The following is a 56,311-nucleotide window of genomic DNA, read 5'->3' on the forward strand; positions in this document are numbered from 1 at the left end:
GGGCGAACAGCCCGATGCCCGACAGCATCACCGGCCCGGTGGCGGGGATCGGGTCGTGACGGCTGGTGACGACGGCCGGGCCGGGGTCCGGATCGGCCGCTGGCCCCGGCCGTACCTCGCGCAGCCGCCCTCCGTACTGCGCCGCGGAGTAGCCCAGGCGCCCGTCGAGCAGGTCGTCCAGGTCGCTGGCGGAGAGGGCCGTCTCGACGTCCGGCACGCTCTCCGGCGGGTGGGCGCACAGCGTGCCGTCGGCGCCCAGCCGTACGGTCCGCTCCGCCAGGGGTTCCGCGTCGGCGCCCACCGCGACGAAGCGGTACGCGGTGGCGCGCAGCCGGCCCCGGGCGGCCGCGGCGAGGTCGGGGAGGCCGGGCACCTCGACCCGGCCGGACCTCTCCTCCGCTCCCGCGGACGCGGGGAGCAGCCGGTCCAGTGCCGCGGCAGCTCGGTCGTGGGCGCCCGGCGCGCCCTGGCCGTCCTCGGCCGCGGGGGCGGGGCCCGCGGCCAGCCGGCCGATCCAGCTTCCCGGGCGGTAGCTGCGGTCGCGCGGCTCGTCGGTGGCCCGCACCCAGTCCACGGCGGACTCCTCCCACCGCACGGTCCCTCCCGCCACGGTGAGCCGGTCTCCCGGGCCGGGGCGCAGCACCCGGCGGTCCGGGTCGTCCACGCGCAGTGCCTGGTCGACGAGGCGGGGCGGTACGGGGAACTTGTGTCCGTTGAGCCAGGCCGCGTCGCCCAGTCCGTACTGGCCTTCCGGCAGCGGGACCACGTGTGCGGGACGGACCTGTGCCATCAGCGCCGTCAGCGGGTCGGACCAGTCCGGGCCCGCTCCGGGCGGGACGCCCTCCACGCTGCGGGTCTCCTCGATCGGTTGGCAGGGAGCCAGCAGGACGTCCGGGGGTGGTCCGTCGGTGAGCAGCCGCCGCACCCACGCGGGCGTGACCAGGCTGTCGACCATGTGCCAGACGAAGGCGTCCCGGGTGCGGACCGAGAGTCCGTGTTCGGGGACGGCCATGGTCGAGGGCGTCCAGGTCAGTTCGACGCCGTGGCGCGGGCTGAACGCCGTCCAGTCGCGCACCACGACGGTGTCGCGGAAGCCGAGTCGGCGAAGGGCGTGCGCGATCCTCGGGTCGTCGGGGTGCAGGACCGGCAGCGTCCGGTCGAGCCGGGCCAGGGAGGCGGGGTCGAAGTGGTCGCGGTGGGAGTGGGAGATCCACACCGCGTCGGGCCGGGGCAGCGCGCGCGGCAGGACGCGTCGGGCCGGGGCGAAGCCGAGGAGGCCGCCGCGGTAGCTGTCGTGCAGGTGGGGGTCGCAGAGCAGGGTGAAGGCGTCCGCCCGGATCAGGACCGTCGCGTGTCCGCCGAGTTCTAGCGCGACTGGCATGCCGCGCTCCTCAGGGAGGTGGCGAGGGCGCGGAACGCCCGCCCCCGGCAGTACAGTCGGGCCTTCTCGTCGGCGGTCATCTGGCCGAGCGTGCGTCCGTCGCCCTCGTCGGGCACGAACACGGTGTCGTAGCCGAATCCGCGGTCGCCGAGCGGGCTTTCGGTGATCCAGCCCCGGGCGACCCCTTCGCTGACCACCCGCCGTCCGTCCGGGTAGCAGAGCAGCGCCACGGTGCGCACCCGGGCCCCCCGGCCCGGGGCGGTGACGCCCGCCATCTCGGCGAGCACCTTGGCCACGTTCGCGGTGTCGTCCGCGCCCTCGCCGGCGTAGCGGGCCGAGAACAGGCCGGGAGCGCGTCCGAGGGCGTCCACCTCCATCACGGTGTCGTCGGCCACCGCGGGCAGGCGGGTCGCGAGGGCCACTGCGGAGGCCTTGAGGTAAGCGTTCTCCTCGACCGTCGTCCCGTCCTCGACGACGTCGGGGAGCCACATGGGTCTGGGCAGCAACTCCAGGACCCCGTCTAGCAGTTCGACGATCTCGGCGGCCTTGCGGGGATTGGCGGTCGCCAGTACGGCGTGCATCATGCGCGGGTCCCGTCCGCTTGCCGGGGGTGTGTCCGGCTGCCCCTGCGCCCCGGCAGCACTTCGGGCTCCGACCTGCTGTGGCCCATGGCCAGGTAGCCGCCGTCGACCGGTAGATCGGCGCCGGTGACGAACGACGCGCCGGGTCCGCAGAGGAACAGCACGACGGCCGCGACCTCCTCCGGCTGCCCCACGCGCCGCAGGATGTGGTGGTCGCCGAGCACGGGGCCCCAGCGGGCCCGGTCGCCGCCGGTCATCCGGTCGGTCTCCGGAGTCCAGATCAGGCCCGGTGAAACGCTGTTGACCCGGATGCCGTCGTCGGCGAGGTCGAGCGCCTGGCAGCGGGTCAGCGCGAGCAGCGCTCCCTTGCCCGCGCTGTAGGTCCATTGGTGGGGCTGGGCGATGTGTCCCGAGACCGAGGCGACGTTGACCACCGAGGCTCCTCGCGCCGCGCGCAGCAGGGGTGCCAGGGCCGACGTCATCATGGCGCTGCCCTTGACGTTCACTCCCAGGCTCCGGTCCCAGTCGGTCGGCCCGGCGCTCTCGCCGAGGGCCAGGAAGCTCGCCGCGCAGTTGACGAGGGAGCGGACCGGCAGGCCTGTTGCTCCGGCCGTCCGCGCGGCCTCCAGGCAGTCCGGGTGCCGTGAGATGTCGCCCACCACCACGGAGGCCGCCGGGCCGAGTTCGGCGGCGACGCGGCGCAGCCCGTCGGGATCGCGGTCGACCAGGACGGCGTGGGCTCCCGCGGCGACGAAGGCGTGGGCCACGGCGCGACCGATGCCCGATGCGCTTCCGGTGATCACGCAGGCCGTGTCGGCGAGGCTCCGATGAGGTGGGGACAGGGTCCTCGCGGGGTCGGGGTCGGGCGCCATGTCCCGCCTCCTCGGTTCGGAGCGACGGCGATCAGTCTTCGGACGAACCACCTACCTGTGACTTATGGTGCACGTGGTGATACGCACCGCAACCCAGCATGTTCCCTGCTCCGATCCCCCGACCCGTCGCCAGCCGGAGGAGCGCCCTTGCACCCGCCTGAAACGACCGGATTCCCGGTGCCTCCCGAGGACCGCCGGCTGTCGCCGCACACCGGCTGGACGCGAGCCCATTGGGAGGCCGTCGCCGACCGCCTGCTGGACGCCCTGCTGCCCTTCACCCGCGAGCAGGGGGCCGCGGTGCGGCCACCCGGCGCGCCGAGCTGGTCCGGCCCGGACGTCGACGGGCTCGAGGGCTTCGCCCGCGCCTTCCTCCTCCTCGCCGTCCGACTCGCCGGCGCCGAGGGCGCGGACCCGGCCAACCGCACCGAGCGCTGGGCGCTGGGGCTGGCCGCGGGCACCCGCCGGGGCGGCCCCGAGGCCTGGCCGCAGATCACCGACTGCTCCCAGCAGATCGTGGAGGCGGCGTCCATCGCCGTCGGGCTGCACCTGTCCCGGCCCTGGCTCTGGGACCGGCTGGCCCCGGCGACGCAGGGCCGACTCGTCGACTGGCTCTCCCCGGTGGTCGGTTGCCGCACCCGCGACAACAACCACGTGCTCTTCCAGGTCGTCGTGGAGGAGTTCCTCGCGTCCCTGGGCGCCCTCGACGACCGCACCGGGATCGAGGCGGGGCTGGACCGCGTCGACGAGTGGTACCGGGGCGACGGCTGGTACCAGGACGGCCCGACCCGGCGCAGCGACTACCGCGACGACCGCGACGGCGCGGTCCGCCAGGGGGACCGGACGTACGAGGCCGGAGAACGCTTCGACTACTACAACGCCTGGGGCTTCCACCACTACACACTGCTCTGGAGCCGGATGGCCGGCTCCCGGGGCGTCGCACGCGCCACCGTCTACCGGCAACGCCTGCACGCGTTCCTCACCCAGTACGTCCACCTCTTCGGCGCCGACGGGGCGCCCGTGCACCACGGGCGCTCGCTCTCCTACCGGTTCGCCTGCCTCGCCCCGGTGTGGCTCGGAGCCCTGGAGGACGCGACGCCGCTGCCACCCGGGCTCACCCGCCGACTCGCGAGCACGACGCTGCGCCACTTCGTGCGCAACGGGGCGCCCGACGAGCGGGGGCTGCTGCCGCTGGGCTGGTACGGGGCGTTCCGGCCCTCGGCCCAGGCCTACAGCGGCCCCGGCTCGCCGTACGCCGCGAGCAAGGGATTCCTGGGCCTGCTGCTCCCTGCGGACCACCCCGTCTGGACGGCCCCCGAGGACGACCTGCCGGTCGAGCGGGCCGGCCACGCGACGGCGCTCCCGGTGCCCGGCTTCCTCGTCCAGGCCACCCGCGAGGACGGCCTGGTCCGGCTGCTCAACCACGGGAGCCACTACCTGACCCCACCGCCCGGTACGCGCCGCGACGATCCGCACTACGCGAAGCTCGCCTACTCCACGCGAACCGGCCCCGAGGTCGGCGCAGCCGCGGGGGAGCAGCGCCTCGACAACCACATCGCCCTCGTCTCGCCGAGCGGGCAGGTCTCCCGGCGCGAGCGCATCCACCGCGTCGCCGTCACCGACGGCTACGCCGCGTCCTGGCACCGGCCCCGGATGGACGACGACGAGCTTCCGGACGCCTGCCGCATCGACAGCGTGTCCATCGTGATCGGCGCCCGGGAGGTGCGGATCCACCGGGTGGCCGCCCCCGCCGGCTACACGGTCCGGGAAGGCGGCTACGCGCTCGCCGATCAGGACGCGCTCCGCGCCGACACCAGTGGCACCCGCGCCACCGTGCGACGCGGCGACGGGCTCGTCAGCGCCATCGCCGGACTGCACGGATGGACCGGAGCGCACGTCCGACACGGGTACGGCTCGAACGCCTTCGGACCGCGTTCGGCCGTACCGTACTGCTCGGCCGTCACCGCCACTACCGCCGTCCCCGGCGTCTCTATGGGCCCGACGGCGGCACCGCTGCGGGAATCGATCCACGTGTCCGTCGTCCTGCTCACCGCGAACGGCGCGGATCCCGCCCACGAGGTGCTCCCCCCGGGGCTCTCGGTGAGCGTCGACGGCCTCACCGTGCGCCTGGACCTCCAGGGCCGCGCGTCCTGGCTGGTCAGGCCCGGCACACCGCAACCGGTCGTCGGAGGTCCGCGTGTCGCCCGCCCCGCATGAGATCTTCACCTCGGGAGCGCCGCACTACGCCCGCTACCAGCCCCGCTACCCGCGGGGACTCTACGACCACCTCACCGAGAAGTTCGAGCTGAACGGGACCCAGACGGCCCTCGACCTCGGATGCGGACCCGGCACCCTGGCCCTCCCGCTGTCCCGGCTGGTCGCCCGCGTCATCGCCGTGGACCCGGAACCGGGCATGCTCGAAGCAGGCGCGACGATCGCCGAACGGCAGAACGTCGACAACATCCAGTGGAAGCGAGGAGACTCCTCGGACCTGCGCGCGCTGGGCATTCCTGCGCTGGACCTCTGCGTCATGGGCAGATCGTTCCACTGGATGTCCCGCGAGCAGGTGCTCACCGACCTCGACGGCCTCGTCAACCCCCAGGGCGGAGTGGTCCTCGTCGCCACGACCCCATCCGAAACGGAGTGGTCCCGTGCCGTGGACGGGGTACGGGAGCGCTACCGCACGCACCCCGGCGGCGGAGACGACGGCTCCCGCCCGGAACCGCAAGAGCCCAACCGTGAGATCCTCCGACGCTCCCCCTTCCCCCGCGTCACGGCCGAGTACTGGACGTACCGCATCGACCGCACCCTCGACGAGGTCATCGGCCTCCAGTTCTCGCACTCCTCCTTCACCCCCGCCCGGCTCGGCGCCCGCAAGGACGCCTTCGAACGGGACCTACGGACGGCGCTGGCCGACCTCGGCCCGAACGGCCGCTTCGAACAGACCGTCCGCACCGAGGCACTGACCGCGACGCGGCGGCACCGAGCCCCCCGCCCCGGCTAGTTGACGTGCGGAAACGGCCCCTCCGGGACCGGCACGCCGAGGAAGGGGGCGAGCCGTTCGTACCCCTCGCCCCCGACGACGTCCAGGACGAGCAGATCGTCCTCCCGACCCGCGAAGTACCCGGTCACTCCGGCGACATGCCGCCGGTGCACCCCGCGGAAGCGCTCCGCGTGGAACGCGTGGCAGCCGTACACCGCGGACCTCAGGAAGCGCTGCAGTTCGAGGTGGACCTCGCTCCGGACGGCCTCCTCCGGCAGGGGCCGGCCCCAGTGCGCCCGGCAGGACCGCAGCCAGCCCTCCTCCTCACGGACGGTCAGCACGAACTTGCTGCCCGGCCAGGCGAGGTCGAGATCCTGGTAGTACGGCACGACGGTGATGTCGGTGATGCCGTCGTGCGATTCGAGCAGCGGGAACCGCGCACTGCCGGCCAGTAGCGTCCGGTAGGTGGCCCGGTCGACCGGGTAGTGGACGACGTCGAACCCCAGGACGCCCAGGGCCGCGGTCAGGGAGCGCGTGCCCGTGCGCGTCAGACCGACGCCGAAGATCTTCGGCGGGCGCGGGAGGCCGTAGCCGCGCCCGGAGGGGACCGGCGGAGTTGAGGAATCGCTCACACAGGTACCCAACGACGCGGCATCCTCCGAGGTGCGGGGCACGGCGCCGCCCGCAATCGTGTCGTCGGGGCGTCGGCCTCGTTCTAGCGGGTGTGAACGATCCGTCCCGCCCCGCAGCCTCCTGCGCCGGCTTCCCGGGAGCCACCGTCTGGCTGACCGGCCTGCCCAGCGCCGGCAAGTCGACCATCGCGCAGGCCCTCGCCACCCAGCTGCGTGCCGAGGCCCGCCGGACCGAGGTGCTGGACGGGGACGAGATGCGCGGCCTGATCTCCGCCGACCTCGGATTCTCACGGGTCGACCGGGACACCAACGTCCAGCGGGTGGGCCTGGTGGCCGAGCTGCTCGCCCGCAACGGCGTCCTCACGCTGGTGCCCGTCATCGCCCCGTACGAGGACGCCCGCGACGCGGTGCGCAGGCGACACGAGAAGTCGGGGACCGCGTACCTGGAAGTCCACGTCGCGGCGCCCGTCGAGGTCTGCGCCCGGCGCGACGTCAAGGGCCTCTACGCGCGGCAGCGCGAGGGCCTTCTCACCGGCCTGACCGGTGTGGACGCGCCCTACGAGGAACCGAGCCGGCCGGACCTGAGGCTGGACACGGACCGGCAGAGCACCGCCGAGTCGGTCGTAGCCCTGCGCGCGCTCCTGACCGACCGGGGACTGTGCACACCGTGACGGCCACCGGGACTCCGGCCGACGGCCCGGGCGCGTCCACGCCGGCACCCTCCCAGCTCGACCTGCTGGAGTCGGACGCCGTACACATCATCCGAGAAGCGGTGGGCGAATCCGAGCGGCCCGTGCTGCTCTTCTCGGGCGGCAAGGACTCCAGCGTCCTGCTGCACCTCGCCCGCAAGGCCTTCAGCCCGGCGCCGCTGCCCTTCCCACTGCTCCACGTCGACACCGGCCACAACTTCCCGGAGGCCCTCGCCCACCGGGACCAGCTCGTCGCCGCCCACGGGCTGCGCCTGCACGTCGTCTCCGTCCAGGAGTTCATCGACGACGGGCGGCTGCGCGAGCGGCCCGACGGCACCCGCAACGTGCTGCAGACCGTTCCCCTGACGGCCGCGATCGACCAGCACGGCTTCGACGCGGTGCTCGGCGGCGCCCGCCGCGACGAGGACAGAGCCCGCGCCAAGGAACGGGTGTTCTCCATCCGCGACGGGTCCGGCGGCTGGGACCCCAGGCGCCAGCGCCCCGAACTCTGGCAGCTCTACAACGCCCGGTGCGGCCCCGGCGAACACGTCCGGGTCTTCCCGCTGTCCGACTGGACCGAGCTCGACGTCTGGCAGTACATCGCACGCGAGAACATCGACCTCCCCGCGCTCTACTACGCCCACCACCGGAAGGTGTTCGCCCGCCAGGGCATGTGGCTCACCCCCGGCGCCTGGGGCGGCCCGGAGGAGGGCGAGCAACTGGAGACCCGACGGGTGCGCTACCGCACGGTCGGCGACATGTCCTGCACCGGAGCCCTCGACTCGGACGCGACAACCCCCGCTCAAGTCATCGCCGAACTCGCGACCTGCCGCTCGACCGAGCGCGGCGCCACCCGCGCGGACGACCGGCTCTCCGAAGCGGCCATGGAGGACCGCAAACGAGAAGGCTACTTCTGACCATGCACAGCCCCAGCCATCCACTGCGACTGGCCACCGCAGGCTCCGTGGACGACGGCAAGTCCACCCTGATCGGACGGCTGCTCCACGACACCGGATCGGTGCCGGCCGACGAACTCGCCGCCATCGAACGCGCCTCGCTCCGCCGCGGCCTGCCCGAGCCCGACCTCGCCCTGCTCACCGACGGACTGCGGGCCGAACGCGAACAGGGCATCACCATCGACGTCGCCTACCGCTACTTCACCACCCGCCGGCGGTTCGTCCTCGCGGATACCCCCGGCCACGTGCAGTACACCCGCAACATGGTGACCGGAGCGTCCACCGCCGAAGTGGTGGTCATCCTCGTCGACGCCCGGAAGGCACTCGCCGAGCAGGCCCGCCGACACGCCGCGATCTCGGCGCTGCTCCGAGTACCGCGCATCCTCCTGGCCGTCAACAAGATGGACCTCGTGGACTGGTCCGAGTCCCGATTCGCCGCCGTCGTCGCAGAGTTCACCGACCACGCCGCGTCGCTCGGCGTCTGCGGGACGGCCGCCATCCCGCTGTCGGCCCTCACCGGGGACAACGTGGTGACCCCGTCGGCCAGGATGGACTGGTACCGGGGCCCCACACTCCTGTCCTGCCTGGAAACCGTCCAGACAGGTCCGGAACCGGGCCACGGACCGGCCCGCCTCCCGGTCCAATACGTCATCCGCACGGGCACGGCGGCCGACCGCCGGCACGCCTACGCCGGCCAGCTCCTCTCCGGCACCCTGCGGGTCGGTGACGCCGTCACCGTCCTGCCGGCGGGCCACCGGACCTCGATCTCGGCCATCGACCTCCTGGGAACCCCCGTCGACACCGCCACGGCGCCGCAGTCCGTCGCGATCAGCCTCGCGGACCAACTCCACGTCTCCCGAGGCGACCTCATCGCACCCACCGCCGCAGCACTCCCGACCCCCACCCGGAACATCCGGGCAACCGTCTGCCAACTGCACGACCGACCGCTGCGCACCGGCGACCGGATCCTCGTCAAGCACACCACCCGAACCGTCCGAGCGACGGTCGGCCCGATCAGTGCCCGCAGGGACGCGCTCAGCGGCGCCGTCCACGGCGAGTCAGGCAGGCTGGCCGTCAACGACATCGGAACCGTGCTGCTGCGAACCGCCGAAGCACTCGCACCCGACCCCTACGCCGAGTCCCGCCGAACCGGAGCCCTGCTGCTGATCGATCCAACCGACGGCGCCACCCTGGCCGCCGGCCTGGTCGAATGACAGCCGAGGCAGGCGGACCGATGCCACGGCAAGAAGGGCACCGTCCACCAGGCTCACCGGGACGGAACGGAAGATCAACCAGGGTCACTGGGACCGGTTTTGAACGCGGTAGTCCTGTGGACGACACGTCACGTCGACGATCGCTTGCCGAGGAGCGTCAACGCGGTGATCAAGGCGAGGGCGGCGAAGACGCCGGCTGCCCCGAACGCGGCATGCTGTCCGGTGGTGAGTGCGAGCGGTGTCGGACCACCGATCGCGGACGTGCGGGCGGCGGCGACGCTGGTGCAGACGGCAGCGCCGACGGCGGTACCGACGGCGAAGGAGGTGTCGGCGAGGCCGGCGGCCAGGCCTGAGTCCTTCTCGGTGACGCCGGTCAGCGCGGCGATCTGTGCGCATACCGTGACGGCGCCCATTCCCGCCCCGAACAGGAACAGGGCCGCCGGCAGAAGCCTCATCGGGCCACCGGCCGGTATGCGGGTGAGCAGCAGGCAGCCACAACCGAGCAGGACGGCCCCGGCGGCAGCCACCCGCCCCAGGCTGAGCCTGCGCACGATCCGTTGGCTGAGTAGTGCGCCTGCGGCCGCGGTGACGGTCATCATCGCGGCCGCCAGCCCGAACTGCGCCGCCGGCCAGCCGAGCACCTGCTGCGCGAAGGAGGTGAGGGTGACGAGCATGCCGTCGACGGTCATGCCGGCGATGAGCAGGAGGAGGTTGCCGCCGATCAGCATGCGCGAGCGCAGCGACCGGAAGGGAACGAGCGGGGCCGCCGATCGCTTCTCCATCAGGACGAACATCCAGACCAGCACGGCCACGGCGGCCAGTAGCCCGATGCTCTGTCCATTCGCCCACCCGGATGTCGGCACCCGGGTGATCACGTAGACGAGCAGAACGAGTGCCGGGGCGATGGTCAGCGCACCGGGGACATCGAAGGAACGGGGGCGTGTTCGGTCCCGGCTTTCGCGCAGCGTGGCGGGGGCGAGCACCAGCACGAGGGCCCCGACCGGGACGTTGACCCAGAACACCCACTGCCAGCCGAGGACATCGGTGATGATGCCGCCCAGGAGCAGACCGGCGGTGGCGCCGAACCCGCCGAGGCCGCCCCAGACACCGAGCGCCTTGTTCCGCTCGATCCCTTCGGGGAAGGTGTTCACGACCATCGACAACGCGGCCGGAGCGATGATCGCGGCCGAGACGCCCTGCACCGCGCGGGCGGCCACCAGGGTCTGGATGGACGGAGCGAGCCCGCACGCCAGCGAGGCCACGACCCGCAGCGCCATCCCGGCGATGAACACGCGCCGACGGCCCAGCAGATCCGCGGCGCGGCCGCACAACAGCAGCAGCCCGCTGAAGGCCAGCGCGTAGGCCGTCACGGTCCATTGGACGGCAGGGCCGTGCAGTCGGAGGTGGCCTTCGATCGCGGGCAGAGCGGCGAGCAGGCTGGTGCCGTCCAGGATCGTCATGAAGAACGCCGTGCCCAGCAGCGCCAGCACCTGCCAACGGTGAGCCTGCGAAAGGTTGCTGGTGGTCGTCACGGTTGCTGGATGCTTCGCAGCAGTTCGGCGGCGAGCGCGTCGAGCCACTTGCCGGTGCCCTGCTCCCGCCAGCTCGGTTCTTCGCGGCCGTCGAGGAAGGTGCTCTGCTCGGTGAGCAGCAGCCGGGTGCCACCGCCCTCGGGGAGGAACTCCACCGTCGTCAGCGACACCGTCGCGAGGTCCTGCCCCTCGGACAGGGTGGAGGTGTAGACGATCCGCTCGTCCTGGACGATGTCGCGGTACCAGGACTCGAAGGTCAGCACCGGCCCGCCGCCGGAGCGGCCGCGGTTGACCTCCCGCCCACCGACGCGGAAGTCGAGCTCGTGCTCGGCGTCGGGGCCGGCGAACCAGCGGGCCTTTGCTTCGGGGGCGGCCCACGCGGCGAACACCGTCGCCGGTGAGGCCGCGTAGAGGCGTTCGAGGGTGAACGTGGCATGCGTGACCAGGTGATCGGTCATTGTGTGCTCCCTTGATCCGGGCTGTCGCGGTGTTCGGTCAGGTAGTCGCCGAGGCGATCGAGGCGGTGTTCCCAGGCGGTGCGCTGCGCGGTGATCCAGTCCTCGGCCATTCGCAGCACAGTCGGCTCGATGTGGCAGGTGCGTACCCTGCCGGTCTTCTCGGACCGGACCAGTCCGCACGTCTCCAGTACCTGGAGGTGCTGCATCACCGCCGGCAGCGACATGTCCAGCGGCCGGGCCAGCTCACTGACCGAGGCGGGCCCGCGGATCAGCCGCTCGACGATGTCCCGGCGGGTCGCGTCCGCCAGCGCTTGGAACACCCGGTCCAACGAACCAGATTGGTTAGGCATGTGCCTAACTGTTCGATGCCGACGGCGAATAGTCAAGCATTTGGTTAACTTTCGCTCCGGTCCTCTGCGGCGCGCCGTCACGGTCACCGACCCGGCGGTCGCGGCCGCCCTCGCCTGCCACGCACGGGCCGTCCTCGGCCGCCGCGAATCCGGGGGCCGGCCCGCCTCAATTCAGTAGCTAGAACTACGTAGTTCATACTTGACAGTCCAGACTACCAACTTTAGCGTGGACGGCATGGAACAGAACGCCGCGAGCGCCACCGATTCGGCCGTCCGGGCGGCCCGCGACCTGCGGGTCCTCCTCAACCGTCTGCGCCGACGCCTCAAGGAGAGCGAGGACTCGCACGGGCTCACCCCGTCGCAGACCTCGGTCTTCAGCCGGCTCGCGGACGGACCGGCGACGGTCGGTGATCTGGCCGCCGCCGAGCGGGTCCGTTCACAGTCGATGACCAACACGATCGCCGCGCTCGCCGAACGCGGCCTGATCGAGCGCCGGCCGGATCCTTCGGACGGCCGCCGCCAGGTCATCTCGCTGAGCCCGCAAGGGCTGGAGCAGCTGAAGGGCAGCCGGCACACCCGGGAGGAGTGGCTGGCCGGCGCGCTCCAGGAGCGCTACACCGCCGCCGAGCGCCGGTCCATCATCGAGGCGCTCACCCTGCTGGAACGACTGGTCGAGTGACACCTCGCCCCCTGACGTCCGTTCAGCGCGTCCCGGAGCGAACCGATTCCGGCCGGTGGCCTGGCCGATAGCCCGGCCCGGCCCCGGGCCCGGCTGCGGCCGACGAGAACGAATCAAGGAGGACGAACGACCATGAGCCGTGCCGCGAAACTCAAGGAACTCATCCTGTCCCGCGAACTGCTGGTGATGCCAGGGGCCTTCGACCCGGTCAGCGCCAAACTCGCCGAGCAGGCCGGCTTCACCGCCCTCCAGTGCACGGGCGCGGGCATCTGCGGAGTCCACCTCGGGCGCCCGGACTACTCCATGGTCTCCATGGACGACATGGCCGCCTGCACCGCACGCATCGTGGACGCCGTCTCCGTCCCGGTCATGGGCGACGGCGACACCGGCTTCGGCAACGCGGTCAACACCCACTACACGGTCCGGGCGTTCGAGCGCGCCGGTGCCGCGGGCGTCAACCTGGAGGACCAGGTGGTGCCCAAGCGGTGCGGGCACCTGGACGGCAAACAGCTCGTCGATCTCGACGAGGCCACCGCCAAGATCCGGGCAGCCGCCGACGCCCGCCACGACCCCGACTTCGTCATCAACGCCCGCACCGACGCACTGGCCCCGGAGGGCATGGCGGGAGTGATCCGGCGCGGCAACGCCTACCTGGCGGCCGGCGCCACCATGGTCTTCGTCGAGGGCGTCACCAGCCGCGAGGAGATCCGCGCGGCGGTCCGCGGCATCCGCGGGCCCGTGGCCGTCAACGTGATCGAGGGCGGCAAGTCCCCACAGCGCCTCACCTTCACCGAGCTGCAGGAGCTGGGCGTCGCCCGGGTCAGCCTGCCCGCCGTGCTCCTGCTGGCCGCCATGGGCGGCATGCGCACCGCACTGCGGCGGATCCGCGAGGACGACGGCACCGCCGACCTCGGCGACCTGCTCGTCCCCTTCCGCGAGGCCCACGACCTGATGGGCATGCGCGAGGTGGAGGAACTGGAGGAGCGCTACCTGCGCCCCCTGGCCGGCACGGCGCCCACCACCGCCCGACGATGACCCCTGCCTCGCCCACCCGCACCTCCCGCCACCGAAGGAGGACCGCACCATGACCACCGAAACCCACACCCACACCGCCACCCACACCGCCACCGACGACACCGACACCGCCACTGACCGCCGCCGGTCCGTCATCGCCAAGATCTGGGACCAGCACGTCGTCGTCGAACTCGACGACGACACCTGCCTGCTGCACATCGACCGGATCCTCCTGCACGACCGCAGCGGCGGGCTCGCCCTGCGCGCCGTACGCGACGAGGGGCGGCAACTGTTCGACCGCTCCCTGGTCTTCGGCACCATGGACCACGTCGTCGACACCCGCCCCGGCCGCACCGACGCCACCCCCGTGCCCGGCGGCGCGATGTACATCGACGCCTTCCGCGCGGAAGCCCGCCACCAGGGGGTGACCCTGTTCGACATCGGCGACCCGCGCCAAGGCATCTCCCACGTCGTCTTCCCCGAACAGGGCATCGCCCTACCCGGCACCACCATGATCTGCGCCGACAGCCACACCCCCACCCTCGGCGGTATCGGCGCCCTCGCCTGGGGCGTAGGCGTCACCGAGTGCGAACACGCCCTGGCCACCCAGACCCTCGCGGTCCGCCGCCCCGCAGCGATGCTCGCCCGATTCGAGGGGACACCGGGCGAACACGTCACCGCCAAGGACCTCGTCCTGGCCCTGATCGCGAGCATCGGCGCGGGCGGCGCGGCGGGCCACGCCGTCGAGTTCGCCGGCCCCGCGATCAGCGCCCTCTCCATCGAGGCTCGCATGACGCTGTGCAACATGGCCGTGGAGGCAGGCGCCCGCACCGGCATCGTCGCACCCGACGACAAGCTCCTCGCCTACCTCAGGGGCCGCCCCCACGCACCCGCCGGACCGGCCTGGGACCAGGCCGCCCGCGCCTGGCTCGACCTGCGCAGCGACCCCGCGGCCCGCTACGACCGGACCACCACCCTCCAGGTCGACGGCCTCGGCCCCCAGGTCACCTGGGGCACCAGCCCGCAGCACGCCACCGGAATCGACAAGACCGTCCCCCACCCCGACGAACTGGCCGACCCCCAGGCCGCCCGCCGCGCCCTGGACTACATGGACCTGCGACCCGGCACCGCGCTCACCTCCGTCGCCATCGACGCGGCCTACCTCGGCTCGTGCACCAACGCGCGGCTCGACGACCTGCGCGCCGCCGCCGCCGTCCTGCGCGGCCACCGGGTCGCCGAAGGGGTCACCGCCATCTGCGTGCCCGGCTCCACCGCGGTGCGCCGCGCCGCCGAAGCCGAAGGCCTGGACCGGGTGTTCACCGACGCGGGCTTCCAGTGGCGCGAATCCGGCTGCGGCCTGTGCTTCCACGCCGGCGGCGACCGCTTCCCCGACGGCGCCCGCGTCATCAGCTCCACCAACCGCAACTTCGAGAACCGCCAGGGCCCCGGCGTGCGCACCCACCTCGCCGGCCCCGCGACCGTCGCCGCCTCCGCGCTCGCCGGCCGCCTCGCCGACCCCCGGGAGCGGTGACCACCGTGCAGCCCTTCCACACGCTGACCGGCATCGCGGCACCCCTGCTGCGCGCCGACATCGACACCGACGCCATCGCACCCTCCCGGTTCCGCCCCGCGACGCTGTCCAAGTACGGCTACGAGGCAGCCCTGTTCGCCGGCCTGCGCTTCGACGAGGACGGCGCACCGCGCCCCGGCTTCGTCCTCGACCAGACCCCCTACCGCGACGCCGTCATCCTGGTCACCGGCCCGAACTTCGGCTGCGGCAGCTCGCGCGAGACCGCGGTCTGGGCCCTGCGGGACTTCGGCATCCGCGCCGTCATCGCCCCCTCCTTCGGCTCGATCTTCGAGACCAACTGCCTGCGCAACGGCCTGCTCCCACTGTCCCTGCCGCCCGCCAAGCACCGGCAACTCGTCGAGGCGGCCTTCGCCCCCGCGGCGAGCGCGCGCCTGCGCATCGACCTGGACACCTGCCGACTCACCACCGCAACCGGCCCCCAGCCCACCTTCACCACCGGTTTCACCATCGACGAACGCTCCCGCCAACAGCTCCTCAACGGCCTGGACCCCATCGGCGAGACCCTCCTCCTGCGCGAGACGATCACCCGCTTCCGCACCCGGGACCGCCGCCACCGCCCTTGGAACTACCCGGCCCCTCCGCCCCGCCCGCAGGCGGGCCGGTGCCCGGCCGACTGATCCCAAGGGCCCGGCAGCGGCGGGGCAGTACGGCGGCCGGTCGTGACGCCTGCGGGCGGGTTCTCCTGATCGCCGCCAGCCGACGCCCCCACACGGCGGCGATCCCCCGACCGACTACCCTTTACCGACCCAGGCCTGACGGTCCAGGAACTCGATCAGTCGCGTTTCCGAACGAAGAAGCCGTTCCCGTTGCTCCTGGGGAAGAGAAGCGAGTGCGTCGGCCAGCACTTGCTTCCGTGGAACGTGCACCACGTTGCCGGAGTAGATCCTGCAACCAGAACACCAGGCGAATCCGACACAGCGCTCGAACATGGAGGACTCGGGCGGATGGAAGCGGTACTGGTACGCGCGGACCGGCGCTCCGCAGGCTGCGCAGATCCGGCGTTCGTCGTCGAAAGCGGCCCACCCGGTGATGACCTTGCGCCAGTGCTGCCGCCCGGCGGGTGCTCTTCAAGTCGTCATGCCGAGCATTCTCTCTCGCCGTGAGCCGCCCAGCACAGGTCTCAGGCGAGCTCGGACCGGCGACGGACCGTAACGGCCTCACGAGCCACTTCACGAAATCGGCGCCTGAGCCCCTGATCTGACCCCGCTTTTCCGAGGTGAGATCCAGACCTCGTCGCAACGCAAGCCCCAAAGGTGTCGCAACGACCGCTGGAACCCAAGACCTGCTCGGCGCGGTGGACGCTCTCGTGCGCGCCCCCTGGGCGCTCCTGCACGCCGTCTACCGCGTGGCGTGGAGGTGCGCGAGGATGGGCGGCCGACCGTGTCCGGCACACGACCGAAGGGGAAGTGACGATGGGTGAGCACGAGAAGCCGCCGCCGGATCCTCAGAAGGGCACACCGCCTCCCAACAACGCCGACGGCGAGGTCCCCCCGGCTCCGCCGTCCGACGGCAAGCACCGTAAGTAAGAACGGTGGCTGACGAGGACTTGGCCGGGCGCCGGGCGCGCCTGGACGCGGAGATGGAGCGGTGCGGGGCGTGGCCGGCCGCTTCGCCGTGGCTGCGTGGCGCCTTCACCGCGCTGCCGCGCGACGCGTTCGCGCCGGACCGGCTGTGGCGGTGGGACAACCGGGCCTACGTGCCGCTCGACCGCTCGGCGGATCCGGGCGGCTGGGCGGCCGAGTTGTACTCCGGGATCTACTCCGCGGCGGTCACCCAGCTCGACGGCGGCCGGCCGTCCTCGTCGCTGTCCGCGCCCTCGGTGGTGGCGGACATGCTGGACAGCCTCAGGGTGGAGCCGGGGCACCGGGTGTGGGACGTCGGCACCGGCCAGGGCTGGACGGCGGCGCTGGCCGCCTGGCGGGCCGGGCCGGGCCTGGTCGTGACCACCGAGGTGGACGGGCACCTGGCCGGGTTCGCGCGTGCCCGGCTCGCGGCCGCCGGACTCGACGCCGAGGTCACCCTGGGCAACGGCACCCGCAGCGGCCCGCCCGGCGGCGGCCCCGTCGACCGTCTCCACGCGACCTACGCCGTGGAGATCGTCCCCTGGTCCTGGGTGGCGGCGGTACGGCCGGGCGGACGGATCGTCTATCCCTGGGGGCGGCTGGGCCACGTCGCCCTGACCGTCGCCGACGACGGACGGTCCGCCACAGGATGGGTCCAGGGCCTGGCCCAGTTCATGGGCGACCGGGACGGCCCGGCGCAGCCGAGCACCGGCAGCGCCGCCTTCGCGCAGGTGCGTGGCAATACCGAGCCCGAGACCCGCCAGGCGCTGGACCGTGACTCGCAACTGCTCGACGACTGGGACCTGCGGTTCGCCCTGCGGGTGGCCGTCCCGGACGCTGTGGTGCTCACCGCCCGGGACGACGACGGCCTCAACGCCTGGATCCACGACGGCACCCGGTCGTGGGCCACGGTGACCGCGCGCGGCGACGGTGAGGCACCGCTGCTCCTCCAAGGCGGACCGCGCCGCATCGGGGACGAGGTGGTCGCCGCCTGGACCCGGTGGGAGGAACTCGGCCGACCGGACCGCTATGACTACGGGATCACCGTCACCCCTGAGGAACAGTGGGCGTGGCAGGGCGGCCCGGACGGCCCCCGCTGGCCCATCGCGTAGGCAGCCCCGGCCGGACACTGACCGGGGAAGCGCGGTGGGGACGCCGTCGCAGCGCCCCGAGGGCCTACTCGGTGACGGCGCGTTCGGCGCCCCCGGGCGGCGGCATCCGTTCCCCTGACAGGGCTGCGGCGGCCGTCCTCAACCACGGTTGAGGAAGACCCTCAGGCTCCGTGCTCCCGGACCGCCGCGATACCCGCCCGTACCTCTTCGAGTAGCGCTTCCAGGCCCTGCGCCCGCTGCCATTCCTCGGCCGAGTGATGCCACGTGTGCTGCGTCGCCGGGGCTTCGGGCGGACCGGCGACGACCTCGACGGTCCGCCTCCCCTTCCGGTCGGGGCCCGTGACCCGCAGGTCCATGTTCCGGATGTGGAAGCGCTTCGGAGCGCTGCCGAAGACCTCCAGGATCCGGCCGTCGAACGTGTAGAACTCTCTGCCTGCCCTGGCGGTGCTCTCCTCGGTCATGGCGCGACGCTACAGGCGGGGACGCGCGGCTGCCAGGCCTCCGTCCGCAGGCAAGTCCGCCACCGCTCCCGCTGCCGGACGGGCCCGGCGGCGGAGGTAGAGGACCGGGGCCGGGTGCGAGACCCGTGGACAGTCCAAAGGAATTGGGCCTCTCCTGCCCCGGCCATGGTTCGGCGCGTGCCGAAGTCTCCCGCACCTAGCGTTGGCCACATGACGATCTCCAACCCATCCGTCCTCTCCCCCCGTGTCACCGCGTACGCCTACGCCCGTGCGGCGCTCGACCAGCCGCTGCTGGTCCCCGAACCTGTCGCCGACGCGGCGGACGCGCCCGCAGGCTCACTGGCCTGGCTGCGCGCCACTGTCGCCCGCTTCACCGCCGACGCCCAGACGCACGCCCGTCGGCGCTCGCACGTGGCGGAGGAGATTGCGCGCCTGGCCCCGCGCGAACTGCGCCAGGCGGCTGCCGGCTCTGCGGTCGGCGCGGACGACCGGCACACTGTCGTACGCATCCTGGCCGAGGAACTGGGTCTGCCGAGTACGGACGCAGTGGCCGACGCAGTCATCACTGCGTCCGCCGGATACTTCGGCAGCGACCTGACGCCTGCCCAGGGGAAGATTGCCGACGAAGCCGTCGCGTCGCTGCTCGCCCGGACCGTCCAGGAGGACGGCATGGAGGACCTGGAGACCGCCGCGCAGCGGATCGGGCTGTTGGTGCAGGCGTGCGATGCGACCGCCCGACTGGTCGAGCACGCCCGCCGGGCCGCGCCGGACGGGCTCCCGCCGGGTGGCGCGGACGCCCTCCTCGCCGAGGTGCTGCGGCAGGACCCGCCGGTGACCGCGCTGCGCCGACGAGCGCTGGCCGACGTCCGCGTAGGCGCGCTGGACCTCCGGGCCGGGGAGGTGGCGCTGATCGATGTCACCGCCGTAAAGCCGGTCGCCCCCGCCGACGGCGACCAGTCCGATCCGGACATCGGCGCACACGCCGATCCGGTCCTTCTCGCCTTCGGCGCGGGGCCGCACCGGTGTCCGGGCCAAGCTCAGGCGGTGGCGCTCGCCGCTGGGCTGCTGGAGCGGGACGACCCGGCCGGGCAGATCACGAAGGCGGTCGCACGGGTGCTGGACCTCGCCGCGACCTGGACCGCCTGGAACGGGCGACCGCTGACACTGGACGGCCGCGTCTACACTCCGCACAAGGCGATCCGCCGGGTCGCTGACCATATGGTGGACCACCTCGCCGAGTTGGAGGCCCGCCTGGCCGGCCAGGAGCCGCAGCCGGACCACTGGCACGCATCGGTGACCACCACGCCCGCAGACCTCGTGCCGTTCACCACGGAGGACCTCGACGAGGCGCGCAGCCGCCTGGTCCGGCTCGGCAGGATCTGGGACGACCGCCTCAGGACGCTGAGCGACGCGCAGTTGGACCGCTCGCCCGGCCCGGGCTGGTCCTTCCGACTACTCGCCGCGCACGTCGCCGGCTCGCTGGACTACTACGCCGGGGCCGTCGGCTCTCTTGGCGCCGCCGCCGACCCCGAGGACCAGTCATGAGCACTGTCGGTGCTTCCCTCGCCATCGCCTTCCGCGAACTGCACCACCGCCCCAGCGCACCGTTGTTGCTGCCGAACGCCTGGGACCACGCTTCCGCAGCCGCGCTGGCCGCGGCCGGCTTCCCCGCCGTCGGCACCACCAGCCTGGGCGTCGCCGCCGCGGCCGGGCTGCCGGACGGGGCCGGCCTGACCCGTGCCGAGACGCTGCGGCTCGCGCGCCGGATCGGTGGCGGGCCCTTCCTGCTCTCCGTCGACATCGAGGGCGGCTTCAGCGACGACCCGGCCGAGGTCGCCGACCTCGCGGTGGAACTCGCCGAGGCGGGCGCGGTCGGTGTCAACCTGGAGGACGGCCGCGCCGACGGCGCTCTCACCCCGCCGCGCCTGCACGCGGCGAAGATCACCACGGTCAAGTCAGCCGTGCCCTCGCTCTTCGTCAACGCCCGCACCGACACCCATTGGCTGGGCGGGGGACGCGACGCGGAGACGGCGTCCCGCTTGGCGGCTTACCAGGACGCGGGCGCAGACGGCGTCTTCGTGCCGGGTCTGACCGATCCGGCGTCCATCGCCGCGGCGGTGGACGCGACCGCGTTGCCGCTCAACGTCCTCGCCACACCGGACGGGCCATCACTCACCCGCCTGGCCGAACTCGGCGTGCGCCGGGTCAGTCTCGGCTCACTGCTGTTCCGACTCGCCCTCGGTGCGGCCGTGAACACCGCCGCCAGCCTGCGCGCGAACGGCGTGCTCCCACCGACGTCATCGGTTCCGGGCTATGCCGCAGTACAGGCCCTGGCCTCGCCCGGGAGCTGAGGACCCGACTGGCACCCAGGCGCATCGCTCTCGCCGCTTGCGCCGCACCAGACACGTGGAGTTACGACGCTCTGTCATCGCTGGGGAGACCTGTGCCGGTGCTGCCGTCATGGCTGGCCGACCCGCTCCGATACCGATTCGCTGCGCTGCTGGGTTGCCGGGCCCAGTGACGGGTCCCGGCCGCTCCAGGCCGGCCGGGCCGAAGTGGCCGGTTCCCGGGGGCCGTTCCGGCCCGGCGGCTCGGGCCGGCAACGCGGCCGCGGGGTGCCGGGGGCCGCGGGGAGGGCCCCGCCGGGGTGACGGCCACGGCCTGCTCTATCGTTCCCGTACGGATCGGGTGGGACGGGTAGGACGGGTGGGCGGCCGTGGGCCGGGGGAGGGGCGTGCGGTGTCGGGGCGTTCGGGCCGGACGGTCACGGTGTTGGGCGGCGGGGTGGCCGGGCTGACGGCGGCCATGGAGCTGGCGGAGCGCGGCTTCGAGGTGACCGTGGTGGAGCCCTCCGGGTGGGGCGGGAAGGCCCGTAGCGCCTCGGTTCCCGGGACGGGTACCGGCGGGCGGCTCGACCTGCCCAGCGAGCACGGGTTCCGGTTCTTCCCCGGCTTCTACCGGAGCCTGCCGGACACGATGCGGCGGATCCCCCTCTCGGGCTCGCCCTCGGGCGTGGAGGGCAACCTGCGGGAGGCACCGCAGATGCTGTCCGCCCGGTCGGGGAGGATCGGGGAGACGGTCTCGGACGTGTCTCTGGCCGCCGGTCCGAGGACGCCCCTGCAGATCCTGCGGGCCCGGGGCATGAAGCTGGGCGCCGGGAGAGAGTTGAACGAGGAACTGCTGTACTTCGCCAACCGGCTGCTCGTCTACATGACCAGCAGCGAGCAGCGGCGGCTGGGGCAGTGGGAGCAGATGTCGTGGTGGGACTTCACCGCCGCCGACGGTGCCTCCGAGGAGTACCGGAAGGTGTGCGTCGTCGGGGCGACCCGTACGGTCGTGGCGGCCAGGGCGGAGGTGTGCAGCGCGCACACCGTCGGGGGGTTCCTGGAGGCCTTCGGCTACGGCTTCCTCGGCCGGGGCGAGGCCCAGGCCGCCGACCGGGTCCTGAACGCCCCGACCAGCACCGCCTGGATCGACCCGTGGGTGCGGCACCTGGAGCGGCTGGGGGTGCGGCTCGAACTCGGTTGGCAGGTGGAGCGCCTGACGGTGCGGGGCCGCGCCGTCGTCGGCGCCGTCCTGCGCGGCCCGGGCGGCCGGCGGCGGGAGGCGGCCGCCGACTGGTACGTGTGTGCGCTCCCGGTCGACCGGATCGGGACGCTGCTGGAGCGCGGCCTGGCCGAGGCGGACCCGGAGCTGAAGAAGACGGCGGACCTGCGCACCGACTGGATGGTCGGCCTGCAGTTCTACCTCACCGAGCCCACCCCGATCACCCGCGGCCACGTCATCTACCAGGACTCCCCGTGGGCCCTGACCTCCATCAGCCAGGCGCAGTTCTGGGACACCGACTTCCGCGCCACCTACGGCGACGGCACGGTGGCCGACTGCCTTTCGGTCGACATCTCCGCCTGGGACACCCCCGGCATCCTCTACGGCAAGCCGGCCCGCGACTGCACCCGGGCCGAGGTCGTCGCCGAGGTCTGGGCCCAGCTCGCCGACGCCCTCGACGACGGCCGCCGCCGGACCCTCCACGACGGCCTGCTCCACTCCTGGCACCTGGACCCTGCCGTCAAGAACCTCGACGGCCCCGGTCCCGCCACCAACGACGAGGCCCTGCTGATCAACACCACCGGCTCCTGGGCGCTGCGCCCGCGGGCTCGGACGGCCGCGGTCAACCTGTTCATGGCCGGGGACTTCGTCCGCTGCCCGGTGAACCTGGCCACCATGGAGGGCGCGAACCAGAGCGGGCGGGCGGCGGCGAACGCGCTGCTGGAGGCCGCCGGGCACGGCGCCGAGCCGGCCGTGGTCCACGCCCTCTACGAGCCGGGGGAACTGCGGCGCCTGAAGGAGGTGGACGCCGCGCTCTACCGCCAGGGCCGTGCGCACATCCTCGACACCCCGGCGCCCTGGTCCTCCCGCGCCGGGGGCGACCGGTTCAGTAGGACCGGGTGACGATCAGTTCGCAGAGCGCGTCGAGGTCGGCGACGGCGCCGGGCACCGCGCCGGGGCCGTCGGCGAGGCTCCGCAGCCGGCGTCGGGCGCCGTCCGCGTGCTCGGCGGCGCGCTCCGCCGTCCAGCGCCGGCCGCCGGCCTCCTCCACCAGCCGGGCCAGCTCCGCCTCCCCGACCCGGCCGGGGCCGGCCGGCTGGGCGTAGCGGCGGGCCAGTTCGTCGCCCGCCGCGGTGTCCGAGGCCATCGCGGCGACCACCGGCACCGAGAGCTTGCGGGCCCGCAGGTCCGCGAAGACCGGTTTGCCCGTGACCGCTTCGTCGCCCCAGATCCCCAGCAGGTCGTCCACCAGCTGGAACGCCATGCCCAGATCGTGTCCGAACGCGGCCAGGGTCTCGACCTGCTCCGGCCCGCCGCCGCCGTGGAGGGCGCCCAGCCGACAGGCACAGGAGATCAGCGACGCCGTCTTGCCCGACACCATCTCCAGGCACTCGGACAGCTCGATACGGGGCTCTGCCTCGAACAGCACGTCCAGGCTCTCACCCACCGCGAGCTGGATGAGCGTGTCCAGCAGAGCCGCCGACGCCTCACCGGCGACGGCTTCGCCGTCGGGGCCTGCGAGCACTTCGAACGCCAGCATCAGCAGCGCGTCGGCCGACCTGGTCGCCGCGCCCGGCCCGAACACCTCCCAGGCGGAGGCCCGGTGGCGGCGGAGCGCGTCGCCGTCCAGGACGTCGTCGTACAGCAGCGACAGGTTGTGCACCATCTCCACCGCCACGGCGGCGGGCACCGCCCGCTCGGGGTCTCCTCCCACCGCCCGGGCGCAGGTCAGTGCCAGGGCCGCTCGGACGTTCTTGCCGCCGTGCCGCCGGTGGGGGGATCCGTCGCGGGTCCATCCGAACTGGTAGGCCGCGACTTGCCCGACCGCGCCGTCCAACTGCCCTACCCAGCGCCGCAGGTGCGCGTCACAGGCGGCAGCCGCGTCCTTGAGGACCGATTCGGCCCGCGCACGATCCGACAACACCCACCCCTGCCTCCCCGGTCCGGCCGCCGCCCCACACCCTTGCGGCACCCGGGCGAGCGTACGCGACCGCGCCTCCCGACGGTCCGGCGGGCCCGTCCCGGATCGCCCGGAGTCCGGTCATCAGCTAAGCCGGTGATCACTCGGTCGGGTGAGATACGGCGGCACTTGTCCGCCCAGGTGACGACCGCGCGTCGGCACCCCTGATGAGATGCCCACTGTCTGATGCGGTGCTAAGTGACAACTGTCAGCGGCAGTCGGACCGCCGGGGGTAGCGGCGGGTCGGCGGGTTCGGCGCGCATGCCCTTGATCAGCAGCGCGGCGAGGCGGCGTGAGGTGGCCATGGTGGTGGCCGGCGTGGTGGTCCGGATGCCGCTGTTGGCCATGAGGACCATGATCAGGTCGTCCAGGACGAAGTCCGGGCGCAGCTTGCCTGCCGCCTTGGCCCGGTGGGCGAGTTCGGCGGTCTTGTCCAGTGCGCGCGCCCGGTCCGCGGCGAAGTCGGTCGCACGGGGGAACGCTGTGACGAAGGCCGCGGTGAAGCCCCGGTCCCGTGCGTGTATGTCACAGATCTGCTCGATCATCCGGCAGAAGCCGTGCCACGGGTCGGGATCGGCCAGCCCCTCGTCGACCGCGCTGGTGCAGGCTGCCATCTGCTCGGTGAAGACGGTGGTGACCAGCGCCTCCTTGGTCGGGAAGTGCCGGTAGAGGGTCGCGGGGCCGACCTCGGCGCGCCGCGCGATCTCGCGCATCGCCACGTCCAGCCCCTGCTCGGCGAACGTCGTGCGGGCCACGGCGAGGATGCGCTCGCGGTTGTCCCGGGCATCGGAGCGCAGGGAGTGAGGCAATCGGTTCGTCACCGCTCTCACTTTAACGAAACGGACGGGGTGTTCCACTAGCGTTCGACGCCATGAGAGCACTGAGTTTCGCCGAGTACGGTCCCGCCAATGTCCTTGAGGTCGCCGACGTACCGGAACCCCACGCGGGACCGGGCCACATCCGGGTGGCTGTACGCGCCTCGGGCCTCACGCCCGCCGACTGCCTTCTGCGCTCGGGCCGGCTGCGCGACATGACACCGCTGCGCCTGCCCCACGTGCTCGGCGTGGATGCCGCGGGAGTGGTCGACGAGGTCGGCGCGGGAGTGACCGGTGTCCGGCCGGGGGACGAGGTCTTCGGCATCGTCGATCTCGCCGAACTGGGCGGCGCGAACGCCGAGTACGCGGTCCTGGCGGCCTGGGCGTTGAAGCCGGACGCGCTGAGTTGGGAGCAGGCCGGCGGCGCGGCCGCGAACGTGGAGACCGCCACGCGCGTCCTGGACCGGCTGGAGGTCGGCGCCGGCACGACCCTGCTGATCGAGGGCGCGGCCGGCGGGGTCGGCACGGTCGCCGTCCAGCTCGCGGTGGCCTGCGGTGCGACCGTCATCGGTACGGCCAGCGCACGCAACCACGAGTTCGTCGCGGGGCTGGGAGCGATACCGGCCACGTACGGCCAGGGGCTGGGGGAGCGGGTCGCCGCCCTCGCACCGAACGGCGTCGACGCCGTCCTGGACTGCGCCGGATCCGGTTCGCTGCCCGATCTGGTGGACCTCACAGCAGGTCCGGAGCGGGTGGTGACCATCGCCGACCTGGGCGCCGCGAAGTACGGGGTGCACCTCTCACGATCGGCTGGCCCCGGAGCCGACCGGCAGGCGGTCGACGGACTCGCCGCGGCCGCCGTCCTTGCCCAGCAGAGCCGCTTCACCGTTCCGGTCGCGGCCGCCTTCACCATTGAGGACGCGGCCCAGGCACACCGACTGAGCGAGACCGGCCATGCCCGGGGAAAGATCGTCCTCACCCTCTGATACCGCATCACGCAAACGTTCGCCCTGCTGACACCCACGTGCCTGCCCTCGCCGCGTTCGGTACGGGCGCCAACGCGAGCGGTTCGGCGATCACCGTCCGGGGACGGTCCGCGCTCGCCGTCACCGACGTGGATGGCGCGGACATCCGGGCGGCGGGCCCCGCTGATCGGGCCGCGCCTGGTGGAGACCTTCATCGTTCATTCGGTCGGTTCTCTGTTCCACTCATGGCGGGGGCGGGCCGACGAACGAGCACCCATCGGAATTTCGCCCTCAGTCATCATGTCCTCCACCCGGTCCTCACGACCGTCAGCGGAAGGCACAGTCTCAAGCAGACTCAGAATGCATGCCCGGAAATCGGTCAAAAGATCGGCAATCCGTATCGAGACCTGTCTTCCACAGTCCCTCTTCTGCATGAAATCACTGACGCACCGCAACCATCGACGAATGCCACTTCACGCGCGGCGGAAATGGCTGGTCAGCAAAGGACCTGCAGACCGAACCGATAGGAGCACATCCGCGCGGAATCCACTGCCGCCGCGCCGGTTGATCCGGAGGATGGCGACCGCCGCCGTCGGCTGCCTCGTGCTGCTGTCGCTGACCGCCCCGGTGTCGAGTGCGCAGGCCCCGGCCGGCAGGAAGCGGGACGTCGTCTACGACCCGGTCCACCTCGTCCAGGACGATTCGGGCAGGGGGGTGACGTTCGAGGTCTACGACAACTGGGACTACGCGCTCCTGACGAACGCACCGGGCAACGGCACCGTTGTGGTCTTCATCCTGGACCATGAGGGCAACTACAGCATCGCGTCGACTTCCGCCTGGTCCGCCCCTAGCCTCGCGCTTTCACGAGCGAGGCTGGCCGAGGCGTGATCAAAGAACGAGGAGTGCCGCTGACCTGGGACGATAGGGCTTGTCCAGGGTCCATGTCGTCATCAAGAAAGCTGCGCCCCTCAGGTGAAGAAGCGCAGCGGGTTGTACCCGCATGTCCGCGTCGAGGGCGGTGGTCGCGAGTCCTTGACCCGTCTGGGCAGCACACCGTGAGGCAGTGGCTGCCGCTATTCGCCCGGCAGGGCGACGAGGGTTGCGTGATCATCACCACACGTGGCCGCCAGGATGCACCTCGCTTATGTTGGTGCTCAGTGGCGTCGCTCCTGCCGCCCGCGGGCGGGAGACCAGTTCCCTGGAGGCCGCGCGCAGGTGACACACACGAGATCGTCCGCCGTGACCCCATGCGCGCGGGATGCTCGATGCGGCCGGGGATGCGACGCCGGTTTTCCGCTACAACGACCTCGAAGGTGTCCACCCAATTCTGAACACGCTAGGAATCCAATGATCGAGCTGGACCACGCAGAGAAATTCCGCACCGACGGATTCGTCTTCTTTCCCGGACTGCTGCCGCGAGACCTCCTGAAGAGAATTCAAGAGGAACTCCCGAAGGTGCTCGACGAGCCCGGTCCGCAGAGGTTCCTCGAAGACGACGGAACCACAGTGCGAGCCGTCTACGGACTGCACCGGAAAGAAGGCGTATGGCAAGAGGTGGCGACCGACTCGGTGGTCTCGCAGACAGCCAAGAGCCTGAGCAACAGTGACCTGTACGTCCTCCAGTGGAAAGTAAACCCGAAGTCCGCTGAGGCCGGCGACCAATGGGAATGGCACCGGGACTTCACCTACTGGCAGGCCGAAGACGGCCTGCCCGCACCGAGGGCGTTCACCGCCGGCATCTTCCTCGACGATATCGACGAGGACAACGGCCCGCTTCGGATCGTCCCCGGCAGTCACACGGGCCCTGCTCTGCACGAAGAGCTGGAGGCCATGGACCACCAAGAGATCACCGACAGGGAAGCCGACGACTGGTCGGCCGCAGTCTCCGCCAACCTGTCATTCGCCATCTCCGACGGCGGGGCCACGGCCCTGTCAGGCGGCCGCGAGGTGTTCACCGCATGTGGGCCTGCGGGGAGTGTGGTCTTCTTTGACAGCAACGTCGTACACGGGTCCCTCCCCAACCGCTCACGGCGACCGCGCACCCTCGCGCTGATCAGCTACAACCCGGTCGACAACGCACCGACGGACTGGCCGACGCCCCGCCCGGCCTACTTCGTCAACCTCGAACCAACTCCGCTGCCCTGACCCAAGCACGGACACAACTGATATCAGGTAGTGGTGGCGGGTGGTCGCCGAAGTATCGGCTCCTGACAGGCCGTTGGCCCTGAGCCGGTCCCCGTACGGCTCGTATGCTTCGCGGTAGACCGAGGGCGCTCCCTTCGCCGTCGCGAAGAGCCGGTCCTCAGCCTTGTCGGCGTCGGCGAGCCGGGTGACAGTCATGACGCCGCGACGCGCCGCGGGGCGCCCGGCACGTGCCGGCGCCTGAGCCGTGACAGCGGCACTCCCGCAGCCGGCACACAGGACAGAGCGGTGCTCTTGCTCCCCCGCGGGAAGGCCGGCATCCCCCTTCCGCTTTCCCGCCTCGGCCACCATGGCGGAGAAGGCCATGAAGGCTGCCCCGCCGCCACAGACTCCGCACGCGGCCATCTGGTCGAAGACCTCGTCGGTGACAGCCGGATCGTCGATCGTGTACCTGCTCGGGGGCGCGGTCCGACCCGACTGCGCACCGGTTCCCGGCGCAGGGAGTGCCGCTGCTGTGACAGGCTGCGGCTCGGTTTTGGCCAGGCCTCTGATGACACGTGGCCGAATCCACGCCGCGGCCCGGCCCCGCCTCGTCAGTGCACCAAGCCTGGCTCGCGCAGGGAACCCGCCCAGAGCGGCCAAAGCGTTGGCACGGGTAGGCTGTTGGCACGGGTAGGGACAAGAGCGGCGGGCGTCTTTCGCCACGAATGCTCGTTGTCGGACAAGTGGGCGCCCCTGCGTGCGTGCGCTTTTGTCTCCGGTGGTGAACTTCCCGCCGCCCTGGGAGGCCTGCGGGGTCGGATCCGTCGCGGCGACCGGGTGGTCCGGGGCATCACACGACGGTCGCATCCGTTCACGGTCCCAACCGCTCGAGCACCGAAGGGCCGCCCTGGCTGAGCGCGGCGCCCATCGCTTCCTGGTGTGACCGTGCCCCGACGCTGGGTCCGGGCGCGCGATGGTGACGTCACATCACGGCAGGTAGCGGGGACCAGTTGGTGCTTGCCTGCCCCCGGGGTACGGCGGGGCCAGGGGTTGGGCTCGGAGGGCGGCGTCGAACGCGGGCTGTCCGTTCAACGCGTGCACACATGGATCACTACCCGGATGTTGCCGCTCGGGTCGGGCCGGGTGCTTGATGAGTACGTCCTCGGCGCACGTCCAGCCCCCAGTGCCCCTACGGCTCCGCGCGGCGGGAACGGCCGAGCCGATGTATCCGTCGTGGCTCAGCCCGCGCCTCCTGGTGTTCAACCACCCGCCCCCAGCCTCGAATCCGTCGACGCCTCCGATGAGGACCCCTTGCCATGACCCTGCCCTTCTCAGCCGCAGTGCCGGCTTCCACCCCGCCGCCGGCCCCCTCGCTGGATCCGGAGCGTCTTAAGAGCGACGTCGAGCAGGTCCTGCACACCTTCCTGGCCTGCAAGGGAGAGTCGACGACGGCGGGCGGGCGCTTGCCGAACGTGGCAGCGCCGCTGCGGGAATTCCTTGATGCCGGGGGCAAGCGCATCCGCCCGGTCCTCGCGCTGGTCGGCTGGCACGCCGCCGGCGGCACCGGCGACCCGCACACGGCACGGCACCTGGCCGCGTCCCTGGAGCTCTTCCACGCCTTCTGCCTCATCCACGACGACGTCATGGACCGCTCGACGACCCGCCGCGGCCGACCCACCGTCCACCGCTCCCAGGCCCACCAGTACCGCCGGCAGCACCCGCACTTGGCGCAGCAGGTGCCCGCGGAACGGTTCGGCGAAGGCGCAGCCATCCTGATCGGGGACCTGGCCATGGTCTGGTCCGACGAACTCCTCCACCAGGGCCACCCCACCCCTGAACAACTCGCCCGCATCCTGCCGCTGCTGGACGCGATGCGCACCGAGGTCACCCTCGGCCAGTACCTGGACCTGGCCCATACCGGCTCGGACAGCCCCAGCGTCGCCACCGCCCTGACGGTCATCCGGTACAAGACCGCAAAGTACACGGTCGAGCGGCCACTCCAACTCGGCGCCGCACTCGCCGGTGCCGATCAGACCCTGCTGCACGCCCTTTCCGCGTATGCGATCCCGCTCGGCGAGGCGTTCCAGCTGCGCGACGACCTCCTCGGCGTCTTCGGCGACCCGAAGGTGACCGGCAAGCCCGCGCTCGACGACCTGCGGGAGGGCAAGGCCACGGTCCTGATCGCCCTCGCCCTGCAACACGCCAGCCCTGCCCAGGCCGACCGGCTCCGCCTGCACCTCGGCTGCCCCACCCTGACGCAACACCAGGCCGACGCCGCCCGCCACATCATCACCGCATCCGGTGCCCGCGACATGGTGAACGACATGATCGCCGAACGGTACGACCAGGCACTGGCCGCATTGGACGGCGCACCGGTCGACCCCGCGGCATCCGAGACTCTGCGCCACATCGCCCGCCAAGCCGTCCAACGAACGGCATGAACAGCCGGACCGTTCAAGGGAGGTCGGCCGCCCGAGCGCGAACTGCGCGATCTCCTGGACGCGATCCCGTACGTCGACCGCACCGGCATTCCCTGGCGGTACCTCCCACGCGACTGTCCGCCCCGGGAGACGGTCTGCAACGTGCTCCGCACCCCCGCGATCAGGGGCTTCGTCTGTGCGCTGATCGCCCCAGCGGGTGACGATGCGGCTGCTGGCAGTGCTCCGCTGCCATGCTGGGAACCGGCACTGACCATCGCGTGATCGGAGTCCCTCATGCTGACGACCCGCTTCGTCCCCGGCGCACCCAACTGGATCGACCTCGGTGTCCCCGACGTCGACGCCGCCGCGGCGTTCTACTCCGCGCTGTTCGGCTGGACCTTCCAGTCGGCCGGACCGGACGCCGGGGGCTATGGCTTCTTCCAGCTCGACGGCAGGACGGTCGGCGCCGTCGGCCCCTGCCAGGAGGAAGGCGCGGCCCCGGCCTGGACGCCCTATTTCCTCACCACGGACGCGGAGGCCACCAGCAAGGCGGTGGAGCAGGCCGGCGGTCGGGTCCGGACCGCGCCGATGGACGTCTTCACCGCGGGTCGGCTCGCGCAGTTCACCGATCCGACGGGCGCCGACTTCGCGGTCTGGCAGCCGGGTGACATCAAGGGCCTGGAGGCGGTCATGGAGCCGAACGCCCTGTGCTGGACGGAGCTCTACACCACCGACGCCGCCGCGGCCCAGGACTTCTACCGCAGCGTGTTCGCCTGGACCTACCAGGACATGGCGATGGGTGGGGGGTTGACCTACAGCGTTGCTTCGGCGCCCGGTGCGGGCAGTGGGGATGACACCGCGCACGGCGGCATCCTCCAGCTTCAGCAGATGCATCTGGACGCCGGGTCGGCGTCGGAGTGGCACCCGTACTTCGGTGTCACCGACTGCGACGCGTCGTACCACGCGGCCGTCCAGCTCGGGGCCACGCCGTTGATCGCGCCGATGGACGCGGCAGGCATCGGCCGGTTGGCGATGGTGGTGGACCCGGCCGGAGCGGTCTTCGCCGTGCTCAGGGGCGAGTCGAAGGCGGCCTGACGCCGGAGCGACGGGGCACGTTCGCCATCGTGCGGGCGGGGGCGCGGTTCGTCCTCCGCGATGGTGTCGCGAGCGGTGGGTATGTGGTCGTGGGCTGGGGAGCGTCCCGCTGTCGTGGACGTTGAGTGCGAGGGGCGGCGGTTGCGCCGTCTGGTGTGCTCGGCAGGAGACGGGATCGACTCTGTCGGCGACGGCCGTTGTGCCGATTCGCCGGCAAGAGGCCGCGCCGGGCTGGCCGTCGGGCCGCGAAAGCGGAAGCCGAGAGGCGGCCGACCGCGCACGGCTGACCACGCGCGGTCACCGGCGGGATGGGTCCGGTGAGGAGCCGGCGGCAGTTGGACGGGCGGGTTCGCCAGTACCGGGGCCGGGGGCCGGGCCCGTCCCGCCACCGGGCAGGCCGATTTCGCCTGGCGGCTGACTGTGCGTGCCGACGGTGTTACGCTCCCGAGAGAAGAGAGAGCTGACTCTCACTTGTTGGGTCGGGACGCCGCTCATCCACCCCGGTCCGGACGTGCAGGAGAGGGCGGTTCTGCCAAGCGTTCGCTGCTCTTGTGGCCCTTCGGCCGGTGAGGAGACCCATCATGACCGCCCCCGCACCGCAGTTACCCTTCGAGCGCCCCGACGCCCTGGACCTGGCGCCGCTGTTCGCGCGTCTGCGCGAGGAAGGCCCGATCACGCGGGTGACGACACCCGTCGGCGACCCGGCCTGGCTGGTGACCCGCTACGAGGAGGCCCGGGAGGTTCTGAGCGACACCCGCTTCTCCCGGCTGCGCCCCGATTTCGAGGGCGCGCCCAGGATCTCGGAGTCGGCGCTGCACACGCGCCCGGCCCCCTCGCCCGAGGAGGAGGACCGCGAGCACACGCGGATGCGGCGGATGCTGGCGCCCGCGTTCAGCGCGCCGCGGATGCGCCGGCTGGGCGAGAGGATCGGGGAGCTCGCCGCGTCCTGCCTGGACGCGATGGAGGAGGAGCGCGCGCGGGATCCGGAACGCGCCGTCAACCTGCACGACCACCTGTCGTTCCCGTTGCCGGTGATGGTGATCTGCGAGCTGCTGGGTGTGCCGGTCGCGGACCGGGGCCTGCTGCGCGGCTGGTCGGAGCGGATCGCCGCGCTGTACGGCGAGGCCGACGGCGCCGCGGCCATGGCCGAGTTCGAGGCGTACGTGGCCGGCATCGCCGAGGAGAAGCGGAAGCAGCCGGGGCAGGACGTGATCAGCGACATCCTGGCCGTGCAGGCGCAGGACCCATCGTTCACCGAGGGGGAGATGACCCGCCTGGCGGTGGGGCTGCTGTTCGCCGGCCACGAGACGACGTCGGCCCGGATCGACCTAGGTGTGCTGTTCCTGCTGAGCGACACCGGCCGGCGGGACCGCTTCGCCGCCGACCCCGAGGCGCTGGCCCGCGCCACCGTGGAGGAGGTCCTGCGGATGGCCTCGCCCGGCGGCCTGGGCCTGACCCGCTACGCCCGTGAGAACGTCACCGTCGCGGGGACCGCGATCGCGCGGGGCGAGGCGGTGCTGGTGGCGATCAACGCCGCGAACCGGGACGGGCGGGTGTTCGAGGAGCCGGACACCTTCGACCCGTCGCGTTCTCCCAACGCGCACCTGGCCTTCGGGCACGGCGGCCACTACTGCATCGGCAACGTGCTGGCACGCACCGAGATGCAGGTCGCGCTGACCGCGCTGTTCCGGCGCTTCCCCGGCCTGCGGCTGGCGGTGGACGCGCGGAGCCTGCGCGACCACGACGAGCGGCTGGCGGGCGGCCTCAGCGAGGTCCCGGTCCTGTGGTGAACGAGGAGCAGCCGTACGAGCAGCTGTACGAGAGGCCGGTCGCGCGGGTGGAGGCGGACACCTCGCGGTGCGTGTCGTCGGGGCAGTGCGCGGTGACCGCGCCGCTGGTGTTCGACCAGGACGAGGCCGGGCAGGTCGTCGTGCTCGCCGCCGAGCCCGGCGCGCGGGCGGCGGAACTGGCCCGCCAGGCGGCCGCCATGTGCCCGGCCTCGGCGATCCGGGTGCATCCGGCGCGCTGATCCGGTGCGCTGGCGTCCGGTGGTGCCGGCCGCCCCCGCGAGGGCGGCCGGCACCCGCCTCGGTGTCAGGGGGTGCGGGTGTGCAGTGCGGGGGCGGGGCAGGGCAGCGGGCGGGCCCCGGCGGGGGTGAGGCCGTCGAGGACCAGGGCCAGGTAGCGGCGCCAGCCGTCCTCGCGGGGTTCCATCGTCCACAGCACCGAGACCAGCATGACGACGACGCGGTGCAGGTCGTCGGGGACGAGGTCGGCGCGGATCACGCCTGCGTCCTGGCCGCGCGCGAGGAGGGCGTCGAGGGCGGCGAAGAACTCCTGCCCGGTCGCCGGGGTCAGGACGCCGGCGGAGCGGGCGGCGGCCAGCACGTTGTAGTCGCCGGCCACCGATTCCAGGGCCGCTTCCAGCACGCGGGCCAGTGCGGAGGCGGGGTCGGGGTCGTGGGCGGCGGCCTGGATGACGGGGCGGACGTTCTCGGCGAAGCGTTCGTCCAGTACGGCCCGCAGCAGTGCGGCCTTGTCGGGGAAACGACGGAAGAGCGTGGCGGCTGCGACGCCGGCCCGGCGTGCCACGTCGTCGAGGAGGGCGTCGGGGCCTTGTTCGGTGAAGACCTCCCGGGCAGCCCGGATGATCTTTTCCGCGTTGCGGGCGGCGTCGGCGCGCAGCAGCCGGGGGGAGTCGAGGGCCATTGCCGCAGCCTATCCAAGGGCCGGCGCTGCGGCGTCGGACGGTCCGGGTGCGTGGTGGTGTGCGATCGGGCCGGCGGGGGAGCGCGCCGGGCGCGGGCGGGGTGGGGCCGTCGCGCTCCCTTGGTGGTTCAGGTGTCCAGGTGGGTGGGGGCGAACATGCGTAGCAGGGCGGGGAGGACCAGCACGTTGGGGCCCGGGGTGGTGAGTGCGGCGGCCAGGTCCTGTGCGAGGTCGTCGGGTGTGGTGAGGGAGGCCGGGACGCCGAAGGACTCTGCCAGGCGGACGAAGTCCGGGCGGGCGAGTTCGGTGGCGGTGGCCTCGCCGAAGGTGCCCGTCATGTACTCGCGCAGGATGCCGTAGCCGCCGTCGTCGATGATCAGCCAGGTGACGTTGAGGCCGAGTTGGCGGGCGGTGGCGAGTTCGGCGAGTGAGTACATCGCGCCGCCGTCGCCGGAGACGGCGAGGACCGGGCGGCCGTTGGCGGCGACGGCGGCGCCCAGGGCGGCGGGGTAGCCGTAGCCGAGGCCGCCGGCGCCCTGGGCGGAGTGCATCGCTCCGGGGCGGCGGGCGTCGAACGCGGACCAGGCCCAGTAGCCGAGGATCGTCATGTCGAAGAAGACCGGCGAGTCGTCCGGTAGGGCGCGGCGGACGGAGGCCAGCAGGTCCTGTTCGAGGTCGAGCCCCTGGCTGTCGATCCGTTCCTGGACGCGTTCGAGCAGTTCGGCGGTCACCGCTTCGGCGCGTCCGTCCGCTGTGGCGGCCGGGACCGAGTCGCAGAGGGCGGCCAGGGCGAGGCGGGCGTCGGCGTGGATGCCGAAGGCCGGGTGGTTGGCCTCCAGCTTGCCCGCGTCGGCCTCGATCTGGATGATCCGGCCGCGCGGCGCCATGGTGTGGTAGTTGCTGGACAGTTCGCCCAGACCGGAGCCGACGACGAGCAGGACGTCGGCGTCCTCCAGCAGGTCGGTGGTGTGGCGGTCCTCCAGCCAGGAGCGCAGCGACAGCGGGTGCTCCCAGGGGAAGGCGCCCTTGGCGCCGAAGGTGCAGGCCACCGGGGCCCGCAACAGCTCGGCCAGCCGCAGCAGTTCGTCACCGGCTCCGGCCCGGACCACGCCGCCTCCGGCCAGGATCACCGGGCGTTCGGCCTCGGCCAGCAGCACCGCGGCCTCGGCGATCAGCTCCGGGCGGGGGACCGGCGGCCGGGGTTGGGCGCGCAGCCCGGTGACCGGCGGTACGGTCACCGGCGCGAGCAGGACGTCCTGCGGGATCTCCACCCACACCGGCCCGTACGGCGCGCTCAGCGCCGACTCCCAGGCGGCGGCCAGCGCGGAGGGGATCTGTGCGGGGGTGCGGGCGGTGTGCACGGACTTCACCACGTCGCGGAAGCTGGCCTGCTGGTCGACGAGTTCGTGCAGGTAGCCGCGCCGTCGTCCGCCCAGTCCGGCCGAGGGGATCTGGCTGGAGACGGCGAGTACCGGTACCGAGGCGGCGGCGGCCTCCTGGAGCGCGGCCAGAGAGGTGAGGGCGCCGGGCCCGGTGGACAGGAACAGCGGGGCCACCGTCCCGGCGGTGCGGGCGTAGCCGTCGGCGGCGAAGGCGGCGTTGTTCTCCACCCGCAGTCCCACGTACCGCAGGTCGGAGCGGCGCAGCGCGTCGAACAGGCCGAGGGCGTGCTGGCCGGGCAGGCCGAAGACGTGGCGGGCGCCGAGTGTGGCGAGTGATTCGACCACCAGGTCGCCGCCGTTGCGCAGGTGGGTCATGCGCGCACCTCGCCGGTGGTGTCGTGGGACTCGGTGCGGGCGTCGGTACGGGCGCCGGTACGGGCGCCGGCGCGGGTGTCGGGGTGTGCGTCGGTGCGGTCGTCCGTACCGGTGCGCGGGCCTGGCCGCGTCCGTTCGTTCGCGATCTGGCGGGCCATCAGCGTCGTCAGCTCGTAGGCGGTGTGGGAGGCGGCCACGGCGGTGATCTCGGCGTGGTCGTAGGCGGGTGCGACCTCGACCAGGTCGGCGGAGACCAGGTGGCAGCCGCTGAGGCCGCGCAGGATCTCCAGCAGTTCGCGGGAGGTGAGTCCGCCGGCCTCGGGGGTGCCGGTGCCGGGGGCGTGCGCCGGGTCGAGCACGTCGATGTCGATGGAGATGTACAGGGGGCGGTCGCCGACCCGTTCGCGCAGCTGCTGGGCGACCTCGTCCACGCCGCGTCGCAGGACGTCGGCGGAGGTGACGATGCCGAAGCCGAGCTTCTCGTCGTCGGTGAGGTCCTGCTTGCCGTAGAGCGGCCCGCGGGTGCCGACGTGGGAGAGGGCGGAGGTGTCCAGGATTCCCTCCTCGACGGCCCGGCGGAACGGTGTGCCGTGGGTGTACTCGGCGCCGAAGTAGGTGTCCCAGGTGTCGAGGTGGGCGTCGAAGTGCAGCAGTGCGACCGGTCCGTGGCGACGGGCCACGGCGCGCAGCAGCGGGAGCGCGATGGTGTGGTCGCCGCCGAGGGTCATCAGCCGGGCGCCGGTGTCCAGGAGTTCGCCGGCGGCCGCCTCGACGGTGTCGACGGCCTCGTGGATGTCGAACGGGTTGGCGGCGATGTCCCCGGCGTCGGCGACCTGGGCGAGTGCGAACGGTGAGGCGTCCTGGGCCGGGTTGTAGGGGCGCAGCAGCCGGCTGGCCTCGCGGATCGCGTTGCCGCCGAAGCGGGCGCCGGGGCGGTAGGAGACGCCGGTGTCGAAGGGCACGCCGACGACCGCGACGTCGGCGCGCGGGACCTGGTCGATCCGGGGCAGGCGGGCGAAGGTGGCGGGTCCGGCGTAGCGCGGTACGCGGGAGGAGTCGGTGGGGCCGAGGGGGCTGTGGGGGGCGTGGGGGTCGGGGGCGGTGCTCATGGCAGCTCCTGTCGGGCGGGGCGGGGCGGGGCGGTGCGGTGTCGGTCGGGCGGGGCGGCGTCGGGGTGTCGGCGGGCGGGCGTTGCGCCGGGTCGACGGGGTCAGTTCGCGTGGTCGGGGGCGATCCGGTCGGCGAGGCGCAGGAGGGCGGCCCAGGCCAGCTCGCCGGCCCGGTCGTCCTGGAGGTCGGAGCCGTGCTCCTGACCGGTCAGCTGGCGGGCGGTGAGCTCGGCGGTCTCGCCGGACGGCAGGACGAGCGGGCCGCCGCCGGCCTGGGCGGCGATCTGGATCTCGCAGGCCTTGTCCAGGTAGTACATCCGCAGGAAGGCCTCGCCCGGTGTGCGGCCGACGGTCAGCAGGCCGTGGTTGCGCAGGATCAGCGCCGGGTGCCCGGCGAGGTCGGCGACCAATCGCTCCTGCTCGGCCAGGTTGAGCGCGACGCCCTCGTAGTCGTGGTAGCCGACCCGGTCGTGGAACTCCATCGAGATCTGGTTGAGGGGCAGCAGCCCGTCCCGTTGGGCGGCGACCGCGCAGCCCGCCCGGGTGTGCGTGTGCAGTACGCAGTGGGCGTCCTGGCGGGCGGCGTGGACGGCGCTGTGGATCACGAAGCCGGCCGGGTTGACCGGATGGGGGGTCGGCTCCACCGGGTTCCCGGCCAGGTCGATCTTGACCAGGGAGGAGGCGGTGATCTCCTCGAACAGCAGGCCGTAGGGGTTGATCAGGAAGTGCTGCTCGGGGCCGGGGACGCGGACCGAGATGTGGGTGAAGATCAGGTCGGTCATCCGGAAGTGGGCGACCAGCCGGTACACGGCGGCGAGTTCGCGGCGCAGCCGGGCCTCCTCCGGTGCGGGCTGCGCCGCTGGTGCGGACGGTTCGGGCAGGGTGGGTGTCCCGGACGTGACGGTGGGCGCGGTGGGTGTGGTGGGCTGGCCCATGGGGTGTCCTCTCAGAGTGCGGCGGCCGGCGCGGTGGCGGGAGCGGCGGGAGTGTCCGGGGTGTCGGCCTGTCCGGCGAGGCGGCCGCGCCAGTGCTCCAGCACGGCGGCGTCGGTCGGGCGGGTGGCCAGGCTGACGGCCAGGTAGGCGACCAGGCTCACGGCGAGGCCGAAGTAGACCGGCTCGTTGGCGAGGACGCCCTTGGCGGCCATCAGCGCGATCACGGTGGCGCCGCCCGCGACCATCGCGGCGAGTGCGCCCGGCAGGTTGCCGCGCCGCCAGACCAGCCCGCCCAGGATCGGCACCAGCAGACCGCCGACCAGCAGGTTGTAGGCGACGGTGAGCGCCGAGATCACGTCGTCCAGGACGCAGGCGACGCCGATCGACAGCACGCCGAGGGCCACGATCGCCAGCCGGTTGGACCGCACCTCGTCATGGTCCGTGGCCGCGGTACCGGGCCCTGCCCGGCCGATGAGCGTGCGGACCCGGGCCCAGATGTCGTTGTTGGCCACGGTGGCGGAGGCGATCAACGCGCCGCTCGCGGTCGACATCATCGCCGACAGCGCCGCCGCCAGGACCAGGCCGCGCACCCCGGCCGGCAGCGTGCTCTTCACGATGGTCGCGAACGCGCTGTCGGGGCTGGCCAGTTGGGGGTAGAGCGCCTTGGTGGCCATCCCGATCACCGCGCCGGCGACGGCGTACGCCAGGCAGTAGGCGCCGGCCACCGTGCCGCCGTACGCGGCGACCCGGTCGGTGCGGGCGGTGAACACCCGCTGCCAGATGTCCTGGCCGATCAGCATGCCGAAGGTGTAGATCAGCACGTAGGTGAAGATCGTGTCGCCACCGATCGAGCCGAACGAGAAGTAGCCGGACGGAAGTTCGGCCTTCAGCTGGGCGAGGCCGCCGGCCTTCACGACGGCGACCGGCAGCAGCAGGAACAGCACCCCGATGCTCTTCACCACGAACTGCACCATGTCGGTGAGGGTGATCGACCACATGCCCCCGAGCGCCGAGTAGCCGACCACGATGGTGCCGCCGATCACCACGGCCGCCCAGCGGGGCACGTCGAACAGCACGTCGAAGACGCTGGCGTAGGCGATCGTCGAGGTCACCGCCAGCATCAGGGTGTAGACCCACATGACCACGCCGGAGATCACGCTCGCCGCCCCGCCGTAGCGCAGCGACAGCATCTCGGCCACGGTGTACACCCGCAGCCGGGCGATCCGGGCGGAGAAGAGGATGCTCAGCGCCAGCAGGCCGAGCCCGATCGCGAACACCATCCAGGCGCCCGACAGGCCGTAGGAGTAGCCGAGCCGCACGCCGCCGATGGTGGACGCGCCGCCGAGCACGACGGCGGCCATCGTCCCCGTGTACAGCACCGGGCCCAGACGGCGGCCCGCGACGAGGAAGTCCGCCTTCGAGGAGGCACGCCGCTTGCCCCACCAGCCGACACCGACGATGCCCAACAGATAGCCGATCATCACGACGTAGTCGAGGGTCATGGGGGGTCCTCCGATCCGGCCGGACGCGCTGGGGGAGCGCCCGGGCCAGGGCTGCGGGTGGGGGGAACAGGCAGGGCGTCAGGTGGGACTGGCGGGGCTCACGGGAAAGCCGGCAGGGCTCACGGGAACGGCAGGAGAGGCGGGGGACGGGGGCCGGGGGTGCCCGAAGGAAACGCCGTGTGCTGAACCTAGACCGCCCTGCCCGGCCCGCAGAAGTATCGGTTTCATCCAATATCGTTAGGCCGGATGTGCGAAACCCTGCGACGAAAGGCCGCCGGCGTGCCCGACCCAGCCCCCGCCCCCGCCCCCGGCAGTCCCGCCGTTCCGCTGAGCGTCCTGCTCGCCGACCCCGTCCTCGGACTGCGCCGGATCGCCGGACCGGCCGAGGAGCGGCTGATCGCCACCGTCGGCACCACCGAGGTCGAGGACCCCGGCCCCTACCTGCTCGGCGGCGAACTGCTGCTCACCGCTGGCGTCCGCCTCCCGCAGACCGCCGAGGGCATCGACGCCTACGTGCGCTGCGTCGTCGAAGCGGGCGCGGCCGCGCTCGGCTTCGGCGTCGCGCCGGTCTACGACGAGGTGCCGGCCGACCTGGCCGCCGCCTGCGACCGGCACGGCCTGCCGCTGCTGCGGGTGCCCGACGGCACCCCGTTCGTCGCCGTCGGCCGGGCCGCCTACTCGGCGATGGCCGAAGCCGTCCACCGCGGCCTGCGGCAGATCTCCGACGCCCAGTCCGCCCTCGCCTCCGCGGCCGCCCGCCCCGACGCGCTGCGCGCGGTCGTCCAGCAGCTCGCCGTGCACCTGGGCGGCTGGACGGCACTGCTGGACGGGCGCGGCGTCGAACTGTTCAGCGCCGGAGCGCGCCCGCCCGCACCGGTCCAGGACGAACTGCGCGCCCTCGCGGAACGGACCACCGCGCGCGCCGCGGGCCGCGCCCGGCCGCCGGCCGCCGCCGCCCAGCACCACGCCGGACGGCACCTGACGGTGCGGACCCTGCCCGGCACCGACGGGTCCGGCGGCCCGCTCACACTCGTCACCGCCGCCCAGGAGCCGCCGAGCGCCGTCCACCGCTCCGTGGCCGGGATGGCCGTGGTGCTGCTCTCGCTGCTCACCAGTCCGCGGCACGCGCTCGGTACGGACGCCCGCGGTGCGGGGGCGCTGGTGCGGCTGCTGCTCGGCGCGGCGCCGCAGGAGGCGGCGGCCGGCCTGCTGCCGCCCGGCGGGGCGTGGGTGGTCGTGCACGGCCGGCTGACCGGGCGGGCGGGCGGCGGCGGTGAGGCCGTCCAGCTCGCGGCGCTCGGTACCGCTCTGGGCACGCCGTACCTGGACCTGGACGGGGCCCGGCTGCGGGCGCTGCTGCCCGGTTCGGCGGCTGTGGAGCGGGTCGTGGACACCGAGTCCGCCGTCCGGCTCGGCTGGACGCTCGGGGTCAGCGCGCCCGCTCCCACGGCGGGGCTGGGGATCGCCGATGTCCAGGCGGAGCGGGCCCTGCGTCACGCGCTGGCCACTGGCGCCCCCGCGGTCCGCCACCATGAGGCGGTCGGGCCGAGCGTCCACGCCCTGGTCGTTCCCGAGGACGCCGCGGCCCTCGCCCGTAGTACGTTCGCGCCGCTGGCCGGCGCGGGCACGCCGGGGCCGGCCGTGCTGCGGGAGACGCTGCGGACCTGGCTCGCCCTGCACGGCAGCTGGGACCGTACCGCGGCGGCGCTCCAGCTCCACCGCAACACCGTGCGCCAGCGCATCGCCCGGGTCGCCGAGTTGCTCGCCGTCGACCTCGGCGACGCGGAGGTCCGGATGGAGCTCTGGTTCGCCCTGCGCTGGCTCCCGCCCGACGCGCACTGACCGCGGGCGGCCCGGCGGCTCCGCGGGGAACCGGTGGACCGCCCGAGCCGCGTCGGCCCGGTCCGCCGTGTCATCCGGCCGGCCGGACGCCCCCGTAGGCGGTCGGACACCCGAAGCCGTCCAACCCGGTGGCACGGGGCAGCGGTCGCGGAAGGCTCCCCCCGGAGATGAACGGGTCGCCGCGGTGCGGTGGCACGGTGGGCACGCGGGTGGGCGGTCGAGCGGGGCGTCCGGCCGGTTCCCGCGACCTCAGCCGTCCTGTAGCACGGTGTGCAGTGGACGGGCAGCCGCCTGCGCCGCGGGCCGTGTGAGGTGCAGAGCCGTGTGGAAGTGGCCGTCGGCCTCCTTGCCGTGGGGGTCGTCGCCGGCCGCGGACACCGCCGTGATCGCGTACAGCTGTTCGTCGGCGTCGGTGAAGCGCCTCTGCGGGTAGGTGCGGGAGGCGTCCTTCTCCGTGGTCATGCCCAGCAGGGCCAGGCCGTCGGCGATGTCCCGGTAGGAGCCGGTGCGCAGCACGAAGGCGGCCACCCACGGCTTCTCCCGCCTGCCCTCCAGCAGGAGCCGGAAGGTACGGGCGGACAGGAAGCTCGCTCCGCCGGTCACGGTGATCAGACGGGTGCCGCGGGTGGCCCGGTACAGAGCCGGGCTGGGCGAGGCGGTCTCCAGGTCCTCGGCGTACCCGTCGTCGAGCAGACCGGCCGCGCGACCGTAGGCGACGGCCGGCGCGGCGATGTCGAGGCCGATGACGGGTACGGCGTCCGGCCGGCGGCGCTGCGCGTAGTACGTGCGGTCCCACTCGATCAGCTCGGCGGTCGTCAGACGGGCTGCCTGCGGTGAGGTGTAGTGGTCGTACAACTCCCGCAGCGTCACATGGTGGTTGAGCAGGGCCGCGTTGATGCCGTACGAGCAGCAGATGTCCAGGACCGTGGCCGGGGGCCTGTCGTCCTGGCCGCCTGTCGGGTGCTCGGAAGCCTCGGGGAAGCCGGCGGGAGGCAGGAGGCTGCGGAAGACGCTCTGGGCGTGGTGGGGCGTCTGGTATCCCAGTGCCCCCAACGCGCCGAAGTACGACCGTGGGTCCGGGCGGCTGTAGATGTCGTCGAAGCGGGTCATCCGGGTGGGCGTGTCCGATGTGCGCTGGTTCCGGTCAGTGGTCATCAGGGGCCTCCATGGTCGGATACGGCAGGCATAGCGCATTGCGCCGTGGCGGGGAAGAGCGCCCGGTCGCCATCGGCTCGGCCTTCGGCCCACCAGGAGGCCCGGCCTCAGGACGGTCGGGTGGCCCGGGCGGGGGCCGGACCGTCCTCGTGGCCGACGCGTTCTTCGGTCGTCGCCGTCCGCCCGGGGCGCTCCAGGTCGAACCCGACGCCCCGCCACAGGGCGCGAAAGTCGGACGTGTCGTCGTTGCCCAGGTGGTCGCCGGGGACAGACCAGGACCTCACCGGGGTGTTGTCGGCGGTGACCGCAGGCCAGCCGGGGTCACCGGTGGCCGCGAAGCCGACCCAGGAGCGGAGCATGCGGTGAGACAGGGCACGGTCGTGGTCGTCGGGGGCGCCGCCGATGAGGAAGTCGGCGCCTACGGCGTCCAGGTTGCCGAAGGCGAACGGGATGTCCGCGGTGTGCCAGGGCCTGACCCCTTCGCGCCTGCGGGCGAAACGAGCCAGGTACGCCCGGCCGCCGGCGCTCGCATGGTGCTCGGCGAGGCGGGTGGTGTACTCGCCGAACGCCGCGTCGCCGAACATCGCGAGGTAGCGGTCGAACACCGGGGCGTCCGGCATCGACGCGCGGTAGCCGTCCACCAGGCGGGCCGGAAGGTGCAGGGCCTCGGCGAAGTCCGCCAGCTCCGCCTCGGTGGTGACCTCCCGTACGGCTCCCACCGCGTGAAGGAACCAGTACTCCTCCAGCGTGTGGCACACCAGCAGCTCCACCTCCCGCGCGGCCCCCGCGGCGAGCGCGGGAAGGGGGTCCGCGGGCAGCACTTCGCCGTCGACGACGGGCTGGAAGATCACCGGGTCGAAGGCATGGATCGCCGCCACCGGGTCGGTCCCGCAGCGCGCGGCCACCTTATCGGAGGCGGCCACCAGCCCTTCGGGCGGCACGGAAAGTAGTCCTTCCGCGCTCGGGGCAACCCCCACCTCGGCCGCGATCCGCTCGGTGACCGCCGCCGCGAGCTCCACCGCGTAGAAAGCACTGGGCACGCTGTGGGCAATGGCCCGCCGGAACAGCCCCCGTGTCTGCTTCATGACCATCAGGCAGGCGACCGAGCCTGCTCCTGCGGAGTGTCCGGCGACGGTGACGTTCCCGGGATCGCCGCCGAAGGCCGCGATGTTGTCCTGGACCCAGCGCAGCGCGGCGGCCTGGTCCAGCAGTCCGCGGTTGTCAGGCAAGCCGGGCACATGGCCGAAGCCCTCGAAGCCCACCCGGTAGTTGCAGCTGACCACGACCAGTCCAGCGCGGGCCAGGGCTGTCCCGTCGAAGTCGGGCTGGGCGGAAGAGCCGAAGGTGTAAGCGCCGCCGTGGATCCAGAAGAACACCGGCAGCGTGCCGTCGTCCGCACGCTCGGGCGCCCACACGTTGACGGAGAGGATGTCCTCGCCCCCGGGACGCCACACCGGCGCCCCGGGCAGCTCCGCCGACTGCGGAGCGATGGGGCCGAAGGCCGTGCAGTCCTGAACCCCGGCCCAGGTCGGCTCTGGTTGAGGCTCCCGGAACCGGAGGGCACCGAATGGCGCGGCCGCGTACGGGATGCCGAGCACGGCGGTGACGCCGCCGCTGGACCCCTTTCCCCGTACACGGCCGCTCGTCGTCTCGAAGACCGTTTCAACACCGCATGATTGCTCGTTCATCGCGCGTCAGTCTCACCCACTACCGGGCGCCCACGCGAGTGAGTTTGGATCCGCCCAAGTGCGGCTTCCGCCCGATTTCAGGGCGATGCGTCTTGAGCCCCCGCTGTGCAGCGAACTTGCGAATCGTTCGTGAGCATCAGCATCAGGACGCCAGTTGTATGCCGAGAGACGAACGTCGAAGCGTTCGAGGGGCGGTACCTGGGGTGATGCCCGGTTTGGCCTTTCGGTTGGGCTGAGCAGGATGGTTGGGGGCCTCGCCGGAGGGGGAGGCCCCCTGCGGCTGTGGCAGGGTGAAAAGCCCCTGCTCGGTCTCGGCCATCCCGCACATTCCGGTGACGTCAGATGCGACATCACGTCACATACCGCCCTCTGAAGACCCCCACCTTCTCGGGGGGCGCCTCTCAAGTGGCTTGTACTGCACGACGCTTATGAGGGATGGACGGCGGTCGACGGCGGGCCAACACCGCGACCTCCCCGCCGAAGCCCACCACCAACCGGCCATCCGGCACCAGGCGAGCGCGCGGCCTTCGGGTGTGGTGCGGTTCGCCTGCTGGGTGTCAGCCGAGGGTGGTGTCGAGGAAGGCGTGCCAGGCGGCGTGGACGCGGGCGGCGTGGTTCCCGCCACTGTCGTTGCCCACCTCGCCCCCGCTCCCGCTCCCGCCGCCGCCCTTGCTCCCGCCCCCGTCCTCGCCGCTGTCGGCGAGGAGGTCCAGCAGCAGGCCTCGGAGGACGGCCAGTACCACGGTGGGATTGGCGCCGGTGCCGTCCAGAGCGCGTTCCAGGGGCGGCAGCCACTCCTCCAGCGAGGCGGTGCCGAAGCCCAGCCAGGGCCCGGAGCCGTCGAGGGCGCGGACGTACCCTTCGAAGAACAGGCGTAGCGCGCCCCGGTGTTCGGGCTTCGTCAGCCACTCCCAGAGCAGTTCGAGGCTCTCGCGGGCGTCGCCGCCCTCGGCCTCGCAGCGTTCCAGCAGGGCGAGTTGCCCGGCCCGGCCGACCGCCAGGACCTCCCGGACCAGCTGCTCCTTCGACCCGAACAGGTACAGCAGCACTCGCGGGCTGGAGCCGATCTCGGCGGCCAGCGGGCGCAGCGAGAGGTCGGACGCGTTGTGCTCGGCGACGTAGCGCACGGTCGCGGCGAGGATCTCCTCGCGGCGCCGCGACGGGCGGGAGCGCGTATCTGCGGGGGCGGGGGTGGACACGTGGTCTATCGTTGCACTGAAACGACTGTTTCAGTGGAAGTGTCCTCCTGGAAGGGATGCCGCCATGGCCGCCACCGCACCCGGATCCGCGACCGTCCGCGAGGCCGTGCGCCCCGGGGACCTGGGCACCGTCGCCGCCCTGCACGGTGTCCTCTACGCCCGGGAGTACGGCACGGACGAGACCATGGAGGCGTTTGTCGCCGCGGGGATGGCCGAGTTGGTCCTCGCCCGGGCCCGTGAGGGCGGTGTGGGGCCCGGTCGTCTGTGGGTCGCCGAGCTCGACGGCCGGGTGGTCGGCGGGGCCGGCCTGGTCCGGGCGGACGAGCGTCCGGGCTGGGGCCAGTTGCGGTGGGTGCTCCTCGACCCGGTCGCCCGGGGGCGGGGTCTGGGCGGGCGGCTGCTGGAGACCGCCCTGGAGGAGGCCCGCGTCCGGGCGTACGAGGGCGTGCTGCTCTGGACCATCGCGGGCCTCGACGCCGCCCACCACCTGTACGCGAAGGCCGGTTTCGAGCTCACCGTCTCCCGGCCCGCCCGCAGGTTCGGCCTGGACACGGTCGAGCAGCGGATGGACCTGCGGCTCTGAACGGGCCTCTGGCGTAGGCGACTTCGGCCCTTCCATCTTTCGGCTCTTCAGGGTTTCGGGTCGGGGGAGCCGTTCGCCCGGCAGAGTTCCGCGTACCGTCCGGCGCGGGCGAGGAGGTCCGTGTGCGTGCCCGACTCGACGACCCGGCCGCCGTCCAGGACGATGATCCGGTCGGCGTGGCGGACCGTGGACAGCCGGTGGGCGATCGTGATCGTGGTGCGGCCCGCGCAGAGTGCTTCCAGTGCTCGTTGGACGGCTTTCTCGGTGATGGTGTCCAGTGCGCTGGTGGCCTCGTCCAGGACGAGGACCGGCGGGTTCCTCAGCATGGTCCGGGCGATCGCCAGGCGTTGTTTCTCGCCGCCGGAGAACCGGTACCCGCGTTCGCCCACGATGGTGTCGTACCCCTTCGGCAGGCTTGCGATCAGTTCATGGATCTGGGCGGCTTCGGCGGCGGCCGCCAGCTCGCTGGTGGTTGCTCCGGGTTTGGCGAAGCGCAGGTTGTCGGCCACGGTCGTGTGGAAGAGGTGGGTGTCCTGCAGGACGATGCCGACCGTCTCGGCGAGGGTGGTGAAGCTGAGGTCGCGGATGTCGACGCCGTCGATGGTGATCCGTCCGCCCGTGACGTCGTAGAGGCGGGGGACGAGGTGGCCGAGGGTGGTCTTGCCCGCGCCGGTGGCGCCGATGACCGCCAGTTTCTCCCCGGCCGGCAGGTCGAAGTCGACGCCCTGGAGGACGGGTCCCGAGGCCGGGTAGGAGAAGCTCACCTGCTCGAAGCGGACGTGTCCGTGGCGCCCGGTGAGCGCAACGGGGTCCGTGGGCTCCGCGACGTCGACCTCCAGGTCCAGGTATTCGAAGACCCGGTCGAACAGGACCATGGAGCTCTGGATGCCGATGCCGGTCTGCAGCAGGGTCATGACGGGCCCGAAGAGGCCCTGTTGGAGGGCGGTGAACGCGACGACGGTGCCCACGGATATGGTCGGGCCACCGTGCCCGCCGACGATTCCGGCCGTCCAGTAGAACGCTATCGGCATCGCGGCCACGATGATCGAGATGACGGACTGGCGCCATCGTCCGGCCATCGAGGAGCGGATGGTCAGGTCGGCGAGGTCCCGTGACCGCCCGGCGAACTCCTTGACGAGCGTGTCGGTGCGTCCCATCGTGCGGCCCAGCAGGAAGCCGCTGACCGACAGCGACTCCTCGATCAGGCTGAACATCACGGCGAGCAGGTTCTGTTGCTGTTCGACGATTCCGCGCCGCTCCGCGCCGACACTGCGGCTGATCCCGATGAAGAACGGGAGTACCGCGAGGGAGACGGCCGTCAGCTGCCAGTTCAGGGAGAGCATTGCCAGCAGTGTGGCCACCACCGTGGTGGCGCTGGCGACGATCGTGGCGGCCGCGCCGGTCACCGTCGACTGCATGGCTCCGATGTCGTTGGCGATCCGGGACTGCACCTCGCCTGTGCGGGTCGCGGTGAAGAAGGACAGGGACATCCGCTGCAGGTGCGTGTAGACCGCGGTGCGCAGGTCGTCCATCACCCGCTGTCCCAGGGTGACCAGCAGGTAGGCCTGGAGTACTCCGGCGGAGGTGCTGGCCACCACCAGGGCGAGCATCCCGGCGGCCAGCCCGGTCAGCAGTCCGAGCCGGCCCTGGGGCAGCGCGACGTCGAAGATCTGCCGCAGCATGAACGGCGGTGCGATCGCGGCCAGCGATCCGGCGGCGACCAGCAGCAGTACGGCGCCGAGCCGGAGGCGGTGCGGCACGAACAGGCCCATGGCCCTGACCAGTGGTGCGTGCCGCCTGTTCTTGCGTTCTCCGGCCAAGGGGCTCCTCCCTTCTGTCGGTCGGGCGTGTCCGCCCGGTGCCCCGGCCCGCGGGGATGGGGCACCGGGCGGACACGCGTGAGTCATCAGCCCGGGCCGGCGCCGCCCGGCCCGGCACGCACCCATGCGGCCGTCCGTCCGTCTGTCCGTCCGTCTGTCCGTCAGGACCGGGTGAGGAATCCTTCGTGGACCAGCGTGCGGACGAGCAGCAGGCGGCCCGGCTGGTCCAGGTCGCCGGGGATCGAGCCGGCGGTGAACCCCTGTCCGTCGTTCTCCGTCACGAACCTGACCTCGTCGGCCACGTGGACCGGCAGCTGGATGGTCTTGCTGTGGAATTCGAGCTCGATGACCTCCTCGCCGAGTGCCACGCTCCACCGCAGCCCCGGGCGTCGCCGTACCCGGGTGTCGGGGTCCAGCCGCGGCAGGTTCTCCAGGTCGCCCAGGTGGCCGCGGAGCGTCACCGGGGCGAGGGAGGTCGTCTGCTTCACGGCCCTGGCCGTCATCTCCTGGGGCGAGAGCCGGGCGGCGAGCGTATCGATCAGCTCGGCGAAGGTGTCCTCGGCCTGTTCCTGGAGGTGCTTGTCGTTGGCGAATCCGATGGGCATGCTCCTGCGGAACCGCTCGTCCCCCTCGAAGACCTCCCGGACCGCGTCGCTGATCAGCGCGGGTATCAGGACCGGGTGGACGCCGAAGGTGAGGTGCATCGACGCGGCGTCGTTGGACGTCGCGGCGTGGATGGTGCCACGGGGCAGGTAGAGGAGGCTGCCCGGTTGGAGGTCGAACTCCTCCTGGACCTCCGGGACTTCGCTGGAGTGGTCGTACCTCTGGCCCTCCAGAGGCAGCGCGTGCGGCGCCCCGTACAGCCGCCAGCGCTTGCTGCCGTAGGCCTGCATCACGATCACGTCGTGGCTGTCGTAGTGCGGGTCGAATCCGCGGGCCTGCCCGCCGGGGGTGAGGTACACGTTCACCTGGAACCTGGCGTTGGCCTCGGCGCTCAGCACCGAGGTGAAGCGCGCCAGCGGATCCCAGCGGCGTTCGAGGGAGTTCAGGATGACGGTCGAGCCGGACCGGTACCGCTCGTACAGCGCCTCCAGTCGGCTGGCGGTCATGTTGCGGCCGGGGGTGCCCAGTTCGGACACCGGGGTTTCCTTGCCCTCGCGGACGACCCGGACGTTCCCGAAATCCGGGCCGGACTCGCCCAGCACCCGGTCCACGTCGTCGAGCGTCAGGAGATCCGCGAAGTACTCGGGGTCGTTCCTGGGGATGTGCAGCGGCCGCCGCTCCCAGTACTCGTCGCGGAACGTCGGAAGGGACACCGGGTGGAGGAGGCGGGAGAGGCCGGAGGAAGGCCCTTCCTCGGGCTCGGCCCCCACCCGGTCCGTCAGAGAAGTCATCGAGATCTCGTGTCTCCTAACAGAGGTAGGCCGGCCCTGCTGACGCGGTGACCGGCAGCCATGTCGTCCTTGCCGTCCTTGCCGTCCTTGGCGTTTTTGCCGTCCTTCGGGGAGGGACCGCGCCGGGAGCGCGGTCCCTCCCCGGCCCGTGGGACTTCTCGGACGGGCTCCGCTCAGGCGGGGTCAGTCGGTGTCGTCGACGAAAAAGTCCTTGTGACCGGAGTCGTTGTTGTTGTTGTCGTCCGCGGGCCCCCAGCTGATGTCATCGGGCGTGATGGCCGTTTCCACGTCCGGAGCACGCACGACGACGATGTCGGCCGGGTCGAGGCTGTGTGTCACAGGAACTCCCTTCTGAGAACCGGTGGAAGCTCCAGCGTGGGATCCGCGGTGATTGTCCGTCTACAGGAGGTCGTGAAGGCCCAGGTAAGTGGCGGACAACCCGAGGCGGCCGCGGACAGCGGAGGGGAAAGGGCGGGATCCGAGGTTGTCCGCGCCGAGCCCCGCCGGACTCCGGACAGCCCTGCGAGCAGGCCGGTTGTCGTCCGCCCGGCTGTGCGCGGCGGAGCATCAGCGCGGGACGGGCGGGGTCCGGATACGGAGCCGCTACCGCGAACCCGGTCGGCACGGCGTTCGCGCAGGGAGTCGTCCTCGCCTCGCGCCGGTGATCACCATCCTGCTGGTACGGGGCACCCCGCGCAACGGCTCCACCCTGTCACCAACGGGACGGGCGGCTTGGTGTCACGACGGGCTCTCGGGGGCCGCCAGTGGGCAAGGCCGCGATCTGCAACTGGCGTACGACGCCCGGCTTCCCGCGCGCCGTCCGGCCGAAGCGGTGATCGGGCTCCGGCCGGACGGCGTCCACCGCGGCGGCGTCGGGCGCCGAATCCGTTCGGGGGCCTGTTGTGACGCTCTGCCGGTTCGTCGGTTTGCCGGTTCGTCAGTCGGTCGGTCGGAGTGCTGATGTCGGGTAGCGCAGTGGTTCGGGGACGGCCGCGTCGATGGCGGCCACGGCCGGGGCGGCGTCGGGGAACAGGTCGGACAGGAGGGGGATGAAGCAGGAGTTGCGGCCGAACACCACCCGGCTGTCGCCGTCCATCTCCACGCCCACCACCTCGTCGTAGCGGACGTGGCAGAGCGTGCCGTCGGGCTGGCGCATCCACAGTCCCGAGTCGTCGACGACCAGGCGTATCCGGCGGGCGTTGGCGGAGAACAGTCGGGCGAGCAGCGGCGGGCGGAACGTCCGTCCGCGGGTGGGCAGTTGCCGGTCGGTGCCGCAGGAGTACTTCGGGAGTGGGGTGCCGTCCGGCTGCCGCACGTCCGGTTCGGTTCCGCACGGGACCACCAGCAGTGCGGTGTGCAGGGCTCCCGCGAGCGCCTGCCGGGCCTGGTCGGGGGTCACCCGCGTCAGGCTGTCGAGCCGGGTGGCGGCATCCCGGTACTCGCCGCCGAACAGCAACTCGGCTGCCGCCTCGCGCAGTTCGAAGGGGGTCGACCGCGGGTCCTGGAAGGCCTCGCGGGTGGCGGCCAGCTCCTCGGCCAGTTCCTCCTCGGACATGCCGTCGCGGGCCAGCCGCACCGTCTCGGCCCAGAGCAGCTCGGCGACCCGCTGCTCCTGGCCCTCGCGGGCGTCCAAGACGAGGGTGCGTTCGCCCTGGCCGGGGCCGACGAACACGGTGTCGCGGCCGATGTCGTAGGACAGGCCGTGCTGGTGGCGGACGGTCTCGCGCAGCCGGTTGGACAGTACTTCGACGGCGAGGAACAGCGCGTCATCGTCGAGGTCGCCGTGCAGGGCGAGGCCGGGGCTGGGCACGTTCTCCTGGTACCAGGAGGCGCCCGGGTGCAGCACGGGCTGGGTGGCGTCGCGCTGCGGCCGCTTTCCGGCGGGCAGCGGCAGCCGCAGCCCGGCCGGCGGCGGGCCGGTCAGCACCAGCACGGCGTTGCCGGCGTGGAAGTGGCGGGCGAGCGTCTCCCGGACCGCCTCGACCGGGATCCGGTCCGGGCCCGGGCCCATGTAGGCGGCCAGGCCGACGCCCTGCACGCCGTAGCGGTGCGAGAGCAGCTCGCCGGTGACCGGGTCGGCCGCCCGGCCGCCCTCGGCGGCCAGGACCCCCGCCTCCTGCTCGATCCGTTCCAGCGGTAGCGCGCTCAGTGCCCGGCACACCAGGTCCAGGAACTCGACCACCTGCTCGGGCCGTCCGGAGCAGGTGAACTCGGTCGCGGTCAGGCCCACCGAGGCGTTGTGCTCGTGGTGCAGGCGGGGCAGCGTGCCCATCGCCAGATGCTCCACCAGGTGGGTCACCCCCAGTGTGCGGAACGACTCGTCCCGGGCCCCGCACCCGAAGACCAGGGCGGCCTCCAGTGGGCCGGGCGCGTGCGCCCACAGGACGGGGACCCCATCGATGACCTCGTGATTCACGGCTTGATCATACGGCCATACGGGTGACGTTCTTTACCTTTTCATTGCGCTGCCAAATGCCGTGCGTTGCTCTTGCCCCCGCCTGGCGGGCGGTGCTGTTCTGCCGTCCAGGCGGGGGCCGCCGCGCCGGGCGCGCGGTGCGGGGGCCTGGGGGCGCGTCCGGGGGGCATCCCGTGACTTCCCCCCCTTGCGGGCGGGCCCTCGGAGGAGGGACTGCCCCCCAAGGGGGCGTTCTGCCGCCGGTGCGACAGCCGACCCGGGCCCTCCCGGGTGCGCTGCCGAACCTCCGCGTGACCCCGACCGGCCCCAGCCGCCGGGGTCACCGTCTGCTGGGGCCTCGGGCGCGGCCGTACCCACTCCTGGCAGGACATCGGGTGGGTCGACATGGCGCGCACCACGGCGTGACGCGGAGACGGCCGGCGGTTGGCCGCGCGATCACGCCGACCGCCCCGAAGTGCCGATGCCGGGAATCCCCGGGTCCGTCTTTGGGGCGGCGCGCGTGCCGGGTGCGGTCACGCAGGCGTCCGGCCGCACCCGGCTGTACCCGGTACCCGGCCGCATCCGGTCTGTCAGTGCTGTTGGGCGGCGATGACGACGAAGCTCGCCACTGCGATGACGATTCCGGCGAGGACTCCGACGACGGTGGGGGATAGGCGGTCCCGCAGTTTCCGTGCGGGCTGGATCCGCGTGTCCTGGTGGGTGCTGTGCTCCCACCAGTCGAGGAGTCGCTGGACGTCCGCGTCGAAGTCGGGCCTCGGGTAGGTGGTGCTGTCCTGGAGGCCGGGCAGTGAGCGCCGTCGGCCGTCGGCGAGGAATATCCGGGCCGCGCGCGAGTTCCCGTACTGGCGGCTCTTGGTCTCGCGGACGTCGACCCAGCTGATGTCCTGCCAGGAGTGGGTGCGGCCGCGCCCCAGGCCCCAGCAGACGGTGACGCCGTCGGCTCCCACCCGGCTCCAACTCCGTTGGACCATCAGGGCCAAGGGGGCGGCGACCGCGAGGGTTGCGCCCACCATCCAGCAGGTGGCCACGGCGCCGAGCCGGTAGGCGCCGAACGCCACCTGGACGACCAGCAGGGCACCGAGCAGCGCGAGACGCGTGTACTTCGCGTGTCCGTACAGGTCCTTCCCGCGGAAGATCAATTCGTTCACGGCCCGCACACTACGTCCCGGCCTCCCGCCGCGTGAAGTGGCTTTCGGGGACGGCTGTGCGAAACGGGCGTCCCGGCGCTCGGCGGCAGGGGCCGGAGGCGTCAACAGGACCGCCGGGAGGGGGCGGTGAGGGCGAGTGCTACGGTCGGGCTGTGATCATGCGGGGGGATGACGGGGCGGCGCGGCGGGTTCTTCGCTGGCACCGGCAGAGCGTGCTGCTGGGTGCTGGCTACCTGGTCGCGGCGGGGATCGAGCTGATCGGTGTGGCTCTGTCGGGGAAGCCGTATCTGGTGGTCAGCGTGATCGTCGCGGTGATGCTGCCGGTGCTGTGCGGCGGCTATCTGACGGTGCGCAACAGCGGTGCGGCTGCTGGGATGGCCGAGGTGTCGGGCCGGCCGGTGGCGCCGGGTACCGCGTGGGGCGCGATGACGTTCGTGCTCGTGCTGCTGGCGCTGTGCGGCTCCGCGACGGTGGTGCGCCAGGTGCGCGACAACGTGGTGATGGACACCCGGACGACGGCCACCATCACCAGCTGCAACGAGCTGAGCCGGAACCCGCACTGCGGGGGCCGCTGGACGGTCGAGGGCCGTACCTACGCGGGGAACCGGCTGGCGGGGATGGTGGCGCTGGGCTCGGTGGTCGAGGTCCGCTACGCGCCGGGGGACCCGACGCGGGCGGTGCCGGCCGAGGAGTCGGTCACCCAGGTGTCCGTCGCGGGTGGCATCGTGGCCGTCTGCTGTCTGATCGGCCTGGTGCCGACGGGGTGGCGCGAATGGCGGGCCGGACGCGCGATGCTGACGGAGGCGCGTCGGCTGGCCGTGTGAGGCGGCCGCACCACGGCCTGCCGGCGGGCGAGTTGTCGGCGGGGGTGACTCCCGCGGCCGCGCGGGCGCTCTCCGGCGTCCTGTGGTGGGGCCGGTGGTGCGCCTCGGTCGTACTCCCGCAGGATTTCGACGTTCTGCCTGATCGGAAGGCTGCACGGCGAGTGCGGCGCTTCGGTGCCCGTCAGGGGAGGTCTTCCTGGGGCCGCCCCTCGTGCGCGTGTGGCCGGCATCGGCAGTGACAGTGGCGGGCGTGCCCGGTCAGTGTCCTGGTCCGTGCGGGCGTCCGCCGCCGGTCGACCTGGCCGTGAACCGGCGGGCCGCTATCCGGCTCCCGTTCCAGCCTTGAGGCCTGCGCGTCGCTGAGCCTCGACCATTCCGGTGATCCCGAGGGGGTCCGGGCTTCGCCGCGCCCGTACCACTGCCGGCGCCGGCGTTCCACGGACCCGGCACACAGGGCCGGGCCTGCCCGGACGAGGATCGGCCGTCTTCCGGGGCCCGGGCTCACCGGTCCGTGGGCTGAACCTCGGGGTGTGCCCGGAACCGGGCCCGGGCCGGGTTCCGGGCACCGGTGTGCCCGGGCCCACCGGTGTCCGGCGGGGGGCGCGGGTTCACCGCGTGATGGCCGGCATCCCGCCCGCCCTGACCCGGTTCCTGCCGCCGACGCCCGAGTGGCTGGAGCCGGGCCTGTACGGCAGGCGCCCCGCGCCCGCCGGCCGCGGCCTGGGCTGTCCGGTGCTCGGCTCCCCGCCGGTGCGCGGCTCGATGGGGCTGCGCTGGTCCGGCCATGACGGCATCCGCACCCTCCGCCCCGGTGCCAGCCTCGCCCGCGGCCGGGTGGAGAAGGACGTCGGCGGGCCTCGACGGCCGGGCGGGCTCGTCGTTGAGGACCCGGCGGGACAGCAGCCGTTCACCCTCGGAGTCGATCACCACGCAGTGGTGGTGTTCCTTGCCGATGTCTACTCCGGCCCGGATCCGAGACACGGTCACCTCCGTCAGCTCGTCGTCGCGGTTGTCGGTCCCACGGGCGACCTCGCCGGCGTTGTCCTGCGAAGCGGTCGAGTCGCGTGTCCCCATTGGCGGTCGAGTCGTCGCGGGGCTCCGGGCGGCCGATTTCTTCGAGCCGTCGGGCGGCGGCAGGCTCACGGCCGTACCCGGAACCGCTGGGCTCCGCCGGTCCTACGGATGACCGGCTCGGACCCGTGCCGGGAAGGTGGGACAGCTTGGGCCGCGCCCTGCGGCGCCCCCGCGCCACGAGGCCCGGGCGCCCGGCCCCGTTCACGGGAGCGGGCAGTACGGCCCCCGGCCCCTTCCCGGTTCAGGCTCGTCCGCCCGCGGCCCGCCCCCGCCGACCGTTGCGGCGGCCCGCCCCTCTATCTCCAATGACCATTGTTCCTAGAATGGGCGCATGGAGCACATCGAAGCGATCGCCGCCCTGCACGACCCCGTGCGCCGCCGCCTCTACGCGTACGTGGCGGCCCAGGGCCGCGAGGTGGGCCGGAACGAGGCGGCGCAGGCCGTCGGGGTGGCGCGGACACTGGCGGCGCACCACCTGGAGAAGCTGGTCGAGGCCGGTCTGCTGGAGAGCGGCAGCCGCAGGCTCACCGGGCGGTCGGGGCCGGGGGCGGGGCGGCCGGCGAAGGTGTACACGCGGACGCGCGCCGAGCGGGTGGTGTCGCTGCCCGCGCGCGACTACCGGACGGCCGCCGAACTGCTCGCCGAGGCCGCCGAGCGGGCCGGGCTGGACGACGGGCTGCGCGCGGCCGCGCGGCGGCGGGGAGAGGCCGAGCGGGGAGCGGGCGCGCCCTGCGGGGGGCTCGAGGAGGCCGTCGCGCTGCTGGCCGCCCGCGGGTACGAACCCCGCCTGGAGGAGGGGGCCATTCGCATGCGCAACTGTCCCTTCCACTCCGTCGCCGAGCGCTTCCCGCCCCTCGTCTGCGGCATGAACCTCGCCCTCCTGGAGGGACTTCTCGGCGCGGACGGCGCCCTCCGCGCCCGGATGGACGCCCGGCCCGGGGAGTGTTGCGTGGTGGTCGAGCTTTCTAAAGACAATACTGATTGACATAGAAAGAAGGCCCATGCTGGGATGGCGCCATGACCTCCCACCACCTCGCCCAGTTCAACGTCGCCACGCTCCGCCACCCCGTCGACGACCCGCGCATCGCGCCGTTCGTCGACCTGGTCTCCCCGGTCAACGCCGCCGCCGACACCGCCCCCGGCTTCGTCTGGCGGCTCGCCGCGGACGGGAGGGACGACGCGTCCGCCCTGCGTCCGGCGGGCGAGGACGTCATCGTCAACATGTCGGTGTGGGAGAGCCGGGAGGCGCTGTGGGAGTTCACCTACCGCAGCGGGCACCTGGAGGCGATGCGGCGGCGCCGTGAGTGGTTCGAGCGCAACGTCGAGGCGCACCTGGTCCTGTGGTGGGTCCCGGCCGGGCACCTGCCGGACGTCGACGAGGCCCTGGAGCGACTGGCCGACCTGCGCGCGAACGGCCCCTCCCCGCGCGCCTTCACCTTCAACTCCCTCCGCACTCCGGACGGAGCCGCACCACACCCGGGCGCGTGAGCGGCCGGTCCCGCCGGCCTGAGGGCCGGTCCCGCGGGCCACTCCTTTGCCACCGCGCCGCGCACCTTGGTGGCCGCCGGTGTGGGAGGTGCCGTGCGGCAGGGTGGGGACGAACCGGTCGGGTGGGACGGAGGCCGTGGTCAGTTCCTGGCTGGTCGTGGCGGCAGGGGTGGCTGAGCCGGGTGCGCAGGTCGGCGGCGAGGCGTTCGTCCCGGCCGGGGTCGTCGGGAAGGAGGCCCGCGCCTTCGGTCATCAGAGCGTGGAACTGCTGTTGCTCGTAGGGGGTGCCGGGCGGTAGGGCGGCGATGTGCCAGTGGACGTGGGCGTTGCCCTGCATGCTGCCCAGGCTCAGCAGGTAGAGGCGTTCGGTGGGGACGGTCGCGGCGAGCGCGGTCGCCACGCGGTGCACGACCAGTTGCAGGGCGAGGTACTGGTCCTCGGTGAAGCCGCTGACGGTGTCCTCGACGTGGGCGCGCGGGGCGACGAGGAGTTTGCCGGGCAGGGTGGGGTAGCGGTCGAGGAAGGCGACGTGGACGCCGTCGTCCAGGACGATGCGGTGTTCGTACCCGGGTTCACCGGCGAGCATGGAGCAGATGAAGCAGGGGCCGTTGCGGGCCCGCTCGTTGTAGGCGTCGAGGTCGAAGTCGGTCACTGCGTCCATCCTTCCGAGCCGGGGCGT

The 56,311-nt window shown here is 72.6% G+C and carries 50 protein-coding genes and 2 pseudogenes (2 of these 52 cut by a window edge); 26 read left to right on the forward strand and 26 right to left on the reverse strand.

Annotated elements, in window-relative coordinates:
* The 3 genes in view from ACFVTF_RS05635 to ACFVTF_RS05645 are tightly spaced (each overlapping or abutting the next) and all read right to left on the reverse strand, a layout consistent with a single transcriptional unit that may run on beyond the window.
* Positions 1-1,381, reverse strand: the 5' portion of a protein-coding gene (locus ACFVTF_RS05635; protein ID WP_387809411.1) for an MBL fold metallo-hydrolase. The gene continues 1,001 nt to the left of window position 1, outside the view; 1,381 of the gene's 2,382 nt are visible here — the first part of the coding sequence; its start codon is at positions 1,379-1,381; its stop codon lies beyond the left edge, outside the window.
* A complete protein-coding gene (locus tag ACFVTF_RS05640; protein ID WP_331742946.1) occupies positions 1,366-1,965 on the reverse strand; it encodes a non-canonical purine NTP pyrophosphatase in 600 nt (199 codons plus the stop codon). The genes ACFVTF_RS05635 and ACFVTF_RS05640 overlap by 16 nt, the downstream gene beginning before the upstream one ends.
* A complete protein-coding gene (locus ACFVTF_RS05645) occupies positions 1,962-2,834 on the reverse strand; it encodes an SDR family oxidoreductase (RefSeq protein ID WP_387809415.1) in 873 nt (290 codons plus the stop codon). The genes ACFVTF_RS05640 and ACFVTF_RS05645 overlap by 4 nt, the downstream gene beginning before the upstream one ends.
* A 147-nt stretch (positions 2,835-2,981) precedes the next feature.
* Here ACFVTF_RS05645 and ACFVTF_RS05650 point away from each other — a divergent pair, with 147 nt between their 5' ends.
* Together ACFVTF_RS05650 and ACFVTF_RS05655 are read left to right on the forward strand one after the other, a co-directional pair.
* On the forward strand, positions 2,982-5,048 hold the full coding sequence (locus ACFVTF_RS05650; RefSeq protein WP_387809418.1) for a DUF2264 domain-containing protein: 2,067 nt from the start codon (positions 2,982-2,984) through the stop codon (positions 5,046-5,048).
* Positions 5,029-5,835 (forward strand): class I SAM-dependent methyltransferase, encoded by an 807-nt coding sequence (locus ACFVTF_RS05655; RefSeq protein WP_387809421.1) that lies wholly within the window; start codon positions 5,029-5,031, stop codon positions 5,833-5,835. The genes ACFVTF_RS05650 and ACFVTF_RS05655 overlap by 20 nt, the downstream gene beginning before the upstream one ends.
* On the opposite strand, the gene ACFVTF_RS05660 is transcribed toward ACFVTF_RS05655, so the two are convergent.
* Entirely contained in the window at positions 5,832-6,446 is a 615-nt protein-coding gene (locus ACFVTF_RS05660) for a sulfotransferase family protein (protein ID WP_387809424.1), read from the reverse strand. The two genes, ACFVTF_RS05655 and ACFVTF_RS05660, sit on opposite strands and share 4 nt — an antisense overlap.
* Positions 6,447-6,538: 92 nt before the next feature.
* On the opposite strand from ACFVTF_RS05660, the gene cysC reads away from it, so the two are divergent.
* The 3 genes from cysC to ACFVTF_RS05675 are packed head-to-tail and all read left to right on the forward strand — an operon-like array spanning position 6,539 to position 9,305.
* Positions 6,539-7,117 (forward strand): adenylyl-sulfate kinase, encoded by a 579-nt coding sequence (gene cysC, locus ACFVTF_RS05665; protein WP_387809426.1) that lies wholly within the window; start codon positions 6,539-6,541, stop codon positions 7,115-7,117.
* Entirely contained in the window at positions 7,114-8,052 is a 939-nt protein-coding gene (gene cysD / locus ACFVTF_RS05670; protein ID WP_387809429.1) for a sulfate adenylyltransferase subunit CysD, read from the forward strand. Before cysC ends, cysD begins: the two co-directional genes overlap by 4 nt.
* A gap of 2 nt (positions 8,053-8,054) precedes the next feature.
* Positions 8,055-9,305, forward strand: coding sequence for a sulfate adenylyltransferase subunit 1 (locus ACFVTF_RS05675; protein WP_387809432.1), 1,251 nt, complete (start codon positions 8,055-8,057; stop codon positions 9,303-9,305).
* A 128-nt stretch (positions 9,306-9,433) separates the two neighbouring features.
* On the opposite strand, the gene ACFVTF_RS05680 is transcribed toward ACFVTF_RS05675, so the two are convergent.
* From ACFVTF_RS05680 to ACFVTF_RS05690, 3 genes are all read right to left on the reverse strand, one after another.
* Positions 9,434-10,765, reverse strand: coding sequence for an MFS transporter (locus ACFVTF_RS05680; RefSeq protein WP_387809604.1), 1,332 nt, complete (start codon positions 10,763-10,765; stop codon positions 9,434-9,436).
* 68 nt (positions 10,766-10,833) lie between these two features.
* Positions 10,834-11,295: an SRPBCC family protein gene (locus ACFVTF_RS05685; protein WP_387809435.1), complete on the reverse strand. Its 462-nt coding sequence runs from the start codon at positions 11,293-11,295 to the stop codon at positions 10,834-10,836.
* A complete protein-coding gene (locus tag ACFVTF_RS05690) occupies positions 11,292-11,645 on the reverse strand; it encodes an ArsR/SmtB family transcription factor (RefSeq protein WP_387809438.1) in 354 nt (117 codons plus the stop codon). The genes ACFVTF_RS05685 and ACFVTF_RS05690 overlap by 4 nt, the downstream gene beginning before the upstream one ends.
* A gap of 235 nt (positions 11,646-11,880) precedes the next feature.
* Here ACFVTF_RS05690 and ACFVTF_RS05695 point away from each other — a divergent pair, with 235 nt between their 5' ends.
* From ACFVTF_RS05695 to ACFVTF_RS05715, 5 genes are all read left to right on the forward strand, one after another.
* Positions 11,881-12,324: a MarR family transcriptional regulator gene (locus ACFVTF_RS05695; RefSeq protein ID WP_331742915.1), complete on the forward strand. Its 444-nt coding sequence runs from the start codon at positions 11,881-11,883 to the stop codon at positions 12,322-12,324.
* Positions 12,325-12,456: 132 nt separating this feature from the next.
* Positions 12,457-13,359: an oxaloacetate decarboxylase gene (locus ACFVTF_RS05700; protein WP_387809441.1), complete on the forward strand. Its 903-nt coding sequence runs from the start codon at positions 12,457-12,459 to the stop codon at positions 13,357-13,359.
* 49 nt (positions 13,360-13,408) lie between these two features.
* Entirely contained in the window at positions 13,409-14,869 is a 1,461-nt protein-coding gene (locus tag ACFVTF_RS05705; protein WP_387809444.1) for a 3-isopropylmalate dehydratase large subunit, read from the forward strand.
* Positions 14,866-15,546 carry a 3-isopropylmalate dehydratase small subunit gene (gene leuD / locus ACFVTF_RS05710; protein WP_387809447.1) on the forward strand — a complete coding sequence of 227 codons (681 nt, stop codon included), beginning with the start codon at positions 14,866-14,868 and terminating at the stop codon, positions 15,544-15,546. Before ACFVTF_RS05705 ends, leuD begins: the two co-directional genes overlap by 4 nt.
* Before the next feature lie 914 nt (positions 15,547-16,460).
* On the forward strand, positions 16,461-17,603 hold the full coding sequence (locus ACFVTF_RS05715; protein ID WP_387809449.1) for a protein-L-isoaspartate O-methyltransferase: 1,143 nt from the start codon (positions 16,461-16,463) through the stop codon (positions 17,601-17,603).
* Positions 17,604-17,764: 161 nt separating this feature from the next.
* Here the strand turns inward: ACFVTF_RS05715 and ACFVTF_RS05720 are convergent, their stop codons facing one another.
* Complete coding sequence (locus tag ACFVTF_RS05720) at positions 17,765-18,064, reverse strand: hypothetical protein (RefSeq protein WP_387809452.1); 300 nt, start codon at positions 18,062-18,064, stop codon at positions 17,765-17,767.
* Between the two features lie 210 nt (positions 18,065-18,274).
* On the opposite strand from ACFVTF_RS05720, the gene ACFVTF_RS05725 reads away from it, so the two are divergent.
* From ACFVTF_RS05725 to ACFVTF_RS05735, 3 genes are all read left to right on the forward strand, one after another.
* Positions 18,275-19,609, forward strand: a complete 1,335-nt coding sequence (locus ACFVTF_RS05725; RefSeq protein ID WP_387809455.1) for a hypothetical protein — start codon at positions 18,275-18,277, stop codon at positions 19,607-19,609.
* Positions 19,606-20,415, forward strand: a complete 810-nt coding sequence (locus ACFVTF_RS05730; protein WP_387809458.1) for an isocitrate lyase/phosphoenolpyruvate mutase family protein — start codon at positions 19,606-19,608, stop codon at positions 20,413-20,415. The genes ACFVTF_RS05725 and ACFVTF_RS05730 overlap by 4 nt, the downstream gene beginning before the upstream one ends.
* 388 nt (positions 20,416-20,803) lie before the next feature.
* Positions 20,804-22,513: an FAD-dependent oxidoreductase gene (locus tag ACFVTF_RS05735; RefSeq protein ID WP_387809461.1), complete on the forward strand. Its 1,710-nt coding sequence runs from the start codon at positions 20,804-20,806 to the stop codon at positions 22,511-22,513.
* Here the strand turns inward: ACFVTF_RS05735 and ACFVTF_RS05740 are convergent.
* Positions 22,497-23,531, reverse strand: a complete 1,035-nt coding sequence (locus ACFVTF_RS05740; protein WP_387809464.1) for a polyprenyl synthetase family protein — start codon at positions 23,529-23,531, stop codon at positions 22,497-22,499. The two genes, ACFVTF_RS05735 and ACFVTF_RS05740, sit on opposite strands and share 17 nt — an antisense overlap.
* 233 nt (positions 23,532-23,764) lie before the next feature.
* Entirely contained in the window at positions 23,765-24,391 is a 627-nt protein-coding gene (locus ACFVTF_RS05745) for a TetR/AcrR family transcriptional regulator (RefSeq protein WP_387809467.1), read from the reverse strand.
* Between the two features lie 50 nt (positions 24,392-24,441).
* Here ACFVTF_RS05745 and ACFVTF_RS05750 point away from each other — a divergent pair, with 50 nt between their 5' ends.
* The 8 genes and pseudogenes from ACFVTF_RS05750 to ACFVTF_RS05785 all read left to right on the forward strand — a co-directional run bounded on the left by ACFVTF_RS05750 (position 24,442) and on the right by ACFVTF_RS05785 (position 33,018).
* A complete protein-coding gene (locus ACFVTF_RS05750) occupies positions 24,442-25,371 on the forward strand; it encodes an NADP-dependent oxidoreductase (RefSeq protein WP_387809469.1) in 930 nt (309 codons plus the stop codon).
* A gap of 555 nt (positions 25,372-25,926) precedes the next feature.
* Entirely contained in the window at positions 25,927-26,238 is a 312-nt protein-coding gene (locus tag ACFVTF_RS05755; RefSeq protein ID WP_387809472.1) for a hypothetical protein, read from the forward strand.
* A 459-nt stretch (positions 26,239-26,697) separates the two neighbouring features.
* Positions 26,698-27,495 carry a phytanoyl-CoA dioxygenase family protein gene (locus tag ACFVTF_RS05760; RefSeq protein WP_387809474.1) on the forward strand — a complete coding sequence of 266 codons (798 nt, stop codon included), beginning with the start codon at positions 26,698-26,700 and terminating at the stop codon, positions 27,493-27,495.
* 1,295 nt (positions 27,496-28,790) lie between these two features.
* Positions 28,791-29,915: a polyprenyl synthetase family protein gene (locus ACFVTF_RS05765; RefSeq protein WP_387809477.1), complete on the forward strand. Its 1,125-nt coding sequence runs from the start codon at positions 28,791-28,793 to the stop codon at positions 29,913-29,915.
* A gap of 21 nt (positions 29,916-29,936) precedes the next feature.
* A pseudogene (locus ACFVTF_RS05770) lies at positions 29,937-30,176 on the forward strand (transposase); the annotation flags it as partial.
* Between the two features lie 12 nt (positions 30,177-30,188).
* Entirely contained in the window at positions 30,189-30,989 is an 801-nt protein-coding gene (locus tag ACFVTF_RS05775) for a VOC family protein (RefSeq protein ID WP_387809480.1), read from the forward strand.
* A gap of 581 nt (positions 30,990-31,570) precedes the next feature.
* On the forward strand, positions 31,571-32,779 hold the full coding sequence (locus tag ACFVTF_RS05780; protein WP_387809483.1) for a cytochrome P450: 1,209 nt from the start codon (positions 31,571-31,573) through the stop codon (positions 32,777-32,779).
* The gene (locus tag ACFVTF_RS05785) at positions 32,776-33,018 is read left to right on the forward strand and encodes a ferredoxin (protein ID WP_387809486.1); all 243 of its coding nucleotides are present in this window, start codon (positions 32,776-32,778) and stop codon (positions 33,016-33,018) included. Before ACFVTF_RS05780 ends, ACFVTF_RS05785 begins: the two co-directional genes overlap by 4 nt.
* A 65-nt stretch (positions 33,019-33,083) precedes the next feature.
* Here ACFVTF_RS05785 and ACFVTF_RS05790 read toward each other — a convergent pair whose 3' ends face one another.
* From ACFVTF_RS05790 to ACFVTF_RS05810, 5 genes and pseudogenes are all read right to left on the reverse strand, one after another.
* Positions 33,084-33,698: a TetR/AcrR family transcriptional regulator gene (locus tag ACFVTF_RS05790; protein WP_387809489.1), complete on the reverse strand. Its 615-nt coding sequence runs from the start codon at positions 33,696-33,698 to the stop codon at positions 33,084-33,086.
* 128 nt (positions 33,699-33,826) lie between these two features.
* A complete protein-coding gene (locus ACFVTF_RS05795; protein ID WP_387809492.1) occupies positions 33,827-35,455 on the reverse strand; it encodes a thiamine pyrophosphate-binding protein in 1,629 nt (542 codons plus the stop codon).
* 131 nt (positions 35,456-35,586) lie between these two features.
* Positions 35,587-36,564: pseudogene (gene speB, locus ACFVTF_RS05800) on the reverse strand (agmatinase); the annotation flags it as partial.
* Positions 36,565-36,665: 101 nt separating this feature from the next.
* Positions 36,666-37,499 (reverse strand): class II aldolase/adducin family protein, encoded by an 834-nt coding sequence (locus ACFVTF_RS05805; protein WP_387809495.1) that lies wholly within the window; start codon positions 37,497-37,499, stop codon positions 36,666-36,668.
* A gap of 11 nt (positions 37,500-37,510) precedes the next feature.
* Positions 37,511-39,001 (reverse strand): sodium:solute symporter, encoded by a 1,491-nt coding sequence (locus ACFVTF_RS05810; RefSeq protein ID WP_387809498.1) that lies wholly within the window; start codon positions 38,999-39,001, stop codon positions 37,511-37,513.
* A 279-nt stretch (positions 39,002-39,280) separates the two neighbouring features.
* Between ACFVTF_RS05810 and ACFVTF_RS05815 the strand changes: the two genes are divergently transcribed.
* Positions 39,281-40,843 (forward strand): PucR family transcriptional regulator, encoded by a 1,563-nt coding sequence (locus ACFVTF_RS05815; RefSeq protein WP_387809500.1) that lies wholly within the window; start codon positions 39,281-39,283, stop codon positions 40,841-40,843.
* A gap of 249 nt (positions 40,844-41,092) precedes the next feature.
* On the opposite strand, the gene ACFVTF_RS05820 is transcribed toward ACFVTF_RS05815, so the two are convergent.
* From ACFVTF_RS05820 to ACFVTF_RS05830, 3 genes are all read right to left on the reverse strand, one after another.
* Positions 41,093-41,998 carry a hypothetical protein gene (locus ACFVTF_RS05820; protein ID WP_387809503.1) on the reverse strand — a complete coding sequence of 302 codons (906 nt, stop codon included), beginning with the start codon at positions 41,996-41,998 and terminating at the stop codon, positions 41,093-41,095.
* A gap of 107 nt (positions 41,999-42,105) precedes the next feature.
* A complete protein-coding gene (locus ACFVTF_RS05825) occupies positions 42,106-43,686 on the reverse strand; it encodes a carboxylesterase/lipase family protein (RefSeq protein WP_387809505.1) in 1,581 nt (526 codons plus the stop codon).
* A gap of 557 nt (positions 43,687-44,243) precedes the next feature.
* Positions 44,244-44,885: a TetR/AcrR family transcriptional regulator gene (locus tag ACFVTF_RS05830; RefSeq protein WP_387809508.1), complete on the reverse strand. Its 642-nt coding sequence runs from the start codon at positions 44,883-44,885 to the stop codon at positions 44,244-44,246.
* Between the two features lie 64 nt (positions 44,886-44,949).
* Between ACFVTF_RS05830 and ACFVTF_RS05835 the strand changes: the two genes are divergently transcribed.
* A complete protein-coding gene (locus ACFVTF_RS05835; protein WP_387809511.1) occupies positions 44,950-45,468 on the forward strand; it encodes a GNAT family N-acetyltransferase in 519 nt (172 codons plus the stop codon).
* 47 nt (positions 45,469-45,515) lie between these two features.
* On the opposite strand, the gene ACFVTF_RS05840 is transcribed toward ACFVTF_RS05835, so the two are convergent.
* From ACFVTF_RS05840 to ACFVTF_RS05860, 5 genes are all read right to left on the reverse strand, one after another.
* Positions 45,516-47,240 carry an ABC transporter ATP-binding protein gene (locus tag ACFVTF_RS05840; RefSeq protein WP_387809607.1) on the reverse strand — a complete coding sequence of 575 codons (1,725 nt, stop codon included), beginning with the start codon at positions 47,238-47,240 and terminating at the stop codon, positions 45,516-45,518.
* Positions 47,241-47,449: 209 nt separating this feature from the next.
* Complete coding sequence (locus ACFVTF_RS05845) at positions 47,450-48,682, reverse strand: cupin domain-containing protein (RefSeq protein ID WP_387809514.1); 1,233 nt, start codon at positions 48,680-48,682, stop codon at positions 47,450-47,452.
* Between the two features lie 183 nt (positions 48,683-48,865).
* Positions 48,866-49,021 (reverse strand): hypothetical protein, encoded by a 156-nt coding sequence (locus ACFVTF_RS05850; RefSeq protein ID WP_380496067.1) that lies wholly within the window; start codon positions 49,019-49,021, stop codon positions 48,866-48,868.
* Between the two features lie 598 nt (positions 49,022-49,619).
* Positions 49,620-51,098, reverse strand: a complete 1,479-nt coding sequence (locus tag ACFVTF_RS05855; protein ID WP_387809517.1) for a hypothetical protein — start codon at positions 51,096-51,098, stop codon at positions 49,620-49,622.
* Between the two features lie 569 nt (positions 51,099-51,667).
* Positions 51,668-52,246 (reverse strand): hypothetical protein, encoded by a 579-nt coding sequence (locus ACFVTF_RS05860; RefSeq protein ID WP_387809520.1) that lies wholly within the window; start codon positions 52,244-52,246, stop codon positions 51,668-51,670.
* Between the two features lie 212 nt (positions 52,247-52,458).
* On the opposite strand from ACFVTF_RS05860, the gene ACFVTF_RS05865 reads away from it, so the two are divergent.
* A complete protein-coding gene (locus tag ACFVTF_RS05865; RefSeq protein ID WP_387809523.1) occupies positions 52,459-53,070 on the forward strand; it encodes a hypothetical protein in 612 nt (203 codons plus the stop codon).
* A 501-nt stretch (positions 53,071-53,571) separates the two neighbouring features.
* On the opposite strand, the gene ACFVTF_RS05870 is transcribed toward ACFVTF_RS05865, so the two are convergent.
* Entirely contained in the window at positions 53,572-54,144 is a 573-nt protein-coding gene (locus ACFVTF_RS05870) for a transposase (protein WP_387809526.1), read from the reverse strand.
* A 331-nt stretch (positions 54,145-54,475) separates the two neighbouring features.
* Here ACFVTF_RS05870 and ACFVTF_RS05875 point away from each other — a divergent pair, with 331 nt between their 5' ends.
* Positions 54,476-55,129, forward strand: coding sequence for a helix-turn-helix transcriptional regulator (locus ACFVTF_RS05875; RefSeq protein ID WP_387809528.1), 654 nt, complete (start codon positions 54,476-54,478; stop codon positions 55,127-55,129).
* A 32-nt stretch (positions 55,130-55,161) separates the two neighbouring features.
* On the forward strand, positions 55,162-55,632 hold the full coding sequence (locus tag ACFVTF_RS05880; RefSeq protein ID WP_387809530.1) for a DUF3291 domain-containing protein: 471 nt from the start codon (positions 55,162-55,164) through the stop codon (positions 55,630-55,632).
* On the opposite strand, the gene ACFVTF_RS05885 is transcribed toward ACFVTF_RS05880, so the two are convergent.
* Entirely contained in the window at positions 55,583-56,284 is a 702-nt protein-coding gene (locus tag ACFVTF_RS05885; RefSeq protein ID WP_387809533.1) for an HIT family protein, read from the reverse strand. The genes ACFVTF_RS05880 and ACFVTF_RS05885 overlap by 50 nt on opposite strands.
* Positions 56,281-56,311, reverse strand: partial view of a GNAT family N-acetyltransferase gene (locus ACFVTF_RS05890; protein ID WP_387809536.1) — the end only. Its footprint extends 479 nt past the window's final position; only the last 31 of its 510 coding nucleotides appear in the window; its start codon lies beyond the right edge, outside the window — the gene reads right to left on this strand; the stop codon is at positions 56,281-56,283. Before ACFVTF_RS05890 ends, ACFVTF_RS05885 begins: the two co-directional genes overlap by 4 nt.

The organism is Kitasatospora sp. NPDC057940 (assembly GCF_042887425.1).
Lineage (GTDB): Bacteria > Actinomycetota > Actinomycetes > Streptomycetales > Streptomycetaceae > Kitasatospora.

Bases quoted from the DNA above. Each gene is read 5' to 3' on its own strand.
- ACFVTF_RS05690 (WP_387809438.1), bottom strand. From the start codon at position 11,645: ATGCCTAACCAATCTGGTTCGTTGGACCGGGTGTTCCAAGCGCTGGCG.
- ACFVTF_RS05640 (WP_331742946.1), bottom strand. From the start codon at position 1,965: ATGATGCACGCCGTACTGGCGACCGCCAATCCCCGCAAGGCCGCCGAG.
- ACFVTF_RS05645 (WP_387809415.1), bottom strand. From the start codon at position 2,834: ATGGCGCCCGACCCCGACCCCGCGAGGACCCTGTCCCCACCTCATCGG.
- ACFVTF_RS05870 (WP_387809526.1), bottom strand. From the start codon at position 54,144: ATGGGGACACGCGACTCGACCGCTTCGCAGGACAACGCCGGCGAGGTC.
- ACFVTF_RS05730 (WP_387809458.1), top strand. From the start codon at position 19,606: ATGAGCACTGTCGGTGCTTCCCTCGCCATCGCCTTCCGCGAACTGCAC.
- ACFVTF_RS05760 (WP_387809474.1), top strand. From the start codon at position 26,698: ATGATCGAGCTGGACCACGCAGAGAAATTCCGCACCGACGGATTCGTC.
- ACFVTF_RS05750 (WP_387809469.1), top strand. From the start codon at position 24,442: ATGAGAGCACTGAGTTTCGCCGAGTACGGTCCCGCCAATGTCCTTGAG.
- ACFVTF_RS05840 (WP_387809607.1), bottom strand. From the start codon at position 47,240: ATGGGCCTGTTCGTGCCGCACCGCCTCCGGCTCGGCGCCGTACTGCTG.
- ACFVTF_RS05845 (WP_387809514.1), bottom strand. From the start codon at position 48,682: ATGACTTCTCTGACGGACCGGGTGGGGGCCGAGCCCGAGGAAGGGCCT.
- ACFVTF_RS05720 (WP_387809452.1), bottom strand. From the start codon at position 18,064: ATGACCGAGGAGAGCACCGCCAGGGCAGGCAGAGAGTTCTACACGTTC.
- ACFVTF_RS05700 (WP_387809441.1), top strand. From the start codon at position 12,457: ATGAGCCGTGCCGCGAAACTCAAGGAACTCATCCTGTCCCGCGAACTG.
- ACFVTF_RS05765 (WP_387809477.1), top strand. From the start codon at position 28,791: ATGACCCTGCCCTTCTCAGCCGCAGTGCCGGCTTCCACCCCGCCGCCG.
- ACFVTF_RS05805 (WP_387809495.1), bottom strand. From the start codon at position 37,499: ATGGGCCAGCCCACCACACCCACCGCGCCCACCGTCACGTCCGGGACA.
- ACFVTF_RS05875 (WP_387809528.1), top strand. From the start codon at position 54,476: ATGGAGCACATCGAAGCGATCGCCGCCCTGCACGACCCCGTGCGCCGC.
- ACFVTF_RS05755 (WP_387809472.1), top strand. From the start codon at position 25,927: ATGGCGACCGCCGCCGTCGGCTGCCTCGTGCTGCTGTCGCTGACCGCC.
- ACFVTF_RS05795 (WP_387809492.1), bottom strand. From the start codon at position 35,455: ATGACCCACCTGCGCAACGGCGGCGACCTGGTGGTCGAATCACTCGCC.
- ACFVTF_RS05820 (WP_387809503.1), bottom strand. From the start codon at position 41,998: ATGACCACTGACCGGAACCAGCGCACATCGGACACGCCCACCCGGATG.
- ACFVTF_RS05780 (WP_387809483.1), top strand. From the start codon at position 31,571: ATGACCGCCCCCGCACCGCAGTTACCCTTCGAGCGCCCCGACGCCCTG.
- ACFVTF_RS05695 (WP_331742915.1), top strand. From the start codon at position 11,881: ATGGAACAGAACGCCGCGAGCGCCACCGATTCGGCCGTCCGGGCGGCC.
- ACFVTF_RS05835 (WP_387809511.1), top strand. From the start codon at position 44,950: ATGGCCGCCACCGCACCCGGATCCGCGACCGTCCGCGAGGCCGTGCGC.
- ACFVTF_RS05790 (WP_387809489.1), bottom strand. From the start codon at position 33,698: ATGGCCCTCGACTCCCCCCGGCTGCTGCGCGCCGACGCCGCCCGCAAC.
- ACFVTF_RS05880 (WP_387809530.1), top strand. From the start codon at position 55,162: ATGACCTCCCACCACCTCGCCCAGTTCAACGTCGCCACGCTCCGCCAC.
- ACFVTF_RS05685 (WP_387809435.1), bottom strand. From the start codon at position 11,295: ATGACCGATCACCTGGTCACGCATGCCACGTTCACCCTCGAACGCCTC.
- ACFVTF_RS05705 (WP_387809444.1), top strand. From the start codon at position 13,409: ATGACCACCGAAACCCACACCCACACCGCCACCCACACCGCCACCGAC.
- ACFVTF_RS05775 (WP_387809480.1), top strand. From the start codon at position 30,189: ATGCTGACGACCCGCTTCGTCCCCGGCGCACCCAACTGGATCGACCTC.
- ACFVTF_RS05825 (WP_387809505.1), bottom strand. From the start codon at position 43,686: ATGAACGAGCAATCATGCGGTGTTGAAACGGTCTTCGAGACGACGAGC.
- ACFVTF_RS05675 (WP_387809432.1), top strand. From the start codon at position 8,055: ATGCACAGCCCCAGCCATCCACTGCGACTGGCCACCGCAGGCTCCGTG.
- ACFVTF_RS05810 (WP_387809498.1), bottom strand. From the start codon at position 39,001: ATGACCCTCGACTACGTCGTGATGATCGGCTATCTGTTGGGCATCGTC.
- ACFVTF_RS05680 (WP_387809604.1), bottom strand. From the start codon at position 10,765: ATGACGATCCTGGACGGCACCAGCCTGCTCGCCGCTCTGCCCGCGATC.
- ACFVTF_RS05725 (WP_387809455.1), top strand. From the start codon at position 18,275: ATGACGATCTCCAACCCATCCGTCCTCTCCCCCCGTGTCACCGCGTAC.